Raw genomic sequence first — 45,555 nt, 5'->3', positions numbered from 1 at the left:
GTGGAGTACTCGGGGTCGGTGATCTGCTCGACCGTGCCCCAGCCGCTGGAGGGGCGCTGCTGGAACAGGCCCTGGGAGTCGTGGTCGTTGCGGTCACCGAGGTGGCCCAGGTTCTCCAGCTTCGACTCCTGCAGGGCGGTGGCGATCGACACGACGGCGGCACGTTCGTCCATGCCGTTCTTCTTGGTGGCGGCGATGATCGCCTTGGTGTTGGCGACCTGCTCGTCGTCCAGGTCGATCCGCGACTGGGCGCCCTGCACACCGTGCGGGATCAGCTCGGTGGTGTCGGGCTTCTCCGCCTGCGCGGCCGTGGCCGTGGCCGTGGTGGCGGTGGTCGGGGTCGGGTCGGTGGTGTCGGCGGTGCCGTAATTGAGCGGGCCGGCGGCCAGGCCACCGGCGACGGTCAAACCGGCGAGGGCCAGGACGCTCTTACGCAGCATGGTGTTCATGGCGAAGCTCCATTCGGGGGTCGGGCGTCGCCGACGCGAAGGGGGATCGGCGGGCGACACCAGCGCCGTCATGGCGCACAGAGCAGGACAGCGGGATCTCCGGCGGCGGACCAAGGGGTCTTCGCGGCACCGGATCAGGTGCAACGACCTGCCGGGGCGGGTCATTCCCGCAGGTCGTAGGCGCTCGCGGCCGAGATAGGGCGGGCGGTCACCGGCGGCGGCGAGGGGAAGGTACCGCATGGGGTGCGGTGACCGCTGCCGCTTGCGTGGCCCTACTTGCTCGGCCACCGATTTCAACGCCGGGCACCCGCCCGGCATTCCGCCGAGCCGACCCGACGAATCCGGCACCACGCCCGAACGGTCCACCCGATACCAGGGCCCCAAACCCGGCAACCTCGCAGTCAGGTGGACAGGGCTCAAACCCCCCCGGACGGTACGACCGGCGCGGGAAACCCACGAGCGACCTGACCGGGTACGGCGGTGCCAATGGTGCCGACGGTGTGGGAGACCACCGGTGAGCGTCGGCGGCCTAGGGTGGGGTACGTGGCGACACTTCTGCTTCTGCGGCACGGACGCACCACCGCGAACGCCGATGGTGGACTGGCCGGCCGCCAACCGGTCGATCTCGACGAGACCGGTCAGGCTCAGGCCACTGCGGTGGGTGAGCGGCTTCGCGCACTGCCCCTGGCGGCCGTGGTGAGCAGCCCCCTGGTCCGCTGCCGGCGCACCCTGGAACTGGCCCTGCCGCAGGTCTCGCCGGTGCTCGAGGAAGGGCTCATCGAGTGCGGGTACGGCACCTGGGAGGGACAGCCGCTGAAGAAGCTGGCCAAGGAGCCGCTCTGGCCGGTGGTGCAGCAGCATCCCAGCGCGGCGGTCTTCCCGCAGGGGGAGGCGATGGCCCAGATGGCGGCTCGCGCCGTCGCCACGGTACGCGACTGGGACGCCCGGGTGACCGCCGAGCACGGCCCCGAGGCGGTCTGGTTGGCGTGTAGCCACGGCGATGTGATCAAGGCGATCGTGGCGGACGCTCTCGGCGTACACCTGGATTTCTTTCAGCGGATCGTGGTGGACCCGGCGTCGGTGACCGCGATCCGGTACACCCCGCTGCGCCCCTTCCTGCTGCGCCTCAACGATGTCGGCGGAGACCTGGCCGGGCTGGTCCCGCCGCAGCGTAAGCGGCGTCGGCGGACCAGCCGACCCACCGACTCGGACGCCGCGGTCGGCGGTGGCGCCGGAGGCGGCCGGTGAACCGCCCGCCCCGCCCCGGTGACCGGCCGAGGAACCGGGGCGGCGGACGGGCCGCCAGGCGGGTCGGGGAGCGTACCGGAAATCGGGTCGGTGGGGTGCGCGGTGCCTGGGGCCGCCGGATAGGGTCGTGGGTATGACGCACCAGGTGCACGCCTTCGAGCCGCCGGAGCGGTTCGTCGCCGGGACCGTCGGGCCGCCGGGGGAGCGCACGTTCTTCCTCCAGGCGCGCGGCGGCGGCCGGCTGGTCAGCGTCGCGTTGGAGAAGGTCCAGGTCTCCCTGCTGGCCGAGAAGTTGGAGGAGCTGCTCACCGAGGCGCAGCGCCGGTTCGGGGTGGAGCTACCCGAGGCGCCGGCCTCGATCGGCGACAACGAGCCGCTGGAGACCCCGGTCGACGAGGAGTTCCGGGTCGGCACCCTGGGTCTCGCCTTCGACGCGGACACCGCCACCGTGGTGATCGAGGCGATCGCGGTCGGTGAACCCGAGGCCGAGGCGGAGTTGGGGGAGTCCGAGGAGGACGAGCCGGAGGACGTCGAGCCCGACGAGGACCTCGACCGGCTCCGGGTGCGGCTGACCCCGGAGGCGACCCGCGAGTTCATCGAACGGGCCCGGCGGGTGGTCAACGCCGGTCGTCCACCCTGCCCCCTCTGCGGCCAGCCGCTCGACCCGGCGGGCCATCTCTGCCCCCGAAACAACGGCTATCACCGGTGACCTCGTCCGGCGTGACCCCCCGACAGGACGGTGGCGCCGCGTTGCGTCTGCTGCGCGACGGTGAACTGACCGTCGAAGGGCGACTGGTCGACGCCTCCAACACCACCCTGCGGGCCGTGCTCAGTCTCGACGACGTCACCGCGCGCTGCGTGTACAAGCCGGTGCGCGGCGAGCGTCCGTTGTGGGACTTCCCGGACGGGACCCTGGCCGGCCGGGAGGTCGCCGCCTACCTGGTGTCGGCGGCCACCGGCTGGGATCTGGTGCCGCCGACCGTGCTGCGGGACGGGCCCTTCGGGCCGGGTTCCTGTCAGCTGTGGATCGACGAACCCGACGAGGTCGAACCCCTGGTCGGGTTCGTGCCGGCCGACGCCGTACCACCCCGGTGGATCCCGGTCGCCGCGGCCCGTGACGACGACGGCACCCCGTACGCCCTGGCCCACGCCGACGACCCCCGGCTGGCCCGGCTGGCCGTCCTCGACGCGGTGATCAACAACGCGGACCGTAAGGGCGGGCACGTCCTGGTCGGTCCCGAGGACCGGATCTACGGGGTCGACCACGGGGTCAGCTTCCACGTCGAGGAGAAGCTGCGTACGGTGCTCTGGGGCTGGGCCGGGCGGTCCCTGCCGGCGGACGCCGTCGAGGTGCTCGATCGGCTGGCCGGTCAACTACGTGGCCCCCTCGGCGCCGAACTCGCCGAACACCTCACCCTCAGTGAGATCGCCGAACTGGCGGCCCGGGTCGACCGACTGTGCCGGCACGGTCGTTTTCCGCAGCCCTCCCGGGACTGGCCGGCGGTGCCGTGGCCCCCGCTGTGAGCTGAGGTGTTGATCACCCCCGGCTGGACGTGGGCGGGACTCCGGTCTGGTTAGGCTGACGGTCATGGAGTCTTGGGTGGGGCACGAGGTGCCGCGTTTGCCGGGCAGGAGCAGGGCGCTGAGGTTGTACGACACGGCTCGGCAGGCCGTGCACCCGACCGAACCGTCGGGCCCGGCGACCATGTACGTCTGCGGCATCACCCCGTACGACGCCACCCACCTGGGCCACGCCGCCACCATGATCACGTTCGACCTGGTGCAGCGGATGTGGCGGGACGCCGGCCACGAGGTGCGGTACGTGCAGAACGTCACCGACATCGACGACCCCCTGCTGGAACGCGCCGAGCGGGACGGCGAGGACTGGAAGGTCCTGGCCATGCGGGAGACCGCCCTGTTCCGGGAGGACATGGAGGCGCTGCGGATCATCCCACCGGCGCACTACGTCGGTGCGGTCGAGTCGATCCCGGAGATCGCCGAGAAGGTGCTGGAACTGCTCAAGGACGACGCCGCGTACACGCTGGAGGACGGCACCGGCGACGTCTACTTCGACATCACGGCCGCCCCCCGGTTCGGCTACGAGTCCAACCTGTCCCGGGCCGAGATGCTGGAACTCTTCCCGGAGCGCGGCGGCGACCCCGACCGGGCCGGCAAGCGCGACCCCCTGGACCCGCTGCTGTGGCGGGGGGCCCGCGAGGGCGAACCCTCCTGGCCCGGCGGGGACCTGGGCCAGGGTCGGCCGGGCTGGCACATCGAGTGCACCGTGATCGCCCTGGCGCTGCTCGGCAACACCGTCGACGTGCAGGGCGGCGGCAACGACCTGATCTTCCCGCACCACGAGTGTTCCGCCGCGCACGCCGAGCGGCTGACCGCGGCGGCGCCCTTCGCCCGGCACTACGTGCACGCCGGCATGATCGGCCTGGACGGCGAGAAGATGTCCAAGTCGCTGGGCAACCTGGTCTTCGTCTCCCGGCTGCGCGCCGACAAGGTGGACCCGATGGCGGTACGCCTGGCGTTGCTGTCCGGCCACTACCGGGCCGACCGGTCGTGGACCGATGACCTGCTGACCACCGCCTACCAGCGCCTGGACCGTTGGCGGCAGGCCGCCGCCGCACCCGCCGGCCCGTCCGGGGAGGCCTTCTTGGCAGCCGTACGCGACCGCCTCACCGACGACCTCGACTCGCCCGGTGCCCTCCGACTGGCCGACGAGTGGGCCGACCGGACCCTGGCCGCCCCGGCGGACCCCTCCGCCGACCCCACCGCCCCCGCCCTCTTCGCCACCACCCTGGACGCCCTCCTCGGCATCCACCTCTGACCCCCTCCCACCCGCACCCCGCGTGCCCCGCCGCGCCCCTGTCCCACCGCGCCCCCGCCCGTCGATCTTGCACTTTTGGTCGCCGATATGGGATGTTCTGCGGCTTATGCGGCGACAGAAAGTGCAAGATCGACGGGCAGGGCGGGCAGGGCGGGGGCTGCGGGAGGGTCAGCCCAGGACGAGGCCGGGGTCGGGGTCCGGGTCTGGGGTGGGGGCGGGGATCTTGTACTCCTCGGTGAGGGTGGTTACCGGGCCGGGCCAGGTGGCCTGGGCTACCTCGATGGGTTTGCGGTGGGCGTCGTAGGCCACGTGCAGCAGGTGCAGGACCGGGGTGTCGGGGCGGATCTGGAGGGTTTCCGCCTCCTCCCGGCTGGGCTGGCGGGCGGTGATCGTGTCGGTGGCGGTCGCGTACCGCCGTCCGGTGGCCTCCTCGGCCTCCTGGTAGAGGGGGCGGCCGAAGGCCTCGGCGCGCTCCAGGGTGGTGCCGGCGGTGTCCGCGGGTAGGAACCAGGAGGCCCCGACCTCGACCGGGGAGTCCTCGGTCCGCACCAGGTGGCGGCGGCAGAGCAGTTCGGTGCCGTCCGGTACGCCGAAGGCGTCCGCCACCTCCGGTGGGGCGGGGGAGCGGCCGACGGAGACGAGTTGTTGGCGGTACCGGGCGGCCAGGTCGGTGTGGTAGCCGCGGAAGCCGCCGTAGCGCCCCCGGGACAGCCGGTTGAGTCGCCGCCGGGTGCCCCGGACGTACGTACCGGAGCCGGGTTTGGTGATCAGGATTCCCTCGACCCGCAGCTGGTCGACGGCGCGTTGCACGGTCTGCTTGGCCACCCCGAACATCTCCGCGATGGCCGGGATGGACGGCAGCCGCTCACCCGGCCCCCAGTCTCCGCGCCGGATCTGTGTCTTGAGCTGCGCGGCGATCTGTCGGTGCGGAAACTCCGCCGCCCCCGGGTTGATCTGCATCCGGACCCCCTATCAGCTAGGTTCCTAGGATGCCCTACGCGGGGTGACCCTCGCCACCCCTGTCGGTGAATACAAAAGTAGGCCCCGGGCGATGTCGCCCGAGGCCTACGAAAACGGTGTGGTTACCAGGAGCCGGCGGTGGGGCCGGCGGAGCCGCCTCGGCGGCGCAGGTACTTCTCGAACTCCTGGGCGATCTCGTCCCCGGTCAACGGGGTGATGCCGGCGTCGCCGACCCGTTCCTCCAGCTCACGGACGTACTCGCCGAGTTCGGCGTCCTGCTCGGCGGCGCTGCGTACCCGCTGCTCCCACTCGGCGGCCTCCTCGGCCAGGTCGGCCATCGGCACCGGCAGGTCGACCACCTCCTCTACCCGGTGCAGCAGGGCCAGAGTCGCCTTGGGGCAGGGCGGATTGTTGGCGTAGTGCGGCACGTGCACCCAGAAGGACACCGCGTCGACCTCGGCGCGGGTGCAGGCGTCGTGCAGCACCCCGACGATGCCGGTCGGCCCGTCGTACCGGGTGGGAGTCAGTTGGTAGCGCTTCGCGGCGTCGGCGTCGGAGGCGCTGCCGCTGATCGGCAGCGGTCGGGTGTACGGGACGTCGGCCAGCAGCGCGCCGAGCAGCACCACCCGCTCGACCTCAAGGCTGTGGCAGATCTCCAGCACCTGTTCGCAGAAGGTGCGCCAGCGCATGCTCGGCTCGATGCCGCGGATGAGCACCACGTCCCGTTCAGTGCCGGACGGGCTGGCCACCGCGAAGCGGGTCGTCGGCCATTCCACCCGCCGGGTGGCCCCGTCGGACATCGTGATGGTGGGCCGGCTGACCTGGAAGTCGTAGAAGTCCTCCGGGTCGAGTTCGGTGATCGGCTTGGCCTGCCACACCTGTTCCAGGTGCTCGACTGCGGCGGTCGAGGCGTCGGCGGCGTCGTTCCAGCCTTCGAAGGCGGCGATGGCCACCGGAGACCGCAGCACCGGCAGCCCGTCGAAGTCGGTCACGCCGTCACCTCACCCCGCGCGTCACCGGCGCCACGGGAATCGGCCCCGATCGTTCGCCAGTCGTGCATGGTGATGTCGCTGTAGTCCCTCACATCAGTCAGCCTACGTGCCGTGTCCGGATGGGGCCCGTCGGCCGCGCCGGATCGCGACCGACACCCGTGCGGCGGCCGGAGTCAGGGGGATCACGAATGCCGGTGACGTGGAACCGACAGGCACTGCGCGACCTGCACCGATGACCAGTCTTATCAGCATATAACCCTAGAATAGGACAGGAGCCATCGATGGCACGATGTGGGATTGCGCGGCGCAGGGGTTCAGTTCATACCGGAGCGGACTAACCTGACAGCGTGCGGACTTCGTTACTCGACGCGCTGGCAGACCGGATCCTCATCGCCGACGGGGCGATGGGGACGATGCTCCAGGCCGCCGACCTGACCCTGGACGATTTCGACGGCCTCGAAGGCTGCAACGAGATCCTCAACGTCACCCGACCGGATGTGGTGCGCGAGGTGCACGAGGCCTACCTCGCCGCCGGTGCGGACTGCGTGGAGACGAACACCTTCGGCGCCAACCTGGCCAACCTGGCCGAGTACGACATCCAGCACCGCATCCGAGAGCTGTCGGCGGCCGGTGCCCGCATCGCCCGGGAGGCCGCCGAGGCCTACTCGACCGCCCAGCGCCCCCGGTTCGTGCTCGGCTCGATCGGCCCCGGCACCAAGCTGCCCACCCTGGGGCACGCCGCCTACGCCACCCTGCGGGACGCCTACCAGGAGAACGCCGCCGGTCTGATCGAGGGCGGCGCGGACGCCCTGATCGTGGAGACCTGCCAGGACCTGCTCCAGGTCAAGGCGGCGGTGGTCGGCTCCCAGCGGGCCATGGTCGAGGTGGGCCGCAAGGTACCGCTGATCTGTCACGTCACGGTGGAGACCACCGGCACCATGCTGCTCGGCAGCGAGATCGGCGCGGCACTGACCGCGATCGAACCCCTCGGGATCGACCTGATCGGGTTGAACTGCGCCACCGGCCCGGCGGAGATGAGCGAGCACCTGCGCTATCTCTCCCAGCACGCCCAGGTGCCGCTGTCGGTGATGCCCAACGCCGGGCTGCCGCAGCTCACCGCCGACGGCGCGGTCTACCCGCTGACCCCGGTGGAGCTGGCCGACGCCATGGAACGCTTCGTTACCGAGTACGGGGTCTCCCTGATCGGTGGCTGTTGCGGCACCACCCCGGAGCACATCCGGGTGCTCACCGAGCGGCTGGGCGGTACTCGGCCGGGCCGGCGCGAGCCGCGCACCGATTCCGGGGTCTCCTCGATCTACCACCACGTGCCGTTCGCCCAGGACGCCAGCGTGCTGATGGTGGGGGAGCGGACCAACGCCAACGGTTCGAAGGCGTTCCGGGAGGCGATGCTCGCCGCCGACTGGCAGGCCTGCGTGGAGATCGCCCGGAGCCAGGCCCGCGACGGCTCCCACCTGCTGGACCTCTGTGTCGACTACGTCGGCCGGGACGGCACGGTCGACATGCGGGAGCTGGCCGGCCGGTTCGCCACCGCCTCGACCCTGCCGATCATGCTCGACTCGACCGAGCCGGCGGTGATCGAGGCCGGGCTGGAGATGCTCGGTGGCCGGTGCGTGGTCAACTCGGTCAACTTCGAGGACGGTGACGGCCCCGACTCCCGGTACGCCCGGGTGATGCCGGTGGTCGCCGAGCACGGCGCCGCCGTGGTCGCGCTGCTCATCGACGAGGAGGGCCAGGCGCGTACGACGGAGTGGAAGGTCCGGGTAGCCGAGCGTCTGATCAATGACCTGACCGAGCGGTGGGGGCTGCGCCGCGCGGACATCCTCATCGACGCGCTCACCTTCCCGATCGCCACCGGGCAGGAGGAGACCCGCCGCGACGGCATCGAGACCATCGAGGCGATCCGGGAGATCGCTCGCCGCTGGCCCGGGGTCAACTTCACCCTGGGCATCTCGAACGTCTCCTTCGGCCTCAACCCGGCCGCCCGGCAGGTGCTCAACTCGGTCTTCCTGCACGAGTGCGTGCAGGCCGGGCTCACCTCGGCGATCGTGCACGCCAGCAAGATCCTGCCGATGGCGAAGATCCCGGAGCAGCAGCGGGAGATCGCCCTCGACCTGATCTACGACCGGCGCCGGGAGGGCTACGACCCGGTGCAGCGGTTCATCGAGATCTTCGAGGGGGTCGACGCGGCCTCCGCGCGGGCCACCCGGGCCGAGGAGTTGGCCGCCCTGCCGCTCAACGAGCGGCTCAAGCGGCGGATCATCGACGGTGAACGCAACGGCCTGGAGGCCGACCTGGACGCCGCGATGGCCGCCGGCACCGCGCCGCTGGCCATCATCAACGACATCCTGCTCGACGGGATGAAGGTCGTCGGTGAGTTGTTCGGCTCCGGGCAGATGCAGTTGCCCTTCGTGCTCCAGTCCGCCGAGGTGATGAAGACCGCGGTGGCGCACCTGGAACCCCACATGGAGAAGGCCGACGACGGCGGCAAGGGCCGCATCGTGCTGGCCACCGTCAAGGGCGACGTGCACGACATCGGCAAGAACCTGGTCGACATCATCCTGTCCAACAACGGCTACGAGGTGGTGAACATCGGCATCAAGCAGCCGATCTCCGCCATCCTCGACGCCGCCGAGCAGCATCGTGCGGACGCTATTGGCATGTCCGGCCTGCTGGTCAAGAGCACGGTCATCATGAAGGAGAACCTGGCCGAGATGGCCACGCGCGGGGTCGCGGAGCGCTGGCCGGTCCTGCTCGGTGGCGCGGCCCTGACCCGGGCGTACGTCGAGGACGACCTGCGGTCGGCGTTCCCCGGCCAGGTGCACTACGCCCGGGACGCCTTCGAGGGACTGTCCCTGATGGACCGGGTGATGACCGCCAAGCGTGGTGGCGCTCCGGTCATCGACCCCGAGCGGGAGGCGGCCCTGGCCGCCCGCCGGGCCCGCCGGGAACGGCAGCGCGCCATGGTCGCCGAGTCCCTGCCGGAGCTGACGGACACCTCGGTCCGCTCCGACGTGGCGCTCGACGTGCCGGTGCCGACCGCCCCCTTCTACGGCACCCGGGTGGTCAAGGGGGTGCCGCTGGCCGACTACGCGGCGCTGCTGGACGAGCGGGCCACCTTCATGGGCCAGTGGGGGCTGCGCGGTGCGCGCGGTGGCAAGGGCCCCTCGTACGAGGAGCTGGTGGAGACCGAGGGCCGACCGAGGCTGCGCTACTGGTTGGACCGCCTGATCGCCGACCAGGTGCTGGAGGCGGCCGTGGTGTACGGCTACTTCCCGGCGTACTCCGAGGGCAACGACCTGGTGGTGCTGGACGAGAACGGGAACGCCGAGCGGGCCCGGTTCACCTTCCCACGGCAGCGGCAGGAGCGGCGGCTCTGCCTGGCCGACTTCTTCCGCCCCCGCGGCGAGGAGCTGGACGTGGTGGCGCTGCAACTGGTCACCGTGGGCCAGCCGGTCAGCGAGTACGCGGCCAAGCTGTTCGCCCGCAACGAGTACCGCGACTACCTGGAGGTGCACGGCCTGTCCGTGCAGCTCACCGAGGCCCTCGCCGAGTACTGGCACAAGCGGATCCGGGCCGAGCTGACCCTGCCCGACGGCCGTACGGTCGCCGACGAGGACCCGGCCGACCTGGCCGGCCTGCTGCGCACCGACTACCGGGGCTGCCGGTACGCGTTCGGCTACCCGGCCTGCCCCGACCTGGAGGACCGGGCGAAGATCGTGGAGTTGCTCGGCGCGGAGCGCATCGGGGTGCAACTGTCCGAGGAGTTCCAGCTCATGCCGGAGCAGGCCACCGACGCCATCGTCGTCCACCACCCGGAGGCGAGCTACTTCAACGCCAAGTAGGGGGCAAGGGCGTCACCGGCGCACTGTCGAGCTGAGTGCCTGACCGCACCAGGCGGTGTGGTCAGGCGTGGTCGCTGCTGTGGTTCGGGACGTCCGCGCGCGTCGATCGGATCTTCACGGCGGTCGGCGGGTCTGGCACACTCACCCGCCGTGACGATCTTTCCTGCTCGTGTGGCGCTGACCGTGGTGGCCGGTGCGGTGCTACCGGTTCTGTTGCTGACGGGCTGTGCCAGTGACGGGGTGCCGGATGCGACGGCGTCGTCTGACGCGATTCGCGCCGTGCCGGACGACCTCTGCGACCGTGTCGACTACGCGCTCGCCACGCCTGCCTTCGACGGCGGGCCGACGCCGATTCCGCCGGTGGATGACGATCGTGGCCCCAACTTCCGGTGCGCCAAGAGTTTCTTCGAGGGGGATGAGTTCCGCGGCGGGTTCGTGTTCTTGAAGGTGCAGAGCTTTGGTGGGGTGGGCGAGGCTGGTGCCGGGTTCGAGCGTTCCGCCACGGTGACTTCGGCGGAGCCGTTCGAGGGCGGTTCGGAGATCGTCGCCGATGCGGTCCGCTATCAGCAGCTCCGGGACGATGTCAGGATCGAGATCCTGGACGCCAACGTGATCATGGAGGTTCGGCTGACAGTGGTGAGTTCGGTGAGCGACGAGCAGGCGGCGGCGATGCGGCCGACAGCGGTCCGGCTGGCGGTGCACGCGCTGGATCTGATCCGCGCCGGCTGATCATCGCCGGGCTGTACTCGCCGAGACCGGCTGGCGGCGGCCCTTGCCCGACGGCCGTACGGCCGACGCCGACCGACCTGGCGGGCGGCGGACCGAAGTTGGCCGCTGACCCACGATCCGCCGGATGATCGACTCCGTTTCGGCGTAACGGTGGTATCGGGGACGGGCGGTAGGCGCCGTTTCGGCGAAACGGTGGGCGGCGGCTGGGCCGCCCGCCGGGCGTCGTGGTGAGCTGGATGGGCCGGTCGCCGGGGGTCGTGGTGGGCCGCGCGGACGGGGGACTGTGGGGAGGCTTCGCCGTTGATGATCATGATGGCTGGCAGGATGTAGATCATGCTCGCCCTGCGCCGCACCCTGACCAGCTGGACCGTGTTCGTACCGATCGCTGCCCTGGTGGTCCTGGTACTGACCTGGGGGCAGAAGCTCGACGGCGTCATGGTCGTGATCGTGGGCCTGTTCCTGGCCGGCGCGGTCCTCGCGGCCGTGCACCACGCCGAGGTGGTCGCCCACAAGGTCGGTGAGCCGTACGGATCGCTGGTGCTCGCGGTGGCGGTCACCGTGATCGAGGTGGCCCTGATCGTCACGCTGATGATCAGTGGTGGGGAGAAGACCCAGTCCCTGGCCCGGGACACGGTCTTCGCCGCCGTGATGATCACCTGCAACGGCATTCTCGGGTTGTCGTTGCTGATCGGGGCGCTGCGCCGCCGGCTGGCGGTGTTCAACCCGGAGGGTACGGGTGGCGCCCTGGCCACGGTGGCCACCCTGGCCACCCTCAGTCTGGTGGTGCCGACCTTCACCACCGGGCGGTCCGGTCCGCAGTTCAGCCCGGTCCAGTTGACCTTCGCGGCGGTGGTGTCGCTGGCCCTGTACGCCCTGTTCGTGATGGTGCAGACCGGTCGGCACCGGGACTACTTCCTGCCGGTGGGCAGCGGAGGGGAGACCCTGCCGGAGGAGGTGCACGCCGACCCGCCGTCGACCCGGCAGGCGCTGATCAGTCTCGGGCTGCTGCTGGTGGCCCTGGTGGCGGTGGTCGGTGACGCCAAGTCGGTGTCCCCGGCGATCGAGGCGGGGGTGGCCGCGGTGAATCTGCCGCCGGCCTTCGTCGGGGTGATCATCGCGTTGCTGGTGCTGCTGCCGGAGACCCTGGCCGCGGCCCGTGCCGCCCGCCGGGACCGGGTGCAGATCAGCCTCAACCTGTCGCTCGGTTCGGCGATGGCCAGCATCGGCCTGACCATCCCGGCCATCGCGATCGCCTCGATCTGGCTGGAGGGGCCGCTGCTGCTCGGCCTCGGCGGTACCCAGGTCACCCTGCTGGCGTTGACCGTGGTCACCGGGGTGCTGACCGTGGTGCCGGGGCGGGCCACCCTGTTGCAGGGCGGGGTGCACCTGGTGCTGTTCGCCGCCTTCATCTTCCTCGCCGCCAGCCCGTGACGCCCCGCCGGTGCAGGGTCGCACCGCCCGTGAAGCCGCGCCGGTGAACCGGGGAGGGCGGCACGGCGTACGAAACGGCGAGGGGCATGTCGGTCGTACCGTGGGGGTATGACATCCGGCATCGCCGAGGCGGGAGGATGCGGTGGCGGCAGGCGAGCGGCAGGGGCGTCGGGGGAGGTTCATCGGTCTGGCGGTGGCGCTGGTGGCCGCTGCGGCGTGCATGGTCGATCCGGTCGGCCAGCCGGGTGCGCCGACCGGGCAGCGGGAACCGGCGTCGCCGAGCGGGGAGGTGACCACCCGGGCCGACGGCACCGACACGGTCGAGGAGTTCCAGGAGGACGTGGAGACGGCCCGCCGCACCGCCGAACGCTTCTGGGCGGCGCAGTTCGAGGCGTCCGGGAGTTCGTTGCGGCCGATCCGGCGGGTGATCGCGTACCAGCGGGACGGTGAGGTGTCCTGCGGTGGGCAGGAGGTGCCCCGCAACAACGCGGTCTACTGCACGGTCAGCGACTTCATCGCGTACGACATCAACTGGTCCTTCGGGGCGTTCCGGCAGGTGGGTGACGCCTTCGTGTACTACCTGATCGGCCACGAGTACGCCCACGGGATCCAGACCCGCCTGGGGGTCCAGTACAACTTCACCATCCAGCAGGAGTTGCAGGCCGACTGCATGGCCGGGGCCTACCTGGGTGGTGCTGTCGAGGCCGGGTGGCTGACCCTCGACGAGGGTGACCTGGACGAGTTCCGCGAGGGCCTGCTCGCCGTCGGTGACGATCCCGGTCAGCCGTGGTTCGCGGAGGGCTCGCACGGCACCCCGGAGCAGCGCGCGGAGGCGTTCTTCCGGGGCTACGAGCGGTCGCTGTCGGCCTGCGGGCTCGGTTGAGAAAGGTCACCGGGTCGGGCGTACGGTGGCGCGGGGCTGACAGGATTCACCGGGTACCCGATGCGAGGAGGATCCGGTGACCAGTCACCCCGCCGCCGTGCTGTTCGACATGGACGGCACCCTGGTCGACAGCGAGCGACTGTGGGATGTGGCGTTGGCCGAGCTGGCCGAGACGTACGGGGGCAGCCTCTCGGCCGAGGCGCGGCGGGCGATCGTCGGCACCGGGATGGCGGACTCGATGCGGATCCTGCACGAGGACCTGGGCCAGCCGCACCGGGATCCGGTGGCCAGCGCGGCGTGGATCGACCGGCGGATCCTAGAACTGTTCCGTACCGGCCTGCAGTGGCGCCCGGGTGCCCTGGCCCTGCTGGAGGCGGTACGGGCGGCCCAGGTCCCGACGGCCCTGGTCACCTCCAGCGGCCGGGCGCTGGTCGAGATCGCCCTGGACACCCTGGGCCGGTCCAGCTTCGACGTGGTGGTCTGCGGTGACGAGGTAGAGGCGACCAAGCCGCACCCGGAGCCCTATCTGACGGCGGCGCGGCTGCTCGGCGTACCGATCGACAGGTGTGTGGCGATCGAGGATTCGGTCACCGGGGTGGCCAGTGCGGTGGCCGCCGGAGCGGCGGTGCTGGCCGTGCCGGCGGAGGTGCCGCTGGCGCCGCGTGACGGCGTACATCAGGTGGAGAGCCTGCTGGCGGCGGACCTGGAGCTGCTGGCCGCCCTGCTCGCCCGCTCCGCCGCCTGACGTCCGCACCCGCCGCCGTCCCAGCCCGCGGCTGCCTGCGCCGGCGGCCGCTGGATGTTAATAAGGGCCCCCTGTACCGCACCAGGCGTTAACAGGGGGCCCTTCCTTACACCTCAGTCGTGGGCGATGGCGCCCAGGACGTTGATGCGGGCGGCGCGGATCGCCGGCAGCACCGCGGCGATCACCCCGATCAGGGCGGCCAGGCCGAGGAAGACCCCCATCTGGCCCCAGGGCAGCACCAGGTCGGTGATGCCCTCGTCGCGCAGGGCCTCGACCACGGCGGCACCCAGTCCGGTGCCGACGACCACGCCGAGCAGCGCGCCGAACACCGAGATCACCACCGCCTCCACGGTGATCATGCCCATGGTCTGCGACCGCTTCAGACCGATGGCGCGCAGCAGGCCCAGCTCCCGGGTCCGCTCCAGCACCGACAGGGCCAGGGTGTTGATGATGCCGAGTACGGCGATCACGATGGCCAGCGCCAGCAGGATGCGGATCATCGTGAGCAGGCTGTCGAGCTGACCGGCCTGCTGCTCGATGTAGGCGTCGAGGCTGACCACGGAGACCTCGGGGCTGTTGGCCAGCAGCGCCTCGACGCGCGGCTGCACCTGGTCGACCGAGGTGCCGGACTCCAGTTGGACGAAGCCCTGGATGGGCTGCGGGATGGTGAAGTCGGCGGCCGACTGGGTCGGCACCACCATCTGCACCCCGGTGAACAGCGGTGAGTCGTCGAAGACGCCGGTGACGGTGAAGGTCTGCACCTCACCCCGGGCGAACTGGATCGGCACGGTCGAGCCGACCGACAGGCCCCGGTCCTTCGCGGTGTCCGTGCTGACCAGCAGCTCACCGGGGCCCAGCCGGTCGATGTTCCCGGCGGAGGCGGTCAGGCTGTAGACCTGACGCAGGGCGGCCGGTTCGGTCACCGCTCCGGTGTAGGTGCGCTCGCCGTCGACCAGGGACATGTCGCCGTAGAGGCCGTCGACCAGCCGTACCCCGGGGATTGTCTTCGCCTCCTCCAGCACGGCGGGGTCGAAGGTCGGGGGGCGGGGGCCGGACTGCGCCCCGGCGATCACCAGTTCCGCCTTGACGGTGTCCTGGGCCAGGCCGCTGATGCTGCTCTTGGCCGAATCCAGGATGACGGTGATGCCGGTGACCAGGGCGATGCCGACCATCAGGGCGGCGGCCGTGATGGCGGTACGGCGGGGGTTGCGGCCGGAGTTGAGCCGGCCCAGCTTGCCGGGCACCCAGCCGGAGAAGATCGCCCCCAGGGCGGCCACCACGGGCTTGCTGATCAGCGGGGTCAGCAGGGCCACCCCGATGAAGGCGAACAGCACCCCACCCAGGATGGTGGCCAGGGTGTTGCCTCCGGCGTATCCGCCCAGGCCGAGGAAGAGCAGGGTGGCGCCGATCGCGGTGACCACCGCCCCGGCGATGGTGATCTTCGTAAGGGGGCGGTCCGGGGTGGCGACGTCCTGCATCGCCGCGATCGGGGGGATCCGCGCGGCCCGCAGCGCCGGCAGCAGCGCCGCCAGCACGGTGATGACCAGGCCGACCCCGAAGGCGCCGATCACCGCGGAGGCCGGAACCCCGATCCCGGCCAGGTCCATCCCGCCGGCGAGGTTGCTGAACAGGGCCGCCAGCAGGGCCCCGATGCCGATGCCGGCGGCCAGGCCGAACACCGCGGCGATCAGGCCGATGGCGATGGCCTCCAGCACCACCGAGCCGATGATCTGCTTGCCGCTGGCACCGACGGCCCGCAGCAGAGCCAGCTCGCGGGTGCGCTGCGCCACGATGATCGAGAAGGTGTTGAGGATGAGGAAGGTGCCGACCAGCAGGGCCACCGCGGCGAAGCCGAGCAGGATCCGGTTGAAGAAGGAGAGCCCCTCCTTCAGCCCGGCGGAGGCTTCGGCGGAGAGCTGCTCACCGGTCTTCACCTCGTAGCCGTCGCCGACCGCGGCGGCCACCGAGTCGCGCAACTGGGTGTCGGAGACCCCCGCTGCGGCGGTCACCACGATGTTGCTGTAGACGTCCGGCTCACCGAGCATCAGCTGCTGCGCCACCGGGGTGGTGAACAGGATCTCGTTGGCGCCACCCATGGAGTCCCGGTCGCCGCTGTAGCCGAAGATGCCGACGATGGTGAAGTCCTTGCGCGGGGCCAGGGTGAGCACCCCCACCCGGTCGCCGACGGCCACCTTGGCCGTGGTCGCCAGACCCTTGTTGATCACGATCTCGTCGTCGGCCTGCGGTTCCCGGCCATCCCGCAACTGCACCAGGTCGCCCTGGCCGACCCAGTTGCCGCCCATCTGCGGCGGCCCGAAGGAGGCGACCACCTTGCCGTTGCTGCCGATCAGTCGGGCCCCGTCGGCGACCACCACACCGGTGGCCTCGGCCACCCCCTCGACCGCCTGGACCGTCGGCAGGGCGGCGGCCGGCACCGGGCTGGCCAACTGCATGCCCTCCATGCCGTTGCCCTGCACCTTGGGCTTGGCGGCCACACTGACGTCGACCTCTTCGTAGGCGTCGGCGAAGATCTGGTCGAAGGTACGGCCGAGGGTGTCGGTGAGGACGAAGGCACCGGAGACGAACATCACGCCCAGCACCACGGCCAGGCCGGACAACATCAGCCGGACCTTGCGGGCCAGCAGGCTCTTCAATGTCGCCCGGAACATCAGCCGGCCACCTCGGTAAGGGTGTCCAGCTTCTTCATCGTGTCCAGCACGGTGTCGGCGGTCGGCTCGATCAGCTCGGAGACGATCTGCCCGTCGGCGAGGAAGACCACCCGGTCGGCGTACGCGGCGGCGGTCGGATCGTGGGTCACCATGACGATGGTCTGACCGTGCTGGCGTACGGAGTTGCGCAGGAAGTTGAGCACCTCCGCGCCGGCGCGGGAGTCCAGGTTGCCGGTCGGCTCGTCGGCGAAGATCACCTCGGGGCGGGCCACCAGCGCCCGCGCGCACGCCACCCGCTGCTGCTGGCCACCGGAGAGCTGGGCCGGCCGGTGATCGAGGCGGTCCCGCAGCCCGACCGTGTCGATCACGGTGTCGTACCACGCCGGGTCGGGTTTGCGACCGGCGATGGACAGCGGCAGCAGGATGTTCTCCTTGGCGGTCAACGTCGGCAGCAGGTTGAACTGCTGGAAGATGAAGCCGATCTTGTCCCGGCGCAACTTCGTCAGGCCGGCGTCCCCCAGGCCGGTGACCGTGGTGTCGCCGACGTGCACCGTGCCCCGGGTGACCGTGTCCAGCCCGGCCAGGCAGTGCATCAGTGTCGACTTGCCGGAGCCCGAGGGGCCCATGATCGCGGTGAACCGGCCACGCTCGAACTCGGCAGTGACCCCCCGTAGCGCGATGACCTGAGCCTCGCCGCTGCCGTAAACCTTCCACACGTCGCTCGCTCGGGCTGCGGCCTCTGCCGATCGGCCTGTCGTAGCGGTCACGTCAAGAACCTCTCCGTCGCTGTTCATCTCGTGCCGCCCCCGGTGGATCTCGGCACGCCTTCAATCATCTGCGCCAAGCGCCGTGGTTCCCTACAACTCCGGGCGGAGATGCGGCGGATCTCAGACTGCGGGTAGCCCCCCACTCGGGGTCAGGGTTAACCCCGACCAGCACGATGAGCGTCGATGAGGCTCGTCGTCCCGACGACGATCCGCGACCTTACCCCCGTGAACGGCAACCGTCTTAGGTGCAGAACGTCACCCTATGTGATCGCCGCAACGGTCACGTTACGCCCCCGGCCGGACCAGACCCGACTCGTACGCGAACACCACCGCCTGCACCCGGTCGCGCAGCCCGAGCTTGGTCAACACATGTCCGACATGGGTCTTGATGGTGGTCTCGCTCACCGACAGGGTCCGGGCGATCTCCGCGTTGGACAGCCCTCGGGCCACCTGCACCAGCACCTCCCGTTCCCGGTCGGTGAGCCTGCTCAACGCCGGCGGTGGGGCGGCCGCCGGATCGGGCAGCACGTCGGCGAAGCGGTCCAGCAGCCGGCGCAGGATGCGGGGGGCCACCACGGCCTCACCGGCGGCCACCGTGCGGATCGCCGCCACCAGGTCCTCGGCCGGCACGTCCTTGGCCAGGAAGCCACTGGCCCCGGCCCGCAGCCCACCCACCACGTACTCGTCGAGTTCGAAGGTGGTCAGGATCAGCACCCGGACCGGCAGTTGGGCCTCGACGATCGCCCGGGTGGCGCTGACTCCGTCCATCCGGGGCATCCGCACATCCATCAACACCACGTCGGGCAGCAGCCGACGGGACAACTCCACCGCCTCCGCGCCGTCGCCGGCCTCGGCCACGATGTCCAGGTCCGGCTCCGCGCCGAGCACCATCCGGAATCCGGTACGCAGCAACGGCTGGTCATCGGCGAGCAGAATGCGCACCGGTCGGGTCGACGTCGTCGGCTCGGCCATCTCATCCTCCGGGGTCAGGGTGCCGCTCGCCGGGCGTCGGCCAGGGGTTCGACCGGGATGCGCGCGTACACCCGGTAGCCGCCGCCGGTGCGGGCCCCGGTGCGCAGGACACCACCGTAGAGGGCGACCCGCTCGCGCATCCCGACCAGGCCGTGCCCGACCCTGCGGTGCCCGGGTGCCGGTCCCCGGCCGGTGTCGGTGACCTCCACCTCCACGGCGTCGCCGGGAAAACCGACCCGCACCTGGGCGGTGGCCTGACCGGCATGTTTCAGGGCGTTGGTCAACGCCTCCTGCACGATCCGGTACACGGTCAGCGCCACCCCCTGCTCCACCGGCCCCGGGGTGCCGGCCACCGTCAGGGTCACCGGCAGCCCGGCTTCGCGTACCTGTTCGACCAGGGTCTCGATGCCGGCCAACCCCGGCTGTGGGGCCAGGTCGGCGGCCGGCTCCGCCTCGGTACGCAGCACATCGAGCAGCCGTCGCAACTCCCGCAGGGTGGCCCGGCTGGTCTCCTCGATGGTGGCGACGGCCTCGTCGGCGGCGTCCGGGTCACGGCGCAGCACCCGCCGGACCCCGGTGGCCAGCACCCCCATCACGCTGACGTGGTGGGCCACCACGTCGTGCAGTTCCCGGGCGATGCGGCGCTGCTCGTCGGCGACCGCCTGCTCGGCCAGGGCCCGCTGGTTCGCCTCGGCCACCCGGGCCCGCTCCCGCAGGGCCTCGATCGAGGTACGTCGGGCGTGCACGGCCCGACCCACCGAGAAGGACACGATCCCCACCAGCAGGTTGTTCGCGATCAGGTACGCCGAGCTGAGCTGGGGCAGCGACTCCGCCGGCAGCACCAGCGCGTTGACCAGGGACACCGGCACCCACAGCAGCACGGCGGCCAGCAACGCCGGGCGCATCGCGTGGTGGGCGGCGAGGGTGTACGTGAGCACGGCGAAGGTGAAACTCTGCGTCGCGACGTTCGCCTCGAACAGCATCGGCAGGACCAGGGTCGCCACCGCGGCGGTCACGGCGGCCCAGGGCGCCAACCGGCGCAGGATCACCGGAGCGGCGCACAGCAGGCTCCAGCCCAGGGCCACCGGCAGGGACCGGGGCCAGAACTCCCGTGGGGTCAGCAGGGTGAGCAAGGCCTCGGCCAGGACCAGCCCGACCGCCAGCAGGCCGTCGGCGACCAGCGGACGCCGGCGCAGCCGCTGCCTCAGCCCTGTGTACACAGCCCGACGCTAGCCGTTCCGTCCCCAGGAAAGATCATCCCGGGTGGTGACCCCGGGCTCCTCCCTGGGGACGAGGGTCACTCGTCCGCGCCGGGCTGCGCCGGACGGGACCGGGCATCACGTAGCGGGTCGGGTATCGCGGCCTGCTCCGGAAACGGCGGCGGGGTGCCGCCGTAGCTGGGACAGAGGGACTGATGGCTGCACCAGTCGCAGAGCCGGCTGGGACGGGGCCGGAAATCCTGCGCGGCGGTGGCCTGCTCGATGGCCCGCCACAGCGCCACCACGGTGCGTTCGAAACGCACCAGTTCCTCCTCCTCCGGGGTGTAGTCGCACACCTCGGCGTCGCGCAGGTAGAGCAGCCGCAGCACCCGGGGCACCACCCCCCGGGTACGCCACAGCACCAGCGCGTAGAACTTGAGCTGGAACAAGGCCCGAGACTCGAAGGCCTCGCGGGGCGCCCCGCCGGTCTTGTAGTCCACCACCCGCAAGGCGCCGTCGGGGGCCACATCCAGCCGGTCCAGGTAGCCGCGGATGAGCAACTCGTCGTCAATCACCGCGGAGATCAGACTCTCCCGCTCGGCCGGCTCCAACCGGCGCGGATCCTCCACCGCGAAGTAGCCCTTGAGCAGGCCCGCCGCCGAACGCAGGAACTCGGCCGGGTCGACCTGCCCCTCGTCGGTGAACAGCCCGGCCAGCTCCGGCTGCTCGGTGACCAGCCGGTCCCACTGCGGGGCGACGAGATCACCGGCGGCCTCCGGGGTGCGGCCGGCCGCCGGTAGGTCGAACAGCCGCTCCAGCACCGCGTGCACGAGGGTGCCGCGGGCCTGCTCGACCGTGGGCCGCTCGGGCAGCCGGTCGATGCTGCGGAACCGGTAGAGCAGGGGGCAGGTCTTGAAGTCGGCCGCCCGTGAGGGTGACAGCGAGGCCCGCACGGTCGGCGGCAACGGGGCCGCGGTCGCAACCTGCTGTGTGATCACCGGATCCGCTGTCATGCCGTGGAACATTAAGGCACCGGTACGACAGTGCAGCCGCCGCCGCACCGAACAGGTGATCTCCGGCCGCGTAGCATCGGCTCGGTGGAACAGAGCAGGCAGCCGCGGCCAGGCCGGCGTTCCGGCCTACAGGTCGGTCGGATCTTCGGGGTGCCGCTGTACCTGAACGCCTCGATCCTGCTGCTGGCAGTGCTGATCATCGTGCTCTACGGCGAGTTGGCCGGCCAACGGTTGCAGCTCTCGCCCGCCGCCGGCTACCTGGTCGGCGCCGGGTTCGTCGGTGCGTTGCTCGGCTCGGTGCTGGCCCACGAACTCGGCCACGCGCTGACCGCACGGCACTTCGGCATCGGGGTGCGGGGGATCACCCTGGAACTGCTCGGCGGGTACACCGAGATGGACCGCGACGCCCCCTCACCCCGGGTGGACCTGCTGGTCTCCCTGGCCGGGCCGGCGGTCTCCGCGGTGCTCGGCGGGGCCGCCGTCGCCGCCACCCTGGCCCTGCCCGACCGCACGGTGGCCCATCAGCTCGCCTTCCAACTGGCGGTGAGCAACGTCATCGTCGCCCTGTTCAACAGCCTGCCCGGCCTGCCCCTGGACGGCGGGCGGGCCCTGCGGGCGGTGGTGTGGGCGATCACCCGGGACCGGCACCGGGCCACCGAGGTGGCCGGTTGGGTGGGTCGGGTCCTGGCCCTGGGCACGGTGGCGCTGGTCGGGCTGCTCTACGCCGCCGACATCCTCAGTCTGCTGGCGCTGCCGTTGACCGGGCTGGTCGCGCTGACCATCTGGCACGGTGCCGGGCAGTCGATCCGGTTGGCCCGCATCGGCCGGCGGCTGCCCCTGGTCGACCTGGCCCACCTGGCCCGGCCGGTGCTCGCCGTGCCCACCGGCACCCCGTTGGCCGAGGCCCAGCGCCGGGCCGAAGAGCTCACCCCGCGACGGCCGGTGGCCGTGCTGGTGACCGACGGCTCAGGCCGACCGGTGGGGGTGGTCGACCCGGCCGCGGCGGCCGCCGTACCGCCGCACCGCCGACCCTGGCTGGCCGTGGACGCCGTCGCCCGCGGGGTGGCCGACCTGCCGAGAATGCCGGTGGACACCGACGGGGAGCGGGTGCTGGAGACCGTGCAGGCCCACCCGGGCGCGCAGTACCTCGTGACCGCAGGCGAAGATGTCGTCGGCATTCTGCACATCGCGGATCTGGCGCAACTGCTCGAACCTCACCGGAAGATGAACACGTGACCGTGACCCACTCGAACCCGGCCACCCCGGGGGACGCCGTGCCCGCCCAGACACCGGAGCTGACCCCGGTGCACCGGGGGCCGTTCCGGCCCGGCGACCGGGTACAGCTGACCGATCCCAAGGGCCGGATGCACACGGTCACCCTGGAGCCGGGCAAACAGTTCCACACCCACCGGGGCATCCTGGCGCACGACGCCCTCATCGGGCTGCCCGACGGCAGCGTGGTCACCACCTCCGGCGGCGGTACGGCCTTCCTGGCGCTGCGTCCCCTGCTGTCGGACTATGTGCTGTCCATGCCGCGTGGCGCCCAGGTGATCTACCCCAAGGACTCCGCCCAGATCGTCGCCATGGGGGACATCTTCCCCGGCGCCAAGGTGCTGGAGGCCGGAGCCGGTTCCGGGGCGTTGAGCTGTTCCCTGCTGCGGGCCGTCGGGGCCGGGGGCGAACTGCACTCCTATGAGCTGCGCGAGGACTTCGCCCAGATCGCCCGGCGCAACGTGGAGTCCTTCTTCAACGGGCCCCACCCGGCCTGGCGTCTGCACGTCGGTGACGTCGGCGAGTGCACCGAGACGGGTTTCGACCGGATCATCCTGGACATGCTGGCCCCCTGGGAGAACCTCGACATGGTCGAGCGGGCCCTGCTGCCCGGGGGTGTCTTCATCGGCTACGTCGCCACCACCCCGCAGCTGTCCGAGCTGGTCGAGGCGCTGCGGGAGCGGGGCGGCTGGACCGAGCCGAGGGCCTGGGAGTCCCTGGTGCGGGACTGGCATGCCGAAGGGCTGGCGGTGCGACCGGACCACCGGATGATCGCCCACACCGCCTTCCTCGTCTCCGCGCGTAAGCTCGCCCCCGGAGTCACCGCACCGCCGCGCCGCCGCAAACCCAGCAAGGGCACGGAGGCGTACGTGCAACGTCGCCAGGCGCTGCGGGACGCGGAGGCGGCCCGGCAGGCGAGTGCCCTGTCGCAGACGCAACCGGACACGACGCAGGAGACGGGCAGGCCGTGACGGCGGAATGGGGCGGCTGACAGTGAACGGGCTGAACCTGGCTGCGGGTGGGCGGTGGCCGGGGGTGACTGCATGAGTCGTCCCGGTTTCGGCGGCGGCGACCTGCCGGCGGTCTTCCCGGACTGGTCGCCCTACACCGACCTCGAATCGGCGGCGCGGGCCTACCTGCGTGACCCGGACGTCGCCCTGGAGGCCCTCGGCGGGGTGCTGCGGGGGGCCTCCGTGCTCGGCTTCACCCTGGAACGCTTCGTCAACGAGGTCAACGGGGTGTGGCAGGAGGTCGTCGTCTGTGACGGCAGCCGACTGGTGCTCTGGCACGGCGAGGACGTGCCGCCGGGGGAGGGCCCACCCGGGTCGATGACCTCATCGCTGCGGGTGGTGCCGGTCTCCTCGGTCACCGAGGTCGGCTGCCGCCGCCGGCTGTTCCGCCACGACAACGGCGAGATCCGGGTGGACAGCATCGACGTCTATCTGCTGCTGACCTCGCTCGACGAGGCCACCCCCAGCGAGGAGGCGGCCGGTGGTCCCCGCCATGACGCGCTGCGCTTCGGCAAGACCCTGGACGACGGCGGGGCCGGGCAGATCGCCCGGTTGGAGGAGTTCGCCCGGCTGGTCGCCTCGGTGGTCGGTCGACCGCTGCTGTGAGTAGCGGGGTGGGTCAGTCCTCGGCCTCCGGGCCGGCCACCTCGACGCCGTCGCTGCCGCGTACGACGTGGATGCACTCGCCGGGGCACTCCCGCGCCGAGTCGATCACCTCGAGGCGCAGGTGTTCCGGTACGCCGACCCGGGCCCCCGGGGTCTGCTGAAGTTCACCGTCGGGGCCCTTGACGTAGGCCAGGCCGTCGACATCGAACTCGAAGACCTCCGGTGCGTACTGGACGCACAGCCCGTCACCCGTGCAGAGGTCCTGGTCCACCCAGACCTGCAACTCGTCGGTCGCGACCTCGGCCACCGGTGCACCCCCCATGTTCTCGCGTCCCACCCCTCGACGGTACCCGAATGCCCGTACCCGCCCGCCAACCCACCCTGGCGATCAAGCTTCGGTGACGGGCGCGTTGCGGAGGACCGAATCGGGCTCATAGCGGCTAGTGTTAGGTCAGAACGTTCAAGCCCCCCGGGGAGGTGGGACGTGGCACGCAGCGACGACGCGGACTCGCGCGCCGCACGGTGGGAGAAGGAGGCCCACGATCTCTCCACGCAGGTCGCGTTCCTTCAAGAGGAACTCGCTCTGGTGCGGCGCAAGTTGACGGAAAGCCCCCGACACGTGCGGCAGCTGGAAGAACGGCTGGCCGCGACTCAGGCGCAGCTGGCGCGGCTGTCCGAGAACAACGAACGCCTCGTGAGCACCCTCAAGGAGGCTCGCGCGCAGATCGTGACGCTCAAGGAGGAGATCGACCGGCTGGCGCAGCCGCCCAGCGGGTACGGCGTCTTCCTGGCCCGGCACGACGACGGCACGGTGGACGTCTTCACCGGCGGACGCAAGCTCCGGGTGGCCGTCTCGCCCTCGCTCGACGTGGGTGAACTCCGTCGCGGTCAGGAGGTCCTGCTCAACGACGCGCTCAACATCGTCGACGCGTTCGGCTACGAGCGGGTCGGCGAGGTGGTCATGCTCAAGGAGATCCTGGTGGGCCCCGAGGGGGCGCCGGGTGACCGGGCACTGGTCGTCTCGCACTCCGATGAGGAACGGATCGTGCACCTGGCCGAGAGCCTGATCGGCAGTGCGATCCGGGCCGGCGACTCGCTCATGATCGAACCCCGCTCGGCGTACGCCTACGAGCGGATTCCCAAGAGCGAGGTCGAGGAACTGGTCCTGGAGGAGGTGCCGGACGTCGACTACGGCGACATCGGTGGCCTGCACTCCCAGATCGAGCAGATCCGCGACGCGGTGGAACTGCCCTTCCTGCACGCGGACCTGTTCCGGGAGCACCAGTTGCGTCCGCCGAAGGGCATCCTGCTCTACGGGCCGCCAGGCTGCGGCAAGACGCTGATCGCCAAGGCGGTCGCCAACTCCCTGGCCAAGAAGATCGCCGAGCGGCGGGGCGAGGAGAAGCACACCAGCTTCTTCCTCAACATCAAGGGCCCGGAGCTGCTCAACAAGTACGTCGGCGAGACCGAACGGCACATTCGGTTGATCTTCCAGCGGGCTCGGGAGAAGGCCGGCGAGGGCACCCCGGTCATCGTCTTCTTCGACGAGATGGACTCGGTCTTCCGGACCCGTGGCTCCGGGGTCTCCTCCGATGTGGAGAACACCATCGTTCCCCAGTTGCTCAGTGAGATCGACGGTGTCGAGGGCCTGGAGAACGTCATCGTCATCGGCGCCTCCAACCGGGAAGACATGATCGACCCGGCGATCCTGCGCCCCGGTCGCCTCGATGTGAAGATCAAGATCGAGCGTCCGGACGCCGAGGCGGCCAAGGACATCTTCTCCAAGTACATCCTCCCCGGCCTGCCGCTGCACGCCGACGACCTGGCCGAACACGGTGGAGACCCCCAGGCCACCGTCGCCGCCATGATCGACGCGGTGGTCCTGCGGATGTACTCCGAGACCGAGGAGAACCGCTTCCTGGAAGTCACCTACGCCAACGGTGACAAGGAGGTCCTGTACTTCAAGGACTTCAACTCCGGCGCGATGATCCAGAACATCGTCGACCGGGGCAAGAAGATGGCCATCAAGGAGTTCCTCACCTCCGGCCGCAAGGGGTTGCGCCTGCAACACCTGCTCGACGCCTGCGTCGACGAGTTCCGCGAGAACGAGGACCTGCCCAACACCACCAACCCCGACGACTGGGCCCGCATCTCCGGTAAGAAGGGCGAGCGGATCGTCTACATCCGCACCCTCGTCTCCGGCGGCAAGGGCACCGAGGCCGGTCGCTCCATCGAGACCGCCAGCAACACCGGCCAGTACCTCTGACGCAGCGCCCGCAGGGCCCGTGACGACAACCGTCACGGGCCCTGCGTGTGTGCACCTCGCCCACTGAGCGGAAACCGGACCTCGGCGCTAGACTCCGGACAACCCTCCCCGTATGCAAGGATTTCGCGTGCCCGCCGAGCAGAGCACCATGGCCCCGCCGGCCGTATCGAGCCCCACCGTCAGCCCCGGCGCGCCGTACCGTCGAGGCAACCTGGCCCTGCTCGCCGCCCTGCCGGCGGCCTGGCTGCTGCCGCTGGCCGCGGTCGCCCTCGACGCCCGCTGGGTGCTGCCCCCGCTGGTGCTGCTGGCCACCGCCAGTCTGCTGCGCGGCGGACGGACCCTGCTAGACCGGCTGCTGCTGGCCACCGTCCTGCTGGTCTGCCTCACCACCGCCGCCGGTCTGATCTTCGCGGTCTGGCCCTGGGGGATGGACCCGGTAGCGGTCAGCGGCACCGCCCTCACGGCCCTTCTGCTGACCGCCGGGATCACCGGGCGGCGTCCCACCCTGCCGCGCCCGGCCTGGACCGACCTGCTGCCCATCCTCGGCACCGGGGCCCTGCTCTGGTATCTGGCCCAGCCCCTGATCCGCGCCGGTGAACTCGGCAGCCGACTCAGCATCCTCAACCGGGGTGAGGACTACCTGCGCCACCTGAGCCTGGTGGACGTCATCGGGCGACACGGGGGTTACCTCTTCGTCGACCCCGGCTCCGTGCGCGAGGACCTGTTCTCCGCCCTGGTGTACTACCCGCAGGGCTGGCACCTGCTGGTAGCCCTGCTCGACGGCCACCGCAGCCCGCCGGGCGGCGGACCGGCCGGGACGGCCGCGGTGGAGCCCTTCCTCTGGTGGAACCTGGCCACCTTCGGTCTGCTGGTCCTGGCCCTGCTCTGGGCCGCACAGCGCCTTCCCGGCCCGCTGCATCCGCTGAGCCGGGGCGTGCTGACCGTCGTGGTCGGGGCCCTCATCCTCGGCAGCCAACTGCCCCGCATGCTGCTGTCCGGCTACCCTACCGAGACGATCGGGCTGACCCTCACGGTCGTACTCGCCGCGCTGGTCGCCCGGCCACTGGCCGCCCCCCGGGAACACTTCCTGCTGCTCGGTGCCCTGCTGGTCGGCATCGGCTACACCTACTACCTGTTCCTGCCCGCCGCGGGGGTGCTCGTCCTGGGGGCGCTGCTGCTGCGCCACCGGGAGGTACGCCGACTGCGCCGCAGCACCCTGGTCATCGGCCTGACCGCCGCCCTACTGGCCCCGGTGCCGATCCTGCTCGGGGTGTTCCGTGCCAACCAGACCGAGTCCCTGGCCGCCACGGTCGGACCGGACCTGACCGAGACCTGGCTGGCCCTGGGCGGCCTCGGGGCCTTCGTGGTGCCCGCCCTGCTGCTGCACGCCGTACGGATCGGCCGGGCTGACCCGGCCTGGCGACGATGGCTGTTCGTGCTGCTGGTCAGCGTGGGGCTGACCCTGGCCATCGGTCAGGCCAGCATCAGTCTCAGCGGTCAGGCCGGCTACTACTTCAACAAGGCCGGTCACCTCACCACCGTGCTGCTCATCGTCGGCACCGCCGCAGTGGTGCGACTGCTGCCGGTGCCGACCCGTGGCCGTGCGGTGCGTACGGTCGTGGCCGCCTGCACCGCCGTGATCGTGGCCGCCGCCACGGTCTGGTTCGGCGGGGTCACCGGCTGGCAGCGCAGCCTGCTGGTGGTCGAACCGGACAGTTGGGCGCAGCGCTGGGTCCACCAGCACATCGATCCACCCACCCGGTCGGCCGCAGTGTGCGAGCAGGTCCACCAGCGCTATCCGGCCGTCGAGGGGGCCACCACCCTGATCCTCGACCGCCGCCCGTCGCAGTCCTACCTGGCGAACATCTGCGTCTCCACCCTGCACGGCACCACCGGTCAGACCGAGGCCGGCATCTACGAGATGGTCTTCCTGGAACCGGGTCGCACCTGGCAGATGCTGCACCGGGTACCCGGCGAGATCCGGCTGGTGGCGGTCACTGACGGAGCCCGGGTACGGGTCAACAGAATCCTGCGCGCCGTGCCGGAAATGGCCGGGCGAGTGACCGTCGAGACGATGATTATCGATGATCCGCCGAGTTGATCCGGCCGACCCGCGGCACACCGACCACCACGGCAGGCCCCTCTGGCCCCCGCAGCGGACTACCCTCGGACATGACGGGGATCGGTCGGGCAAGCGAAGCGGGTAGGTCGATGAGCGTAAGACGGATCATGGGCACCGAGGTCGAGTACGGCATCTCCGTGCCCGGTCAGGCCGGAGCCAACCCGATGGTCACCTCCTCCCAGGTGGTGAACGCCTACGGCGCCCGCCCGGAACTCAACCGGGGTGGCCGGGCGCGTTGGGACTACGAGGAGGAGTCGCCGCTACGTGACGCCCGGGGGTTCACCTACTCCGGCGCGGTGTACGACCCGGCCGAGGCCCTCGCCGACGAGGATCTGGGGCTGGCCAACGTCATCCTCACCAACGGGGCCCGGCTCTACGTGGACCACGCCCACCCCGAATACTCCACTCCGGAGGTCACCAACCCCCGGGACGTGGTCCGCTGGGACAAGGCGGGGGAGCGGGTGATGGCGGAGGCGGCCCGGCGGGCCGCCACCATCCCGGGCACCGCCCCGATCCAGCTCTACAAGAACAACACCGACAACAAGGGCGCCAGCTACGGAGCCCACGAGAACTACCTGATGCGGCGGCAGACCCCGTTCGCCGACATCGTGGCGTACCTGACCCCGTTCTTCGTGACCCGCCAGATCGTCTGCGGCGCCGGGCGGGTCGGCATCGGTCAGGACGGCGGCCAGAACGGCTTCCAGATCTCCCAACGTGCGGACTTCTTCGAAGTCGAGGTGGGGCTGGAGACCACCCTGAAGCGGCCGATCATCAACACCCGGGACGAGCCGCACGCCGACGCCGACAAGTACCGCCGGCTGCACGTCATCATCGGTGACGCCAACCTCTCGGAGATCTCCACCTATCTCAAGGTCGGCACCACCGCGCTGATCCTGACGATGATCGAGGAGAAGGCCCTCGGCTCGGATCTCGGCATCGCCGATCCGGTCGGTGAACTGCGTGCCGTCAGCCACGATCCCTCGCTGACCCATCGGATGCGGCTGCGTGACGGACGCCGACTGACCGCGTTGGACGTGCAGTGGGCGTACCTGGAGCGGGTGCGCGCGTTCGTGGATGACCGCTACGGCAGCGACGTCGACGAGCAGACCGTCGACGTACTGGACCGCTGGGAGTCCGTGCTGGACCGTCTCGGCCGCGACGTGATGCTCTGCGCGGACGAACTCGACTGGGTGGCCAAGCTGCGGTTGCTGGAGGGCTACCGGGACCGGGAGAAGCTCGCCTGGGGTTCGCACAAGCTGCAACTGGTCGACCTGCAGTACTCCGACGTACGCCCGGAGAAGGGGCTCTACCACCGGCTGGTCTCCCGGGGGGCGATGAAGACCCTGCTCAGTGACGAGGAGACCCGCTCGGCGATGACCGCGCCGCCGGAGGACACCCGGGCCTACTTCCGGGGCCGCTGCCTGGCGCAGTACGCCTCCGAGGTGGTCGCCGCCAGCTGGGACTCGGTCATCTTCGACGTCGGGCGGGAATCCCTGGTGCGGGTACCGATGATGGAGCCGGAGCGGGGCACCCGAGCGCATGTCGGGGCCCTGTTCGACCGGTGCGCCAGCGCCAAGGATCTGCTGGAGAGCCTGACCGGCGGCTGACCGGCCGCCTTCGTCGATGTCTTCGGATGCGGGGTTTACATACCGGCGCGGGTGGGCGTTTCGTCGTCCCCGCGAGGTAAGTTCATCGCAGGGAGATCGTGGAGGAGGCAGCAGTGGCCACTCGTGACAGCGGCGGTCAGTCGCAGTCGGGCAAGTCCCGTCAGGGCGAAGAGGTCGAGGACGTCACCGTCGAGGCGAACCCGGAGGTCGCCGAGCGGCACGCCGAGATCACCGAGGACGTCGACGATCTGCTCGACGAGATCGACTCCGTCCTGGAGGAGAACGCCGAAGAGTTCGTGAGAGGATACGTGCAAAAAGGAGGCCAGTGAGGCATACGTCCGTTTAGCCGGTTGAGGGCTGGTGGACGGAAACCTGCCGGACCCGCCCTGTGCGGCGGTCGCTACCGCACGCCTGCGAGGAGCCATGGCCCTGAGCAGGTGTCTTGGCGGGTGAGCCTGACCCCGATCCGGAACATGTGGACCACGATCATGCCACCGGGTGGGTGCGCGGGATACTCTGCTTCAACTGCAACGGTGGTCTTGGCCAGTTCCGTGACAGTCCGACGAGGCTGGCCAGGGCCATCACGTATCTGAGAGGAACCACGTGGCAGCGGGTTTTGATCCATCCGGGCGTCTACCAGATGTGTTCACCAACGCGGGGACGTCCTCCTTCACGTCGTTTCTGAGCAAAGTGGCCCCCGAGATGCTGCCCGGCCGCCGGCCGCTGCCCCCGGGCATGGCCGCCGACCTGGCTCCGCACGCCACCACCATCGTGGCCATCGCTGCCGCCGGTGGCGTCGTGATGGCCGGCGACCGGCGGGCCACCATGGGCAACCTGATCGCCCAGCGGGACATCGAGAAGGTGCACCCCGCCGACGCGTACTCGCTGGTCGGCATCGCCGGCACCGCCGGCATCGGCATCGAACTGATGCGACTGTTCCAGGTGGAGCTGGAGCACTACGAGAAGATCGAGGGCGCGATGCTCTCGCTCGACGGCAAGGCCAACCGCCTCGCCTCGATGATCCGCGGCAACCTCGGCGCCGCGATGCAGGGGCTGGCGGTGATCCCGCTGTTCGCCGGGTTCGACCTGGCCGCCAAGGATCCGGCCCGGGCTGGACGGATCTTCAGCTTCGACGTCACCGGCGGCCCGTACGAGGAGACCGGCTACGACGCGATCGGCTCGGGTTCACTGTTCGCCAAGTCGGCGTTGAAGAAGCGGTTCCGCGCCGGCCTGTCGGTCGACGACGCGGTACGGCTGGCCGTGGAGGCCCTCTACGATGCCGCCGACGACGACACCGCGACCGGTGGTCCGGACCTGACCCGGCGGATCTACCCGGTGGTGATGACCGCGACGGCGCAGGGCACGCACCGGCTGACCGACGCGGAGACCTCGGCCATCGCCGAGCGGGTCGTCGCCGGCCGGATGGAGAACCCGGGCGGCTGACCCGCTCCCGCATTCCCCACCTGATCGCAGTTGCCCAGCGCCTGAAGGAGAGCCGCCGCCGTGGCCATGCAGTTCTACGCCTCGCCCGAACAGATCATGCGCGACCGTTCCGAGTTGGCCCGCAAGGGCATCGCCCGGGGGCGGAGCGCGGTGGTCCTGAGCTACGCCGGCGGGGTCCTCTTCGTTGCCGAGAATCTCTCCAGCACCCTGCACAAGGTCAGTGAGATCTATGACCGGATCGGCTTCGCCGCAGTCGGCCGGTACAACGAGTTCGAGAACCTGCGCCGTGCCGGAGTGCGGATGGCCGACCTCAACGGGCTCAGCTACGACCGGCGTGACGTCACCGGTCTGGCGCTGGCCAACGCGTACGCGCAGACCCTCGGCGCCATCTTCACCGAACAGTCCAAGCCGTTCGAGGTGGAGATCTGCGTGGCCGAGGTGGGGGCCACCTCGGAGGAGGACTCGCTGTACCGGCTCACCTACGACGGTTCGGTGAACGACGAGCCGGGCCGGATGGCGATGGGCGGGCAGTCCGAGGCGATCGCCGGGGTGCTGAAGTCGAACCACCAGCCGGACATGTCGCTCGGTGACGCCGTGCGGGTGGCGGTGCAGGCGCTGGGCAGTGTCGGTGGTGAGGGCGGTGCCGCCCGGACGATCGCCGCGAACCAGTTGGAGGTGGCGGTCCTGGACCGCAGCCGGGTGGGGCGTACCTTCCGGCGGATCACCGGGGCGGCCCTGACCGCGCTGCTCGACGGTGAGGCGGCCGGTGAGGCCGCCGACGACGAGCGGGCGAAGACCCCGACCACCCCGACGGAGGAGGCGCACAAGCCGACCACCTCGGCGGGCTCGGCCGACCTGGAGGACAAGCCCGGCAACCCGTCGGAGTCCTGACCCCTCCCGCCCGACCTGGACATACCCTGTGCGGCGCTCGGCAGCCTAGTCTGCCGAGCGCCGCACACGTCGTTGGCGTTCCCGCTGCTCGGCAAGGAATCGTGGGGCGAGCCGGTCAGCAAGGAACAACGGTGCCGCGCGCACCATCAGGCCGACGCCTTCCAGAGGGACAGCTTGTGGCGAGGCGGCAGGTGAGGACGGGCGCCGGGCGTACGGCCGCCAGCGCGTCGGGGACGGTGTGGGAGTCGGGTGCCCGGCCTGGGAGGTCAGCGGGCCAGGAGGGGACGGACCAGGGCCCACCAGGCGGCGGCAACGGCGTTGAAGACGCCCATCCCGGGGGGTGCGTCCACGTTCGAGGGCGCTACCCGGGCGGTTATCAGGTGAGCGAGCACCCCGTCGCCTACGGTGCGTTCGGACTGTAGGCGTTGGCGGCGCCGGCGTACCCAGTCACGGTGCTGCCACAGCCAGGACCAGCCGCGTACCTTCTGGCGGCCCCAGCCACCGGCCAGGGCGGCGGCCAGCATGGCGGCCTCGGTGAGCAGCAGCATCGGTGCCAGCAGGGCCAGGGTCCGTCCCTGGTAGGCGGTGAGCAGGGTGATCAGCCGGTTGCGTTCGACCAGGTACAGCTTGAGGTCGTTGCGGGAGAACTCGTAGTGGTGGCGGACCACCGCGTCGGGCACGTACTCCAGGCGCAGGCCGCGTTGCCACAACCGGAGGCTGAGTTCGGTGTCCTCGTGATAGGCGAAGTATTCCGTGGCGAAGCCGCCCAGTTCCTCCCAGCGCTGCCGGCTGATCACGAAGCAGCAGCCGCTGAGGGAGGGTACGACCGTGCGGCGGGCGTGGGCGCTCGCCGGTTCGCCGTTGCCGCCGGCCCAGGACAGGCCGGTGAAGTGCAACGGGTTGCCGGAGGTGTTGATCAGTTCAGGGGTGTCGGCGAGCCGGATGGAGGCCATCGCGGCGCCGACACCGGGCTCGGCGGCCACCGCGGTGACCTTGGCCAGGGCGTCCGGGGCGACCACCGCGTCGGAGTTGACGAAGGCCAGCCAGTCGCCGCTGGCCTCGGCGGCACCCAGGTTGCAGCCGCCGGAGAAGCCGGTGTTGCTCTCCGGGCGGATCACCCGTACCCCGGGAAGCCCTTTGACCACGTCGATGCCGTCGCTGGTGCAGCCGTTGTCGACCAGCACCAACTCCACCTCGACGCCGGTGCTGGCCAGTACCGCCTGAGCGGCGTCGACCAGCCAGGGTTCGGCGCCGTAGGCGAGCATCACCACGGTCACACGGGCCGGGTTCATCGCGTACCTCCGGGGGTGGTCGCGGACAGTGGCACCGCGACAGGTGGGTGGGGTCGGGACTCACGACGGCGCCGCAGCAGGGCGACCATGACTGCGGCGACCACCAGCGAGCCCACGGTGTAGCCGAGTTCGACCCGCAGGGCCACCGGCAGGGGGGCCAGGGTCGCGGCGACCAGCGCGACCACCCCGAGGGTCCAGGCCAGCGCCTGCGCCCGGTGCCGGTCGCGGGCCAGCAGGGCCTGGCCGAGCACCATGGCCCACAGGTAGGCCAGGGTGGCCAGGGCCAGCCAGGCGAAGTCGCCGTGGCCGAGGATCTCCGGCGCGTCGAACAGGGCCTGCACGAGCCACGGCCCGAGCAGCAGGGTCAGCAGGCCGCCGCCGACCCCCAGGGCGGTGACGATCGCCAGGGCCCGACGCAGCAGGGTGCCGAAGGCTGCCGCGTCGCCGGTGGCGGCGGCGGTGGACAGGCCGGGCAGCAGGGCGGCCTGCATCGAGCCGAAGACGAACAGCGGGATGCGGACCAGCACCAGCGCCGACAGCAGGGCACCGGCGGTGGCGGTGTCGGCCGGGGCCAGCAACCGTACGTTGATCACGCCGACGTTGACCACGACCTGCGACAACAGGCTGGAGGCGGTGAGCAGGGCCAGGCCGCGCAGCAGCGGTGGCCAGGGCAACGGGGTGCCGCCGCCGAGGGCGCGGGTCACCGGCGGGGCGGTCAGGGCGACCGCCAGCAGCGGCGCGGCGACCAGCACCAGGGCGTACGCGACCGGGGAGTCGACCCCGGCCATGGCCAGCGCGGCGACCCCGGCGATGCGCAGCCCGCCGTCGAGCCCGAGTTGGCTGCCGTACCAGTGGAACTGTCCCAGCCCGGAGAGGACCCCCCGGGTGGTGTGGGCCAGCGCCAGGGCGACCAGAGCCCCGGACAGGGTGGCCACCATGGCCCGGTCGCCGTCGAAGAGGCGGTCGGCGAGGGTGTCCGTGGCGGCGGTGACGGCCAGCAGGAGCAGGGCCAGCACGGCGGCGGCGACGGTGGCCCCCCGGGCCAGCACCGGCCCCGGTGGCAGGCCCCGGGTGCGGCGGGCGGAGACCAGCCGGGCCACCTCCTGCTCGACCGGCAGGAACACCCCGATGCCGACCGTGAAGACGATCGACCACAGCACGGACAGCGAGGAGTAGTCACCCGGGGTGAGGGTGTGCCCGGCGACGGCCAGGTGCACGTACGAGGCCAGGCCCACCAGGGCCAGCCCGGCCCCGACGGGAAGGGTGCCGGGTGGGACGAGGCGCAGCAGTCGGCGGATCACCGGCGGATGAGTGCCAGGGTGAGCACGGCCAGGGCCCGCCCCAGGTAGATCATCGCCTTGGCGGGGGAGTGGCTGGGGGTGCCGGCCATTCGCCGGCGCATCGCCACCGGGACCTGCTGGATGCGGTAGCCGCGCCGGGCGGCGTGCACCAGGGTCTCGACCGTGTCGCCGAGGTACTCCGCCGGGTACCACCGGGCGAACATCTCGATCATGCGTCGGTTGGCGGCCCGGAATCCGGAGGTGGTGTCCGTCAGGGTGGTGCCGGCCAGGCCGGAGAGGACCAGTGACAGCATGCCCATCGCCCAGCGGCGGGGCCCGCGCACGAAGTAGTCGCCCTCACCGGCGAACCGGGCCCCGATGACCAGGTCGTAGTCGTCGAGCAGGTCGACCAGCTTCGGCACGTACCGGGGGTCGTGCTGCCCGTCGGCGTCGATCTGCACCGCTACGTCGTAGCCGTGATCGTGGGCGTAGCGGTAGCCCAGCCGCATCGCACCCCCGACCCCGAGGTTGTACGGCAGCCGGGCCACCCGGGCACCGGCGGCCATGGCGACGGCGGCCGTACGGTCCGCCGAACCGTCGTCGACGACCAGCACGTCCACCCCGGGTAGTTCGCCCCGGATCTCGCGGACCACGTCGGCGATCGAACCGGCCTCGTTGAGGGCCGGGATGATGACGAGTAACCGTTTGCCGTTAACCATCGCGGCTCACCAGTTCCTGCCGCTGCGCCCGTTCCGCCCGGTCGGCTTCGACCTCGGCGCGCAGCAGGGCGAACTCCTCGGCCAGGGTCCGGGTCTCCTCCTCCAGGGCGCTCACCTCCCAGCTGAGGTGGATGCAGACCAGCAGCAGGAAGACGATGCCGAGGAAGAGCACCAGACTGACCCCGGAGGCGACGCCGAGCAGGTCGGCCACCCCGTCCAGCAGCCTCGGGAACAGCGACAGCGGGATCACCACGAACAGCAGCCCCAGCCAGAGCATGCCGTATTTCTCCCGCAACTGCCGCCGACGCAGCAGCTCGACGATCGTGCCCAGCAGGACGAGTCCGGTGAGGCCGGTGACCAGGGTGAGCTTCATGCGACCTTCCACGGGGAGGGTGGAGCGGCTGAGGTGAAGGCCTCGACCAGCGTGGTGTGCCAGTTCGGCAGGGGTGACAGGCCGGCCTCAGCCCAACGGCCGTGCCCTAGCACACTGTACGCCGGTCGCGTTGCCGGACGCGGAAACCGACTGCTGGTCGTGGGTCGGACCCGGTCGGGGTCCAGCCCGCGTAGCGCGAACACCGCCCGGGCCAGCCCGTACCAGGTGGTCTGTCCGGAGCAGGTGCCGTGCCAGATGCCGGCTGGGGCCCGACCGGACCGGGCTGCCTCGGCGAGCGCCACCAGTTGCCTCGCCAGGGCGTACGACCAGGTGGGTTGGCCCCGCTGGTCGTCGACGACGTTCAGGAACTCCCGCTGGTCGGCCAGGTCGATCATGGTGGTGACGAAGTTGCGTCCGTGCGCCCCGTACAACCAGGCGGTACGCACCACATGGCCGGTGTCGGGCAGCAGTCGACGCACCGCCTGCTCGCCGACGAGCTTGCTGCGCCCGTACGCGTTGACCGGGGCGGTGGGCGAGTCCTCGCGGTAGGGGGTGTCGGCGTCCCCGGCGAAGACGTAGTCGGTGGAGATGTGCAGCAGGTGCGCGTGGTGGGTGGCGCAGGCGCTGGCCAACTGGGTCACGGCGGTGCCGTTGACCGCAGTCGCCGCCGCTTCCTCCTGCTCGGCACGGTCGACGTCGGTCCAGCCCGCGGCGTTGAGCACCACATCGTGACCGGCCACGGTGTCATTCACGGCAGCGGCGTCGGTGAGGTCCAGCTGGGTGCGGGTGACGGCGGTCACCGTGTGCTCGGGATGCCCGGTCAGGACCTCGACGATGTCTCGCCCGAGCATCCCACCAGCACCGGTGACCAGGATTCTCATGCCTTCGGTGCCTTGCGCAGGGGCTCCCACCAGGAACGGTTGTCCCGGTACCAGGCCACCGTAGCGGCGAGGCCCTCGTCCAGGCTGACGGTGGGGGCGTACCCCAGCTCATTGCTGATTTTGGTGATGTCCAGCGAGTAGCGGCGGTCGTGGCCCTTGCGGTCGGCCACCGGGGTGACCCGGTCCCAGTCGGCGCCGCAGGCCTGCAGGAGCCGGCCGGTCAACTCCTTGTTGGTCAACTCGGTGCCGCCGCCGATGTGGTAGACCTCGCCGGCCTGCCCGTGGTGCTGGACCATCGCCACCCCCCGGCAGTGGTCGTGCACGTGCAGCCAGTCCCGCACGTTGCCGCCGTCGCCGTACAGCGGCACGGACCGGCCGTCGAGCAGGTTGGTCACGAACAGCGGGATGACCTTCTCCGGGAACTGGTACGGGCCGTAGTTGTTGGAGCAGCGGGTCACCACCACGTCCAGGCCGTGGGTGCGGTGGTAGGCCAGGGCCAGCAGGTCGGACCCGGCCTTGGAGGCCGAGTACGGCGAGTTCGGCGCCAACGGCCAGCCCTCGGTCCACGAGCCCTCGGCGATCGAGCCGTACACCTCGTCGGTGGAGACGTGCACGAACCGTCGGACCCCGTGCCGCAGGGCGGCGTCGAGCAGCGTCTGCGTACCCAGCACATTGGTGGTGACGAACGGCTCGGCGCCGGAGATCGAACGGTCGACATGCGACTCGGCGGCGAAATGCACGATCACGTCTTGTCCCGCGACGACCCGGTCGACCACATCGAAGTGACGGATGTCACCTTCGACGAAGTGCAGTCGCGGATCCTCGGCCACCGGCGCCAGGTTGGCCCGATTACCCGAGTAGGTCAATGCGTCGAGCACGGTGACCCGGGACGGCTCCGCCTCCGGCACCCCCTCGGCGCTTCCCCCGGGCATGCCCAGCAGCATGCGCACGTACTCCGAACCGATGAAGCCGGCGCCGCCGGTGACCAGGATCCTCACGGGTCCGGAAGTTTACGCGAAACATCCCCGTTCGACCGTCGTGGCGCTCGCGTGGCCGGGTCGGTGACCTACCGGTAGGCTCCGCCCGGTGCGTGGAATTCTGCTTGCCGGTGGCACCGGATCCCGGCTGTGGCCGATCACCCGGGCGGTGTCGAAACAGCTGATGCCGGTGTTCGACAAGCCGATGATCTACTACCCGCTGTCGACCCTGGTGATGGCCGGGGTACGCGAGATCCTGGTGATCACCACGCCCCAGGAGCAGCACCAGTTCCAGCGTCTGCTCGGCGACGGCAGCCAGTTCGGGCTGCGACTGGAGTACCTGGCCCAGCCCAGGCCGGAGGGGATCGCCCAGGCCTTCGTGCTGGGTGCGGACTTCATCGGCGACCAGGGAGTGGCGCTGATCCTGGGGGACAACATCTTCCACGGGGTCGGCCTGGGCCGACAGTTGTCCGCCGCCGGTGACCCGGTCGGTGGCCGGATCTTCGCCTACCCGGTGGCCAACCCGCAGGCGTACGGGGTGGTGCACTTCGACCCGGACGGCCGAGTGTTGTCGATCGAGGAGAAACCGGAGAAACCCAGATCCCGGTACGCCGTACCCGGTCTGTACTTCTACGACAACCGGGTGGTGGAGATCGCCCGTGGCCTCACCCCCAGCAGCCGGGGCGAGTTGGAGATCACCGCGGTCAACGAGGCGTACCGCCAGTGGGGTGAACTGTCCGTGACCGTCCTGGACCGGGGCACCGCCTGGCTGGACACCGGCACCTTCACCTCGTTGATGCAGGCCGCCGAGTTCGTCCGGGTGATCGAGGAACGGCAGGGCATGAAGATCGGCTGCGTCGAGGAGGTCGCCTGGCGGGCCGGGCTGATCGACGACGACCAACTGCGTGCCCTGGCCGAGCCGTTGACCAGCAGCGGCTACGGTGACTACCTGCTCGGCCTGCTCAACGGCGAGCGATACGAACTGATCAACCCGGGGGAGGTCCGGTGAAACTACGCCCGTTGGGCATCGAGGGCGCCTGGGAGATCACGCCGCAGCAGCACGGCGACTCCCGTGGGCTGTTCCTGGAGTGGTACCGCGCCGACCGGCTGGCCGAGGCGATCGGGCGGCCGTTGCACCTGGCCCAGAGCAACCTCTCCGTCTCCGCCCGCGACGTGGTGCGCGGCATCCACTTCTCCGACGTGCCCCCCGGGCAGGCCAAGTACGTGACCTGCGTACGCGGCGCGGTGCTGGACGTGGTGGTGGACATCCGGGTCGGCTCGCCCACCTTCGGCCAGTGGGAGACCCTGCGCCTGGACGACGTGGACCGGCGGGCGGTGTACGTGCCGGAGGGGCTCGGCCACGGCTTCTGCGCCCTGACCGACGACGCCACCCTGAACTACCTCTGCACGACGACCTACGACCCCTCGACCGACCGGGCGGTGAACCCCCTGGACGAGGAGTTGGGCATCGAGTGGCCGACCGGGACCCCGCTGCTGTCCGCCCGCGACGCCGCCGCCCCGACCCTGGCCCAGGCGCGGGAGATGGGGCTGCTGCCGGACTACGAAACCTGCCGACGTCAGGCCGCCGGCCTGGCCCTGGAGGCACCGGGCGGACGGTGACCGGTCACGGCCCGGTACAGCAGAGGTGTCACGACAGTGACGAATCGGGGCTCCGTACGGCTAATGTCTCATCATGGAACGGCGAATCTTCGGTCTGGAGACCGAGTACGGCGTCACCTGCACCTACCGCGGACAGCGCAGGCTGTCTCCCGACGAAGTAGCCCGGTACCTCTTCCGCCGGGTCGTGTCCTGGGGCCGGTCGAGCAACGTCTTCCTGCGTAACGGCGCTCGGCTCTACCTGGACGTCGGCTCGCACCCGGAGTACGCCACCCCGGAGTGCGACTCGGTGATCGACCTGGTGGCCCACGACCGGGCCGGTGAGCGCATCCTGGAAGGGCTGCTCATCGACGCGGAGAAGCGGCTGCACGACGAGGGCATCGCGGGCGAGATCTACCTGTTCAAGAACAACACCGACTCGGCCGGCAACTCGTACGGCTGCCACGAGAACTACCTGGTCTCCCGGCACGGGGAGTTCGGCCGACTGGCCGACGTGTTGATCCCGTTCCTGGTCACCCGGCAGTTGATCTGTGGCGCGGGGAAGGTGTTGCAGACCCCCCGGGGCGCGGTCTACTGCCTGTCCCAGCGGGCCGAGCACATCTGGGAGGGGGTCTCCTCGGCCACCACCCGCAGCCGTCCGATCATCAACACCCGGGACGAGCCGCACGCGGACGCCGAGCGGTACCGCCGGCTGCACGTCATCGTCGGCGACTCCAACATGAACGAGGTCACCACCCTGCTGAAGGTCGGCAGCGCCGACATCGTGCTGCGGATGATCGAGGCCGGGGTGGTGATGCGGGACCTCACCCTGGAGAACCCGATCCGGGCCATCCGGGAGGTGTCGCACGACATCACCGGTCGCCGCAAGGTGCGGCTGGCCTCCGGCAAGGAGGTCAGCGCCCTGGAGATCCAGCAGGAGTACCTGGCCAAGGCGACCGAGTTCGTCGAGCGTCGGGGCGGCGACCAGACCGCCAAGCGGGTGGTCGAGTTGTGGGGCCGGGTGCTGCGGGCGGTGGAGACCGGTGACCTGGAACCGGTCTCCCGGGAGATCGACTGGGTGACCAAGCTGCGGTTGATCGAGCGCTACCAGCGCAAGCACGACCTGCCGTTGTCGCACCCCCGGGTGGCCCAGATGGATCTCGCCTACCACGACCTGCGCCGGGGTCGGGGGCTCTACGCCCTGCTGGAACGGCGTGGGGAGGTGGATCGGGTGGCCACCGATCCGGAGATCTTCGAGGCCAAGGAGACCCCGCCGCAGACCACCCGGGCCCGGCTGCGCGGGGAGTTCATCCGCAACGCCCAGGAGAAGCGGCGCGACTTCACGGTCGACTGGGTGCACCTGAAGCTCAACGACCAGGCGCAACGCACCGTGCTCTGCAAGGACCCCTTCCGGGCGTACGACGAGCGGGTGGAGCGGTTGATCGCCAGCATGTGACCGGCTGCACCGGGCCCGTCCGCCTCGGGCGGGCCCGGTAGGCTGGTCGGACCATGCTTCCTTCCGAACCTTCCACCCCGGGCGCCGAGCGGCAGAGCTTTCTGGAACGCCGCCGCGACAAGGTCCGCGCCGAGATCGAGCGCAACCGCCGAGGCGAGTACACCGTGCCCACCTGGGTGCTGGCGTTGGCCCTGGCCCTGATGGTCGGCGGCTGGCTGGCCCTGGTCGTCTTCGCCTGAGGTGTAAGGAAGGGCCCCTTATTAACGCTTGCGGTAGAGCAGGGGCCCCCTTTTAACGCGTACCCCGGGTCGGCTCAGGCCGCAGCGGTGCCGAGCAGGCGGGCGGCGTGTCGGCCAGCGGCGGCGGCGGCCAGGAAGTAAGCGTGATCGGCGTCCAGCCCGCGGCCCATCGTCGACAGGGGCACCGGACTGCCCCGTAGTGCCGCGTCCAGCCCGGTGGTGTCCACCCGCAGCACGGTGTGCCGGTCGGCGAGCGGGGCCAGCGCGGCATCGACCTCGGCGGCCAGGGCCGGGTCCAGGCCGTCGGGCACCACCAGCTCCGCGCGGGCCAGCGCCACCCGGCCGTACGCGGTCAGACTGTGATGTGACACCCCACGGTGCCGTGCCCGGGGGTCGGCGTCGGAGATCCGCAACGAGCCGACCGGTCGGCCGCCCAGGGTGGCGATCGCGTTGACCGCCTCACCCACGGCCACACCGGAGAAGCCCCACCGGGTGCCGGTGCCGAGGTTGCCCGGGCCCTGCGCCACCACGGCCACGTCGGCGTGCAGCACATGCCGGGCGGCCAGCAGACCGCTGTGCAGGGTCGAGGCCTCCAGGTCGCCGCCGAAGGCCTGCCCGACACTGATGGTGCCGACCATTTCCTCGCGCAGCGCGGAGAGCGTACGGGAGAACCAGGCGGGCAGCGCCCCACCATCGGTGAGCAGGTACGCGACCCGGGCCTGCGGAGCGTCCGCGCGGATGCCGGCGAGGATGGCCGGCAGTGCCGAGTGCAGGTCGGCGGTCACCACCGGCAGCCCGGCCAGGTCCTCGGCGGCGGCCAGCACCTCGTGGTGGGGTGAGGCCTCCTCATCGACCCCGAGCAGGATCGGTTGCAGCGGGGTGTAGCGGGCCTTGACCAGGTGACCGGCGTCGCGGCTGTCGACCGCCTCCGGCGGATCCGGCGGCAGCCGGTCCGGCAGCGCCACGACCAGGGCGTACCCGCCGGTGCCCAGCCCCATCAGCAGCGCCCCGGCGTTCAGCAGCACCCGATCACCGGCCTCCGGCATCCCCACCAGTTCCGGGTAAGCCAACGCCCGCATCGAGCCCCCGTCGAGAAGGGTGACGTCCAACTCCACGGCCCCCACCCACCGCCGCCGTACCCCCGCCACCGTCCCCACCCGCCACCGCACCATGCCCCGCACGCTAACCCCACCCCACCCCCACCCTCACCCCGCCCCCTCGCGCCCTACCCCAGCCCTCGCCGATCTTGCACTTTTTGTCCGGGCAAAGCCCTCAAATAGGGCGATCGGGCGACCGAAAGTGCAAGATCGGCGAGGTGGGATGGTGGGGTGGGGCGGCATGTCGGCGTGGGTACATGTGTTCGGGGGGTCGGCTGCTAGCGTCTACGGGGTGTCGCGCAGCCGCACCGAACGCCTGGTCAACCTGGTGATCTGTCTGCTGTCTACGCGGCGGTTCCTGACCGCCGCGCAGATCGCCGCGACCGTGCCCGGTTATGAGCACGATCCGGACGATGCCCGCGAGCACGAGGCCTTCCAGCGCAAGTTCGAGCGGGACAAGGCCGAGTTGCGGGAGTTGGGCGTGCCGCTGGAGACCGGCACGGCCAGCGCCTTCGACACCGAACCCGGGTATCGGATCGCCCGCCGGGAGTACGCCCTCCCGGAGATTCCCCTCGAGCCGGACGAGGCCGCCGCGGTGGGCATCGCCGCCCGGTTGTGGCAGCACGCGGGACTGGCCGCCGCCGCCTCCTCCGGCCTGGCGAAGCTCCGCGCCGCCGGTGTGGACGTGGACCCCCACGCCACCCTCGGGTTGGAGCCGATGGTCAATGTCGATCCGGCCTTCGCGCCGTTGACCGCCGCCGCCCGGGATCGCCGCGAGGTCCGCTTCGACTACCGGGTACCGGACCGGGACGCCCCCGACCACCGTCGACTCCAGCCGTGGGGGGTGGTCTGCTGGCGCGGACGCTGGTACGTGGTCGGCCACGATCTGGATCGGGACGCCACCCGCTGTTTCCGGTTGTCCCGGGTGGTCGGCACGGTCCGGGTCACCGGGGTGCCCGGCGCCTACCAGCCGCCGCCCGGTGTCGACCTGATCAGCCACGTGGCCAACTGGTCCGGCCCGACCGAGCACACCGGCCGGGCCACCGTCCTGGTCACCCCCGGGCGGGCGGCCGGGCTGCGCCGGGTGGCGGTCGAGGTGACCTCCGGGCCGGAGGCGGACCGGCTGGTCCTGCCGTACAGCGACATGGACCTGTTCGCCAGTCACCTCGTCGGCTACGGGCCCGAGGTGCGGGTGCTTGACCCACCCGAGGTACGCGAGGCGGTCATCCAGCGGCTCAAGGAGATCGCCGCCCACCACGACGACTCCCCGGCGGTCGGCCCGCCGAACACGAGGAGTGAGCTTGTGAGCCCGGCAGTCCCGAACGGAAGGCGGGCGCGATGAGCGCGAAGGCCGGCACCCGTACCTCCGCCGACCGGTTGGCCCGGCTGCTCAACCTGGTGCCGTACCTGCTGGCCCGGCCCGGCATCGAGATCGCCGAGGCGGCCGGGGATCTAGGGGTGACCGAGCGGCAGTTGCGTGAGGATCTGGAACTGCTCTGGGTCTGCGGCCTGCCGGGTTACGGTCCGGGTGACCTGATCGACATGGCCTTCGACGGTGACCGGGTGACCATCACCTACGACGCCGGTATCGACCGCCCGCTGCGGCTCACCCCGGACGAGGCCCTGGCCCTGGTCGTGGCGCTGCGGATGCTGGCCGAGACCCCCGGGGTGGCCAACCGGGAAGCCGTGGAGCGGGCCCTGGCGAAGATCGAGGACGCCGGGGGTGACCTCGTGGCGGCGCCGGTGGAGGTCCGGCTGCCCGGTGACGGGCCGCGGGTCGAGCAGTTGCGGGCCGCGGTGGCCGGGGGGCGTGCGCTGCGGATCACCTACTACACCCGGGCGCGTGACGAGACGACCGAGCGGGTGATCGACCCCCTGCGGATGCTGATGTTCGGCGGTCGGGCGTACGTCGAGGCGTGGTGCCGGAGGGCCGAGGCGGTACGGCTGTTCCGGGCCGACCGGATCGACGCGGTAACCGAGCTGGAGGAGCCGGCCGTGGTGCCGCCGCAGGCCCGCCCCCAGGATCTCAGCGGGGGACTGTTCCGCCCCTCACCGGAGCTACCGCTGATCACCCTGCGGATCGGCCGGAGGGACCGGTGGATCACGGAGTACTACCCGTGTGAGCGGGTCGAGTCCGACGGTGAGCGGTGGGTGGTCTCGCTGCGGGTCACCGATCTCGGCTGGGCCCGGCGCTTCGTGCTCGGTCTGGGTCCGGAGGTCACCGTGCTGGCCCCGGCCGAGCTGGCCGAGCAGGTACGGGACTGCGCCGTGGCGGCCCTGGAGGCGTACGCGACACCGGTGCTGCCCGGCCTGCACCCGGCGGCGACGGGGTCCGGGCAGTAGGCTGACGCCGTGCTGAAGTGGATCCTGCTCGCGCTGGTGCTGGTGCCGTTGATCGTCCTGGTGCTGGCGGTCCGTCCCCTGCTCGGCCGGTTGCCGCAGCTGCGCCGGGCTGCGCTGCGGCTACGGCAGCGGGCCGACGAGGCGATGGTCCTGCAGGCCGCCGCGGAGAACCTCCAGCAGCAGGCCGAGGGGTTGCAGAGCCGGCTGGAGACGACCCAGCAGCGGATGACCCTGATCCGGGCCCGCCGAGGCGACTGAAACGACCACCCCCGGCCGTCGGGCTCCGGCACCGGTCGGAGGCGGATGAGAACCGGTTCGGGCACGAAGATCCAGTCGTCTGGTTGACGGAATACTCGCAGGTGGCCGAGACTTCACCCGCCGGACCGATCCACCACCTCCCGGTGGGTGGCAACAGCCCGCGTCACACGTACGATGGGCTGCGGAACCACCCCCATTTGACACAAGCGACTGGAGCTTCACATGGGTGCCCTCAGGCCCTGGCACATCGCCGTACTCGTGGTCGTGATGATCCTGCTCTTCGGCGCGAAGCGGCTTCCGGACGCGGCGCGTTCCCTGGGTCGTTCGCTGCGCATCATCAAGGCCGAGACCAAGAGCCTGGCTGACGATGACGACCGCGACCTGGCCGGCAAGGCCGACGCGCAGGCCGGCTACCAGCCGCTCACGCCGCAGCCTCCGCAGCAGCAGCCGTACCAGGGTACGGTGCAGCAGCCGGTCGTCGACCCGGTGCAGCGCGTCCGCGACAACTGAGCGAGGGGCTCGACCACCGTGGCCTTCGCCCTGCGTAAGCGTGGCCCGAGCAAGTTCGAACGGGCCGCCGACGGCTCGATGACCCTGATCGAGCACTTTCGTGAGCTGCGTACCCGACTGTTCCGGGCGTCGCTGGCGATCGTGGTCGGGCTGATCGCCGGCTTCGCGCTGGCCCAGCCGGCGTTCGACCTCCTGGCCCAGCCGTACTGCCGGCTGCCCGGCATGATGGTCGACGGTAAGTGTCAGCAGTTCCTGATGCTCGCCCCCGCCGACGGCTTCATCCTCAAGCTCAAGCTGGCGCTCTGGATCGGTCTGATCCTCGGCGCGCCGGTCTGGCTGTTCCAACTGTGGGCGTTCATCGCGCCCGGCCTGCACCGGCACGAGCGCAAGTGGGCGTACGTCTTCGTCACGATCGCGGCTCCGCTGTTCGCCGCCGGTGCGGTGCTGGCCTACTTCGTGGTCGACAAGGGTTTGGCCTTCCTGCTGGAGGCCGGTGTCACCGGCACGGACTCGCAGCTGGAGGTGACCCGCTACATCAGCTTCGTCACCACCATGATCCTG

General features: G+C 70.9%; 44 protein-coding genes (1 of these 44 running past the window's edge). 28 read left to right on the top strand and 16 right to left on the bottom strand.

The features are described 5' to 3' along the window. Positions 1-449: hypothetical protein (locus tag ACGFIK_RS19690; RefSeq protein ID WP_393340548.1), on the bottom strand; the 449-nt coding region annotated here is incomplete at its 3' end. Positions 450-992: 543 nt separating this feature from the next. Between ACGFIK_RS19690 and ACGFIK_RS19685 the strand changes: the two genes are divergently transcribed. From ACGFIK_RS19685 to mshC, 4 genes are all read left to right on the top strand, one after another. Then, positions 993-1,697: a histidine phosphatase family protein gene (locus tag ACGFIK_RS19685; RefSeq protein WP_393340545.1), complete on the top strand. Its 705-nt coding sequence runs from the start codon at positions 993-995 to the stop codon at positions 1,695-1,697. 133 nt (positions 1,698-1,830) lie between these two features. Further along, the gene (locus tag ACGFIK_RS19680) at positions 1,831-2,406 is read left to right on the top strand and encodes a DUF3090 domain-containing protein (protein ID WP_327025533.1); all 576 of its coding nucleotides are present in this window, start codon (positions 1,831-1,833) and stop codon (positions 2,404-2,406) included. Further along, positions 2,403-3,221 carry an SCO1664 family protein gene (locus ACGFIK_RS19675; RefSeq protein WP_327025534.1) on the top strand — a complete coding sequence of 273 codons (819 nt, stop codon included), beginning with the start codon at positions 2,403-2,405 and terminating at the stop codon, positions 3,219-3,221. Before ACGFIK_RS19680 ends, ACGFIK_RS19675 begins: the two co-directional genes overlap by 4 nt. 64 nt (positions 3,222-3,285) lie before the next feature. Next, positions 3,286-4,533: a cysteine--1-D-myo-inosityl 2-amino-2-deoxy-alpha-D-glucopyranoside ligase gene (gene mshC / locus ACGFIK_RS19670; protein ID WP_327025535.1), complete on the top strand. Its 1,248-nt coding sequence runs from the start codon at positions 3,286-3,288 to the stop codon at positions 4,531-4,533. Positions 4,534-4,701: 168 nt separating this feature from the next. Here the strand turns inward: mshC and ACGFIK_RS19665 are convergent, their stop codons facing one another. Both ACGFIK_RS19665 and ACGFIK_RS19660 read right to left on the bottom strand, forming a co-directional pair. Beyond that, positions 4,702-5,493: a GntR family transcriptional regulator gene (locus ACGFIK_RS19665; RefSeq protein ID WP_327025536.1), complete on the bottom strand. Its 792-nt coding sequence runs from the start codon at positions 5,491-5,493 to the stop codon at positions 4,702-4,704. Positions 5,494-5,615: 122 nt separating this feature from the next. Then, positions 5,616-6,485 carry a PAC2 family protein gene (locus ACGFIK_RS19660; protein WP_327025537.1) on the bottom strand — a complete coding sequence of 290 codons (870 nt, stop codon included), beginning with the start codon at positions 6,483-6,485 and terminating at the stop codon, positions 5,616-5,618. Between the two features lie 347 nt (positions 6,486-6,832). Here ACGFIK_RS19660 and metH point away from each other — a divergent pair, with 347 nt between their 5' ends. From metH to ACGFIK_RS19635, 5 genes are all read left to right on the top strand, one after another. Further along, on the top strand, positions 6,833-10,348 hold the full coding sequence (gene metH, locus ACGFIK_RS19655) for a methionine synthase (protein WP_327025538.1): 3,516 nt from the start codon (positions 6,833-6,835) through the stop codon (positions 10,346-10,348). Positions 10,349-10,498: 150 nt separating this feature from the next. Beyond that, positions 10,499-11,077, top strand: a complete 579-nt coding sequence (locus ACGFIK_RS19650) for a hypothetical protein (RefSeq protein ID WP_327025539.1) — start codon at positions 10,499-10,501, stop codon at positions 11,075-11,077. A 333-nt stretch (positions 11,078-11,410) separates the two neighbouring features. After that, a complete protein-coding gene (locus ACGFIK_RS19645) occupies positions 11,411-12,508 on the top strand; it encodes an ionic transporter y4hA (protein WP_327025540.1) in 1,098 nt (365 codons plus the stop codon). Between the two features lie 142 nt (positions 12,509-12,650). Continuing rightward, positions 12,651-13,391 (top strand): neutral zinc metallopeptidase, encoded by a 741-nt coding sequence (locus ACGFIK_RS19640; RefSeq protein ID WP_327025541.1) that lies wholly within the window; start codon positions 12,651-12,653, stop codon positions 13,389-13,391. Positions 13,392-13,488: 97 nt separating this feature from the next. Beyond that, complete coding sequence (locus tag ACGFIK_RS19635) at positions 13,489-14,136, top strand: HAD family phosphatase (protein ID WP_327027096.1); 648 nt, start codon at positions 13,489-13,491, stop codon at positions 14,134-14,136. A gap of 113 nt (positions 14,137-14,249) precedes the next feature. Here the strand turns inward: ACGFIK_RS19635 and ACGFIK_RS19630 are convergent, their stop codons facing one another. From ACGFIK_RS19630 to ACGFIK_RS19610, 5 genes are all read right to left on the bottom strand, one after another. Beyond that, positions 14,250-16,805: an FtsX-like permease family protein gene (locus ACGFIK_RS19630; protein ID WP_327025542.1), complete on the bottom strand. Its 2,556-nt coding sequence runs from the start codon at positions 16,803-16,805 to the stop codon at positions 14,250-14,252. Further along, positions 16,805-17,572 carry an ABC transporter ATP-binding protein gene (locus tag ACGFIK_RS19625; protein ID WP_327025543.1) on the bottom strand — a complete coding sequence of 256 codons (768 nt, stop codon included), beginning with the start codon at positions 17,570-17,572 and terminating at the stop codon, positions 16,805-16,807. The genes ACGFIK_RS19630 and ACGFIK_RS19625 overlap by 1 nt, the downstream gene beginning before the upstream one ends. Positions 17,573-17,857: 285 nt before the next feature. Further along, positions 17,858-18,544, bottom strand: coding sequence for a response regulator transcription factor (locus ACGFIK_RS19620; RefSeq protein ID WP_327025544.1), 687 nt, complete (start codon positions 18,542-18,544; stop codon positions 17,858-17,860). A gap of 14 nt (positions 18,545-18,558) precedes the next feature. Beyond that, complete coding sequence (locus tag ACGFIK_RS19615) at positions 18,559-19,764, bottom strand: sensor histidine kinase (protein ID WP_327025545.1); 1,206 nt, start codon at positions 19,762-19,764, stop codon at positions 18,559-18,561. 77 nt (positions 19,765-19,841) lie between these two features. After that, the gene (locus ACGFIK_RS19610; RefSeq protein WP_327025546.1) at positions 19,842-20,756 is read right to left on the bottom strand and encodes a PD-(D/E)XK nuclease family protein; all 915 of its coding nucleotides are present in this window, start codon (positions 20,754-20,756) and stop codon (positions 19,842-19,844) included. Between the two features lie 84 nt (positions 20,757-20,840). Here ACGFIK_RS19610 and ACGFIK_RS19605 point away from each other — a divergent pair, with 84 nt between their 5' ends. From ACGFIK_RS19605 to ACGFIK_RS19595, 3 genes are all read left to right on the top strand, one after another. Further along, positions 20,841-21,992 (top strand): site-2 protease family protein, encoded by a 1,152-nt coding sequence (locus ACGFIK_RS19605; RefSeq protein ID WP_327025547.1) that lies wholly within the window; start codon positions 20,841-20,843, stop codon positions 21,990-21,992. Next, positions 21,989-22,999: a tRNA (adenine-N1)-methyltransferase gene (locus tag ACGFIK_RS19600; RefSeq protein WP_393340535.1), complete on the top strand. Its 1,011-nt coding sequence runs from the start codon at positions 21,989-21,991 to the stop codon at positions 22,997-22,999. The genes ACGFIK_RS19605 and ACGFIK_RS19600 overlap by 4 nt, the downstream gene beginning before the upstream one ends. Positions 23,000-23,071: 72 nt before the next feature. Continuing rightward, complete coding sequence (locus tag ACGFIK_RS19595) at positions 23,072-23,644, top strand: hypothetical protein (RefSeq protein WP_327025548.1); 573 nt, start codon at positions 23,072-23,074, stop codon at positions 23,642-23,644. A 13-nt stretch (positions 23,645-23,657) separates the two neighbouring features. Here ACGFIK_RS19595 and ACGFIK_RS19590 read toward each other — a convergent pair whose 3' ends face one another. Further along, on the bottom strand, positions 23,658-23,951 hold the full coding sequence (locus tag ACGFIK_RS19590) for a ferredoxin (protein WP_327027098.1): 294 nt from the start codon (positions 23,949-23,951) through the stop codon (positions 23,658-23,660). Positions 23,952-24,128: 177 nt separating this feature from the next. On the opposite strand from ACGFIK_RS19590, the gene arc reads away from it, so the two are divergent. The 7 genes from arc to prcA all read left to right on the top strand — a co-directional run bounded on the left by arc (position 24,129) and on the right by prcA (position 31,973). Next, positions 24,129-25,910 carry a proteasome ATPase gene (gene arc, locus ACGFIK_RS19585; RefSeq protein WP_327025549.1) on the top strand — a complete coding sequence of 594 codons (1,782 nt, stop codon included), beginning with the start codon at positions 24,129-24,131 and terminating at the stop codon, positions 25,908-25,910. A 127-nt stretch (positions 25,911-26,037) separates the two neighbouring features. Further along, positions 26,038-28,011, top strand: coding sequence for a hypothetical protein (locus ACGFIK_RS19580; RefSeq protein ID WP_327025550.1), 1,974 nt, complete (start codon positions 26,038-26,040; stop codon positions 28,009-28,011). Between the two features lie 110 nt (positions 28,012-28,121). Next, complete coding sequence (dop, locus tag ACGFIK_RS19575; RefSeq protein WP_393340532.1) at positions 28,122-29,639, top strand: depupylase/deamidase Dop; 1,518 nt, start codon at positions 28,122-28,124, stop codon at positions 29,637-29,639. 113 nt (positions 29,640-29,752) lie between these two features. Beyond that, a complete protein-coding gene (locus tag ACGFIK_RS19570) occupies positions 29,753-29,968 on the top strand; it encodes a ubiquitin-like protein Pup (protein ID WP_013734319.1) in 216 nt (71 codons plus the stop codon). Positions 29,969-30,114: 146 nt separating this feature from the next. Continuing rightward, entirely contained in the window at positions 30,115-30,324 is a 210-nt protein-coding gene (locus ACGFIK_RS19565; RefSeq protein WP_239088859.1) for an endonuclease VII domain-containing protein, read from the top strand. Continuing rightward, the gene (prcB, locus tag ACGFIK_RS19560) at positions 30,243-31,082 is read left to right on the top strand and encodes a proteasome subunit beta (RefSeq protein ID WP_327025551.1); all 840 of its coding nucleotides are present in this window, start codon (positions 30,243-30,245) and stop codon (positions 31,080-31,082) included. The genes ACGFIK_RS19565 and prcB overlap by 82 nt, the downstream gene beginning before the upstream one ends. A 60-nt stretch (positions 31,083-31,142) precedes the next feature. Continuing rightward, positions 31,143-31,973, top strand: a complete 831-nt coding sequence (prcA, locus tag ACGFIK_RS19555) for a proteasome subunit alpha (protein WP_327025552.1) — start codon at positions 31,143-31,145, stop codon at positions 31,971-31,973. Between the two features lie 266 nt (positions 31,974-32,239). On the opposite strand, the gene ACGFIK_RS19550 is transcribed toward prcA, so the two are convergent. Genes ACGFIK_RS19550 through rfbB form a run of 6 tightly spaced genes read right to left on the bottom strand, consistent with a single transcriptional unit; the run spans position 32,240 to position 37,516 of the window. Further along, positions 32,240-33,265, bottom strand: coding sequence for a glycosyltransferase family 2 protein (locus ACGFIK_RS19550; RefSeq protein WP_393340527.1), 1,026 nt, complete (start codon positions 33,263-33,265; stop codon positions 32,240-32,242). Beyond that, positions 33,262-34,566 (bottom strand): polysaccharide biosynthesis protein, encoded by a 1,305-nt coding sequence (locus ACGFIK_RS19545; RefSeq protein ID WP_393340525.1) that lies wholly within the window; start codon positions 34,564-34,566, stop codon positions 33,262-33,264. The genes ACGFIK_RS19550 and ACGFIK_RS19545 overlap by 4 nt, the downstream gene beginning before the upstream one ends. Continuing rightward, complete coding sequence (locus ACGFIK_RS19540; RefSeq protein ID WP_327025555.1) at positions 34,563-35,264, bottom strand: glycosyltransferase family 2 protein; 702 nt, start codon at positions 35,262-35,264, stop codon at positions 34,563-34,565. The genes ACGFIK_RS19545 and ACGFIK_RS19540 overlap by 4 nt, the downstream gene beginning before the upstream one ends. Next, on the bottom strand, positions 35,257-35,637 hold the full coding sequence (locus ACGFIK_RS19535; protein ID WP_327025556.1) for a DUF2304 domain-containing protein: 381 nt from the start codon (positions 35,635-35,637) through the stop codon (positions 35,257-35,259). Before ACGFIK_RS19535 ends, ACGFIK_RS19540 begins: the two co-directional genes overlap by 8 nt. Beyond that, on the bottom strand, positions 35,634-36,518 hold the full coding sequence (rfbD, locus tag ACGFIK_RS19530; protein WP_327025557.1) for a dTDP-4-dehydrorhamnose reductase: 885 nt from the start codon (positions 36,516-36,518) through the stop codon (positions 35,634-35,636). Before rfbD ends, ACGFIK_RS19535 begins: the two co-directional genes overlap by 4 nt. Next, positions 36,515-37,516 carry a dTDP-glucose 4,6-dehydratase gene (rfbB, locus tag ACGFIK_RS19525; protein ID WP_393340521.1) on the bottom strand — a complete coding sequence of 334 codons (1,002 nt, stop codon included), beginning with the start codon at positions 37,514-37,516 and terminating at the stop codon, positions 36,515-36,517. Before rfbB ends, rfbD begins: the two co-directional genes overlap by 4 nt. Before the next feature lie 88 nt (positions 37,517-37,604). On the opposite strand from rfbB, the gene rfbA reads away from it, so the two are divergent. From rfbA to ACGFIK_RS19505, 4 genes are all read left to right on the top strand, one after another. Beyond that, entirely contained in the window at positions 37,605-38,504 is a 900-nt protein-coding gene (gene rfbA, locus ACGFIK_RS19520) for a glucose-1-phosphate thymidylyltransferase RfbA (RefSeq protein WP_327025559.1), read from the top strand. Next, the gene (rfbC, locus tag ACGFIK_RS19515; protein ID WP_357532384.1) at positions 38,501-39,115 is read left to right on the top strand and encodes a dTDP-4-dehydrorhamnose 3,5-epimerase; all 615 of its coding nucleotides are present in this window, start codon (positions 38,501-38,503) and stop codon (positions 39,113-39,115) included. The genes rfbA and rfbC overlap by 4 nt, the downstream gene beginning before the upstream one ends. Positions 39,116-39,188: 73 nt before the next feature. Beyond that, the gene (gene pafA / locus ACGFIK_RS19510) at positions 39,189-40,547 is read left to right on the top strand and encodes a Pup--protein ligase (protein ID WP_327025561.1); all 1,359 of its coding nucleotides are present in this window, start codon (positions 39,189-39,191) and stop codon (positions 40,545-40,547) included. Between the two features lie 53 nt (positions 40,548-40,600). Further along, positions 40,601-40,786: a hypothetical protein gene (locus ACGFIK_RS19505; protein ID WP_327025562.1), complete on the top strand. Its 186-nt coding sequence runs from the start codon at positions 40,601-40,603 to the stop codon at positions 40,784-40,786. 74 nt (positions 40,787-40,860) lie between these two features. Here ACGFIK_RS19505 and ACGFIK_RS19500 read toward each other — a convergent pair whose 3' ends face one another. After that, entirely contained in the window at positions 40,861-41,958 is a 1,098-nt protein-coding gene (locus ACGFIK_RS19500; RefSeq protein WP_393340516.1) for a DUF3866 family protein, read from the bottom strand. Positions 41,959-42,175: 217 nt separating this feature from the next. Here ACGFIK_RS19500 and ACGFIK_RS19495 point away from each other — a divergent pair, with 217 nt between their 5' ends. The 5 genes from ACGFIK_RS19495 to tatC all read left to right on the top strand — a co-directional run. Next, entirely contained in the window at positions 42,176-43,225 is a 1,050-nt protein-coding gene (locus ACGFIK_RS19495; protein WP_327025564.1) for a WYL domain-containing protein, read from the top strand. Then, positions 43,222-44,226 (top strand): YafY family protein, encoded by a 1,005-nt coding sequence (locus tag ACGFIK_RS19490; protein WP_327025565.1) that lies wholly within the window; start codon positions 43,222-43,224, stop codon positions 44,224-44,226. The genes ACGFIK_RS19495 and ACGFIK_RS19490 overlap by 4 nt, the downstream gene beginning before the upstream one ends. Before the next feature lie 9 nt (positions 44,227-44,235). After that, positions 44,236-44,484, top strand: coding sequence for a hypothetical protein (locus ACGFIK_RS19485; RefSeq protein ID WP_327025566.1), 249 nt, complete (start codon positions 44,236-44,238; stop codon positions 44,482-44,484). Positions 44,485-44,706: 222 nt separating this feature from the next. Further along, complete coding sequence (gene tatA / locus ACGFIK_RS19480) at positions 44,707-44,994, top strand: Sec-independent protein translocase subunit TatA (protein ID WP_327025567.1); 288 nt, start codon at positions 44,707-44,709, stop codon at positions 44,992-44,994. An 18-nt stretch (positions 44,995-45,012) separates the two neighbouring features. Continuing rightward, positions 45,013-45,555: the 5' portion of a twin-arginine translocase subunit TatC gene (gene tatC, locus ACGFIK_RS19475; protein WP_327025568.1), read on the top strand. The gene runs 408 nt beyond the window's last position; 543 of the gene's 951 nt are visible here — the first part of the coding sequence; the start codon lies at positions 45,013-45,015; its stop codon lies off the right edge, out of view.

The sequence above is a fragment of the Micromonospora sp. NPDC048871 genome (assembly GCF_043198155.1).
Classification (GTDB): domain Bacteria; phylum Actinomycetota; class Actinomycetes; order Mycobacteriales; family Micromonosporaceae; genus Micromonospora.
This window is presented reverse-complemented; position numbering and strand designations above follow the sequence as displayed.

Excerpts from the sequence above, each read along its gene's own strand:
- ACGFIK_RS19680 (WP_327025533.1), top strand. The coding sequence starts at position 1,831 with ATGACGCACCAGGTGCACGCCTTCGAGCCGCCGGAGCGGTTCGTCGCC.
- mshC (WP_327025535.1), top strand. The coding sequence starts at position 3,286 with ATGGAGTCTTGGGTGGGGCACGAGGTGCCGCGTTTGCCGGGCAGGAGC.
- ACGFIK_RS19665 (WP_327025536.1), bottom strand. The coding sequence starts at position 5,493 with ATGCAGATCAACCCGGGGGCGGCGGAGTTTCCGCACCGACAGATCGCC.
- ACGFIK_RS19645 (WP_327025540.1), top strand. The coding sequence starts at position 11,411 with ATGCTCGCCCTGCGCCGCACCCTGACCAGCTGGACCGTGTTCGTACCG.
- ACGFIK_RS19630 (WP_327025542.1), bottom strand. The coding sequence starts at position 16,805 with ATGTTCCGGGCGACATTGAAGAGCCTGCTGGCCCGCAAGGTCCGGCTG.
- ACGFIK_RS19620 (WP_327025544.1), bottom strand. The coding sequence starts at position 18,544 with ATGGCCGAGCCGACGACGTCGACCCGACCGGTGCGCATTCTGCTCGCC.
- ACGFIK_RS19610 (WP_327025546.1), bottom strand. The coding sequence starts at position 20,756 with ATGACAGCGGATCCGGTGATCACACAGCAGGTTGCGACCGCGGCCCCG.
- ACGFIK_RS19595 (WP_327025548.1), top strand. The coding sequence starts at position 23,072 with ATGAGTCGTCCCGGTTTCGGCGGCGGCGACCTGCCGGCGGTCTTCCCG.
- dop (WP_393340532.1), top strand. The coding sequence starts at position 28,122 with ATGAGCGTAAGACGGATCATGGGCACCGAGGTCGAGTACGGCATCTCC.
- ACGFIK_RS19550 (WP_393340527.1), bottom strand. The coding sequence starts at position 33,265 with ATGAACCCGGCCCGTGTGACCGTGGTGATGCTCGCCTACGGCGCCGAA.
- ACGFIK_RS19540 (WP_327025555.1), bottom strand. The coding sequence starts at position 35,264 with ATGGTTAACGGCAAACGGTTACTCGTCATCATCCCGGCCCTCAACGAG.
- ACGFIK_RS19535 (WP_327025556.1), bottom strand. The coding sequence starts at position 35,637 with ATGAAGCTCACCCTGGTCACCGGCCTCACCGGACTCGTCCTGCTGGGC.
- rfbD (WP_327025557.1), bottom strand. The coding sequence starts at position 36,518 with ATGAGAATCCTGGTCACCGGTGCTGGTGGGATGCTCGGGCGAGACATC.
- pafA (WP_327025561.1), top strand. The coding sequence starts at position 39,189 with ATGGAACGGCGAATCTTCGGTCTGGAGACCGAGTACGGCGTCACCTGC.
- ACGFIK_RS19505 (WP_327025562.1), top strand. The coding sequence starts at position 40,601 with ATGCTTCCTTCCGAACCTTCCACCCCGGGCGCCGAGCGGCAGAGCTTT.
- ACGFIK_RS19500 (WP_393340516.1), bottom strand. The coding sequence starts at position 41,958 with ATGGTGCGGTGGCGGGTGGGGACGGTGGCGGGGGTACGGCGGCGGTGG.
- ACGFIK_RS19490 (WP_327025565.1), top strand. The coding sequence starts at position 43,222 with ATGAGCGCGAAGGCCGGCACCCGTACCTCCGCCGACCGGTTGGCCCGG.
- tatA (WP_327025567.1), top strand. The coding sequence starts at position 44,707 with ATGGGTGCCCTCAGGCCCTGGCACATCGCCGTACTCGTGGTCGTGATG.